The organism is Methylobacterium sp. 13MFTsu3.1M2 (genome assembly GCF_900112625.1).
Lineage (GTDB): Bacteria > Pseudomonadota > Alphaproteobacteria > Rhizobiales > Beijerinckiaceae > Methylobacterium.
Genome location: NZ_FOMM01000018.1, coordinates 54,598 through 110,042, shown reverse-complemented (window position 1 = coordinate 110,042; position 55,445 = coordinate 54,598). Strand labels below are relative to the sequence as shown.

Sequence of the window (55,445 nt, the reverse complement as noted above, 5' to 3'; positions counted from 1 at the left end):
GATGTGCCTCGACGCCCGCCACGTCGTGCCGCAGGACGGCTGGCGCTTCCGCACCGCCCGCGAGGCGCAGGAGGCCTTTCCCTGCCACTGGCGGGAGCTCGAGCCGGGCGTCTGGCGCTTCTGGAACGAGCCGGTCTCCGGCATCGGGCCGTCCGCCTATCTGATCCGGACCGAGCACGGGAACATGGGCTTCGAGGGCTGCCCGGTCTTCAGCGAGGCCGCCCTCGACCAGATCGAGCGGCTCGGCGGGATGGCTGTGCTGTCGGCCTCGCACCCGCATTCCTACGGGGCGCTGACGCAGCTCCAGGACCGGTTCGACCCGGAGCTGTGCCTGCCGGCGGCCGACTTCACGTGGAGCGCGGCGCTCCAGGTGAGCTGGCCCTACGACGATTTCCTCGAGCCGCTGCCGGGGCTGGAGCTGCACCGCACCGCCGGCCATTTCGATGGCCACGCGATCCTGTACGACCGTGGGCGAAAGATCTGCTTCTGCGGCGACGCCCTGAAGTTCGAACTCGACCCGGCGGATTTCCGACGCGCCACCACGATCTCGGCCCACAAGGCCTTCGTGCGCGGGGTGCCGCTCACGCCGAGCGAGCTGCGCCGCTACCGCGACGTGTTCGAGCGCCTCGACTTCACCCAGACCTGGACGCCGTTCGAGCCCGCCCGCAATTGCGGGCGGGCCGAGGTTCTGGCCCTGCTCGACCAGCTGATGAGCGGCCGATCGCACGCCGCGCCGGTGCCGCTCGACAGCCTGCGGGCTCAGGGCCGGTAAAGCGGGTCGTTCTCCAGGCGGATCGGCTGGCCGTGGGGCGTGGCCTCCGCGGCCCGCAGGAAGGCCTCGGTCCGCGCCGCGACGCTCTCGGGCCCCGCCACGCCCCGCTCGGCCAGGAGCGCTTCCAGCGTCGCGAGCCACGCGCCGTAATCGGCCGCCTGCTCGGGGGCCTCGGTGGGGCGGATCTGGCGGCCGAGGCGGTCCGCCCATTCCGACCACGTGAACAGCCCGGATTCGCGCAGGGAGACAACCAGGGCGAAGACCTGCGCCTCCCAGGGCGCCGCGAAGGGGCTGGGCGACGGCGCGGTCACGCGGGGTCCAGGTACGGTTCGAAGGCCGCCACCGTGACGACTCCGCCCGGGTCGCCGCTCTCGCCCCACAGCTCCTGCGCGGTGAAGGCGACCGTGTAGAGCCAGGTCGGGTTCTCACCCGACCCGTAGGCGTTGGTGTCGGGGAAGACGAAGACCCCGTCGACGCGCACGATCCGGCCGCGCTTGCCGCGCACGTAGCGGGGCAGCCGCGTGTGGCCGGTCGGGTGGATGTTGCGCGCCAGGACGGCGTCGCCGACCGCGAAGCGCGCCGGGGCATCGGCGGCGCGGCTGCTCGGGAAGCCGGCCCGAAAGCGCTGCTCCAGGCCCTCGCGGGCCAGGACCCGCGCGACGGGCTTGGCCTTCTCCGCGGATCGGCCGCTCGCCAGTTCGGCCGGCGTCACGAGCCCGGTGCCGACGACCTGCTTCTCCAGCGCCCTGAGCCAGATCTCGTAGTAGCTCGACGCGAGATATTCCGCCGGCGGCAGGGATTCGCGGTTGGCCCGGCTGCCGTCGAGGTTCCAGGCGCCCGTGTAGCCCATGGCCATGGCCAGCGCGAAGACGCGGCGCTCCCACGCGGCGTGGAAGACCGGCTCGTCCGGCTCCGGCACCACCGGCCCGAAGCCGTGCGCCCCGCCGAGATCCTGGGCTCCGTTCATACCGGCATCTCCGCGGGCGCGACCGGGATCGCCCTGGGCAGGCCCGTACCGATCATGGAATCGCGGGTGACGAGGGCGGCCAGGGCCTCCTCGGAGAAGCCCTCGGTCTCGGCCGGGCGCATCGGCAGGACCATGTAGCGGGTCTCGGCCGTCGAGTCCCAGACGGTGATGCGGGTGGTTTCCGGCAGCGTCACGCCGAACTCGGCGAGCACGCCGCGCGGGTCGATCACCGCCCGCGCCCGGTAGGGCGGCGCCTTGTACCAGACCGGGGGCAGGCCGAGCACCGGCCACGGGTAGCAGGAGCACAGGGTGCAGACGACGAGGTTGTGGATCTCCGGCGTGTTCTCGACCACCACCATGTGCTCGCCGCCGCGGCCGCCGATATCCAACTCGGCGATGGCCGGCGTGGCGTCGGCCAGGAGCCGCGCCCGGAAGGCGGGATCTGTCCAGGCCCGGGCCACGACCCGGGCCCCCGCGTGGGGGCCGACCTTGGTCTCGTAGAGCTCGACCAGGGCATCGAGGGCCGCCGGGTCGACGTAGCCCTTCTCGGTCAGCAGCGATTCCAGGGCGCGCACCCGGGCCTCGACCGGCGACAGGTCGCTGCCGTGGTGATGATCGTGGTGGTGATCGTGGTGGTGATCGTCGTGGCCATGCGCGTGCTGCGCGTGATCGTGGGTCATCCCGCTCTCCTGACGCTGCGCACTCTGCATCGACCGGCCCGCCGCTGCCAGCCCGGGGGCCCGGATCCAGCCGCCGTTGTCACCCCGGTCACCATGCTTAAATTCCCTGTCACAATTGGGAGCGTTTGGCATCGGTTCAGGATTCCACCGCTACCGACGTTAGAGCTATTCCAGTATACCAGCGTTGGAGGCGGAAACGTTCATGACTGAGGACGCTGCGGACCGGCCAGACGGAGGCGCGGGCACCCGGGACGGGGCCGGCTACGCCGCTTCCATCGGCCAGCACCTCGCCCTGCCGATCCGGGAGTATTTCAAGGTCGTGGAGCTGGAGCCCCTGCCGGCGCAGCTCGCGGCCCTGGTGTCCCGCTTCGAGGCGGCGATCACGGCGCACGGCGAGACGGTCCCCTTCGACTTCCGCGGCGACATCATCAAGGCCCTGCCGGCCCTGCGCACCTTCGCCCTGTCGCTCGTGGGCGACGTGAGCCGCGCCGACGACCTGGTGCAGGAGACCTTCGTGAAGGCCTGGGCCAACCAGCAGCGGTTCCGGCCCGGCACCAACTTCACCGCGTGGCTGTTCACGATCCTGCGCAACCAGTTCTACACCGACCTGCGCAAGACGCGGCGGGAGGTGGAGGACGTGGACGGGACGCATGCCGGGCAGATGACCAGCCCGTCCGACCAGGAGGATGCCAGCACCCTCAAGGTCGTCTGGGAGCGTCTCGGCGACCTGCCCTCCGCGCAGCGTCAGGCGCTGCTGCTGGTGGGTGCCGAGGGTCACACCTACGAGGAGGCCGCGGTCATGCTCGGTTGCCAGGTCGGCACCGTGAAGAGCCGGGTGAGCCGTGCCCGGTCGTCGCTCCTCGACACGCTCGGCGTCGTCGTGGCCGGGCAGGCTCCGGCCGCGTGATCGATGCGTCCCCGAGCGGCGCAGCCTGACGCTGCCGCGCTCCGCCACCGCCGCACCGAGCCGCCGCACGCAGGATGTGGATCCGCCGCCGGGCCCGCGCCGATCCTGTGCGCGTCGTCACGAGAACCGGACGCCGCGGCCCTTATGGTCGATGTCAGTCATCGATTCGGGGGCGCACATGCAGCACGTGTCCGCAGACAACGACAGGGTGGCGCAGTGGTGCGCGGCGCATCCCGTCCTTCTCGCCTTCGGCCTGTGCGCGTTCGGCCTCGCCGTCGTCGCCGCGGTCTGGGGATTCGGGATCCTCACGCCGGCCACGGCCACGGTCATCGCCTTCATCTATGTGGCCTGCCTGGGCGGCTTCCTCATGGAGTACCTCGGGATCAATGAACTCATCAGAGGTGTGAGATTCCTCTGGTTCGTTCTGACGGGCGTCTGGTGGCTGTTGACCTTCTGGCGGGCCTGACGGGGCCGTGGATCGCGTCTCCGCGTCTCCGCGTCTCCGCGTCTCCGCGTCACCGGATCGCCCGCGGTCTCCCGCAGGACGGGGGCGTCGGCAGGTCCGCTGCCGAACGCCGGAGGCGCCGAGACTCCGCGGGTCTCACACCGGCGGCCGGCGCAGGTGCCAGTCGGTCGCGCGCTGGTAGGCCTGTCCGATCCGCAGCGCCGTCGTCTCCTCGTAGCCGCGGCAGACGATCTGCAGCGAGAGCGGCAGCCCGGACGCGGTGAAGCCGTTCGGCAGCGCCAGGGCGCAGAGATCGAGCAGGTTGCCGAAACGGGTGAAGCGCGACGGGAGGTGCGCCTCGTCGACGGCGTCGAGCGCGACGGCCGCGCTCTCCGTGGTCGGCGTCAGGAGGGCGTCGATGCCCGCGAGGGCGGCGTCGTACTGCTGCTTCATCGTGGCCCGGCGGTGGAGCGTGCCGAGATACTCCTGGGCCGAGACGTTTGCGCCGGCCAGGATCCTGGCCCGGACGGCGTCGCCGAGCTGGGCGGACGGATCCTCCGCCAAATCCCCGTTGACGAAGTAGGCCTCCGCGTTGGTGATCTGGCTCATGGCCACGCAGTCGCTGAACCGGAACGGCAGGACGACGTCGACGATCTCGGCGCCCTGCCGGGCCAGGAGGTCGAGGGCCGCGTCGTAGGCGGCCAGCATGTCGGGGGCGACCCCGTCCCGCTCCGAGGCCGGCATCCGGCCGAGGCGCAGGCCGCGGACCCCGCGGTTCAGCGCCGGCCAGGGCGCGTCCGGCGCGACCCCGCGGGTCGTCGGATCGCGGGGATCGGGGCCGGAGATCGCCTCGTAGAGCAGCGCCGTGTCCTCCACGGTGCGGGCCAGCGGTCCGGGCGTGTCGAGGGTCATCGAGAGGGGCACGATCCCCCAGGTCGAGACGCGCCCGACCGTCACCTTGAGGCCCGTCAGCCCGCAGAAGGAGGCCGGCAGGCGCACCGAGCCGCCGGTATCGGTGCCGATGCCCCAGGGCGCCATCCGGGCCGCCACCGACACGCCGGTGCCGCTGCTCGACCCGCCGGGGGTGCGCGGCGTCTCGGCGTCCCAGGGGTTCCACGGCGTGCCGAGATGCTGGTTCGTGCCCCAGCCGCCGTAGGCGAACTCCACCGTGTGGGTCTTGCCGAGCACGATCATGCCCTGGCCGATGAGGCGCCGGGCGATCGTCGCGGTGCGCGCGGCCCGGCGCGCCCGGTGGGCGGCCGAGCCGCCCATGGTGATCCGGCCCTCCAGGTCGATCAGGTCCTTGAGCACGACCGGGACGCCGTGGAGCGGCCCCACGGCGTGGCCGGACCGGATCGCCCGGTCGGCCCCCTCGGCGGCGAGGCGGGCATCGGCGGTGAAGACCTCCGTGAAGGCCTGGAGCTTCGGCTCCAGCCGGTCGATCCGGCCGAGGAGGGCGTCGACGGCGTCGACCGGCGAGAGGGTCCGCGCCTGGATCGCGCGGCCGAGCTCGGCCGCGGAGGCGTGTACGGGATCGATGTCGGGCATGGGGTCACTGCACGCTGACGAGGGTGAGGTCGACGAACCAGGATTGCGGCGAGACGAAACCCTGGACCTTCTTGGACATCCCGCGGGGGTTGAGGTCGTGGACGACGAACAGCCAGGGCGGATTGTCCACGAGGCGCTCGTGGGCGACCTTGGTCTGGGCGTCGATCACCTTGGCGTCGGTGGTCTCGGCCAGCGCCTTGAGGGCGGCGTCGAACGCGTCGTCCTTCCAGGTGGGGAAGTTGAAGCCGGCCGGCGGGAACCGGTCGCCCGCGAAGTAGCGCGCCATGACGGCCGGGTCCGACGAGGGCGACGAGACGTTGAGCGCCATCGCGCCCTGGAGGGTCGGCGCGTCGGGAAGCGCGCGGCCGGCATTCAGCAGCACCTGCCACTCGACCACGTTGAAGGTCAGGTCGACGTTGCAGGCCTGCTTCAGGTTCTCCTGCAGGTACTCGTTCATCGGCATCGGCAGCATCTGCCCCGAGCCGGAGGAGGAGATCATCACCTTGAGGCTCAGCGGCTTCTTGTCGGTGTAGCCGGCCTCGGCCAGCAGCGCCTTCCCCTTCGCGGCGTCGAAGGTGTAGCGGTTCTTCGGGCTGCCGAAATTCGGGTCCCGGTCGTTCAGCCACCCGCTCGCGGGCTCGGCGGTGCCGTTGAGGAGCTCCACGATCCCGGCCCGGTCGATGCAGTAGTTCAGGCCCTGCCGGACGCGGACGTCCTTCAGCGGGCTGTCCTTGGCACCCATGTTGAAGAAATAGGGCCAGACATGCGGGTACGAGCCCGTGGTGATGGTGAAGCCCGCCTGCTTCATCGACGGGATCGCGTCGGGCGCCGGCACCTCGATCCAGTCGACCTGGCCGGCCCGCAGGGCGGCGACGCGGGCATTCGCCTCCGGGATCGGCAGCAGCCGGACCTTGTCGACCTTGGCCATCCGGTTCGGGTCCCAGTAGCCGTCGAACTTGGCGAGATCGACCGCCTCCCGCGGGGCGACGCGGGTGATCCTGAACGGGCCGGTGCCGGCCGCCGGCAGGGCCGCGACCTTGCTCCAGTCGCGCCCGGCCTTCTCGAAGGAGGCGGGCGAGGTGAAGAGCAGGTAGACCACCATGTAGGGGAAGTACGAGGCGACCTGGGTGGTGGTGATCTGCACGGTCGAATCGTCGACCTTCCTGTAGCTCCCGACCAGCGGCGCCCGCGCCCGGGAGATGCCCGCGCCCTGCGGCTCGAATTGCGGGCTGTCGTTCTTGAAGTAGCGGTCGAGGTTCCAGATCACCGCGTCGGCGTTGAACGGCGTCCCGTCGTGGAACTTCACGCCCTGGCGCAGGTGGAAGGTCCAGACCGTCTTGTCGTTCGGGTCCTGCTCCCAGCGCTCAGCCAGCGCCGGGACGATGCCGGCGAGCGTGGTGGTGCTCTTGAGGTCCCACTGCACCAGCCCCTCGAAGATCGGGTAGCCGAGGAAGCGCATCCCCTCGAAGCCGTTGTTGGGCATGCCCGTCGTGGTAGGGATGTCGCTCGCCGTCATGGCGATGCGCAGGACGCTCTCGGCGCTGGCCGATCCCGTCAGGGCCACGGTACCCGCCAGGGCGGCGGCAATCAGGCGGCGAGATGTCATCCGGATCCCAATCGTCGAAGTTGCGGCGCGCCGGGCGCAATTCCCGCGCCACGCTCAGGCTTAGGCCCTGCGTCCGGCGAACAGAAGATGCCGGACGTCGCCCCTTGCGCGTGGCGCCCGCTGCGCCACGATAATAAAAAATGCGAGTCGCCAGCCCGGACGGCCGGCCCCCGAAGGAGACGCCCGTGACCGACGAGACGCCGCGCGCCATGAACGGGGCCGAGAGCTTGGTCCGGACCCTCGTGGAGGGCGGGGTCGAGGTCTGCTTCACCAATCCCGGCACCTCCGAGATGCACTTCGTCGCCGCCCTCGACCGGGTCGAGGGCATGCGCTGCGTCCTGTTCCTGTTCGAGGGCGGGGCGACCGGCGCCGCCGACGGGTACGCCCGCATGGCCGACAAGCCGGCCTCGACCCTGCTCCATCTCGGGCCCGGCCTCGCCAACGGGCTGGCCAACCTCCACAACGCCAAGAAGGCGCGCACCCCCGTCGTCAACATCGTCGGTGAGCACGCCACCTACCACCGCGAGTACAACGCGCCGCTCACCTCGGACATCGAGGGGCTGGCCCATCCGATGTCCTCCTGGGTGCGGACCGGCATGAGCGCGACCGAGATCGGCTCCGACGGCGCCGCCGCCATCGCGGCCGCCCGGACCGCCCCGGGACAGGTCGCGACCCTGATCCTTCCGGCCAACACCGCCTGGGATCCCGGCGACGGCCCCGCGCCGGTGCCGCCGATCCCCGAGCGGGCGCGGGCCGGCGACGACGCAATCGCGGCGGCCGTGAAGGCTCTCCAGAGCGGCGAGCCGGTGCTCCTGCATCTCGGCGACCGGGCCGTGCGGGGCGAGGGCCGGGTCATCGCGGACCGGATCGCCCGCAAGACCGGCGCCCGGCTGATGGCGATGACCTCCAACGCCCGGATCGATCGCGGCGCCGGCACCGTGCCGATCGAGCGCCTCCCCTACCCGATCGACCAGGGCATCGACGCCCTGAAGGGCTTCCGCCACATCATCCTGATCGGCGCGACGCCGCCGGTGGGCTTCTTCGCCTATCCGGGCAAGCCGAGCCTGCTGGCGCCGGAGGGCAGCACCACGATCACGCTGGCCACGCCCGAGGAGGACCAGATCGACGCCCTCGAGCGGCTCGCCGAGGCCGTCGCGGCCCCGCCCGCCGAGCCGGTCGCCGTCGGGCCGCGGCCGAAGCTCCCGACCTCCGGTCCCCTCGACCAGGACACGATCGGGCAGGTGCTCGGCGCGCTGATCCCCGAGGGCGCGGTGATCTGCGACGAGTCGATCACCACGGGCCGCAACTTCTTCGCCCTGACCCGGGACGCCGCGCCCCACACCTGGCTCCAGCTAAGCGGCGGCTCGATCGGGCTGGGCATCCCGATGGCGACCGGCGCGGCCGTGGCCTGCCCCGACCGCAAGGTCATTAACCTGCAGGCCGACGGCAGCGGGCTCTACACGGTGCAGGCGCTCTGGACCCAGGCCCGCGAGCACCTCGACGTGGTGACGCTCGTCTGGTCGAACCGGTCCTACGCGATCCTGCGGGCCGAACTCACCAATGTCGGCGCGCTCAATCCCGGTCCGAAGGCGCTGGGCATGCTCAGCCTCGACGATCCGGCCATCGACTGGGTGAGCCTCGCCCGCGGCTTCGGCGTCGCGGGGCGGCGGGTCGAGACCCTGCCGGACTTCATCGAGGCGTTCCAGAACGCGCTGGCCAGCAAGGGGCCGCATCTCATCGAAGTGGCTCTGTGAGCGGGACGGCCTACGCCCTCCCCGGCCTCGACGGGCCGGCGGAGATCCGCGTCGACCGCTGGGGGCTGGCGCATATCCGCGCCGGCACCGCGCTCGACGCCTTCCGCGCGCAGGGGTTCAACGCGGCGCGGGACCGGCTCTGGCAGCTCGACCTCTGGCGCAAGCGCGGCCTCGGCCTGCTGGCGGCGGATTTCGGACCCGGCTACCTCGCCCAGGACCGGGCCGCCCGGCTGTTCCTCTACCGCGGCGACATGGCGGCCGAGTGGGCGGCCTACGGGCCGCAGGACACGCGGGCGATCGTCACCGCCTTCGTGGCGGGGATCAACGCCTACGTCGCCCTCACCGAGGCGCGGCCCGACCTGCGCCCGCCGGAATTCGCCGTGACGGACACGCGCCCGGCCCCGTGGCAGCCGGAGGACGTGGTGCGCATCCGCAGCCACGCGCTGATCCGCAACGTCCTCTCCGAGGTCGCCCGCGCCCGGGTGCTCGCCCGGGCTCGGAGCCCGGCGGACGGGCTCGCCGTCGACGACCTGCGCAAGCGGATCAGCCCGCCCCACGAGCCGGTCATCCCGGACGGGCTCGACGCCGCCGACTGGCCCGACGACCTCCTCGACGCCTTCAGGCTGGCCACGGCGACGGTGGGGTTCGACCCGGACCGGACGGCGGCGACGCGCGCCGAGGCCTGGGACTGGTCCAAGGTCGACGCGCACGGAACCGTCACGCGCGGTCCCCGCGCCGCGCCGAAGGAGCCGGCCGAGGGCTCGAACAACTGGGCGGTGGCGCCGTCCCGCACCGCCACCGGGCGGCCGATCCTTGCGAGCGACCCGCACCGGGTCTACCTGCAGCCCTCGCTGCGCTACGCCGTCCACCTCACCGCGCCGGGCCTCGACGTGATCGGCGCCGGTGAGCCGGCCCTGCCCGGCATCTCCATCGGCCATAACGGCCGGGCCGCCTTCAGCCTCACCATCGCGCCGATCGATCAGGAGGACCTGTTCGTCTGCGAGACCGACCCGGCCGATCCCGACCGCTACCGCTCCGGCGACGGCTGGGAACGGATCGCGCGCGTCGCCGAGCGGATCCCGGTGCGCGGCGGCCCGGACGAGACCGTGATCCTCGGCTTCACCCGGCACGGGCCGGTGCTCCGCGAGGAGAGGGGCCGCGCCTTCGCGCTTCGGACCGTCTGGTCGGAGCCCGGCGCTGCCGCCTATCTCGGCAGCCTCGCCTATCTCGGCGCCACGACGCCCGAGGCCTTCGGCGAGGCCCTGCGCCACTGGTCCGCACCCTCGGTGAACCAGCTCTACGCCGACACGGCGGGGCGGATCGCGTGGTTCATGGCCGGCAAGGCGCCGGTGCGGCCCGGCCACGACGGGTTGCTGCCGGTGCCGGGCGACGGCCGCTACGACTGGGCCGGCTTCCACGATCCCGCCGCCCTGCCCCGAAGCGTCGATCCGGAAGCGGGCTGGCTCGCCACCGCCAACGAGATGAACCTGCCGCCGGACTATCCCGCGGAGGACTGGAGGGTCGGGTTCGAGTGGGCCGAGCCCTGGCGCGCCCGCCGCATCCGGGCGGTCCTCGGCGGGCAGGACCGGCACAGCCTCGCGGACTCGCGGGCGCTCCAGGGCGACGTGGTCTCCGAGCCGGCCCGGCGGCTGGCCGACCTGATGCGCGCCCTGCCGGCGGCGGGCGATCCCGACGCCGCCGCGGCCCAGGCCCTGCTGGCCGCGTTCGACGGCGCGCTGCACCACGGCTCCGCGGCGGCCGCCCTCATCGAGGTGGTCTGGGTGCGGCACCTCCGCCCGGCCCTGGTCGCGGCGCTCGTGCCCGATGCCGGGACACGCCGCCTCCTCCCGCCCGGCGACACGCAGAGCCTGATCGAGCGGCTGGAGACCGGTCTCGACCCGGCGACCCGCGCGTCCCTGCTCACCGACGCCCTCGGCGCCGGCCTTCGCACCTGCCGGGAGCGGATGGGCGCCGACCCCGCGGGCTGGTCCTGGGGCCGCCTGCACCACGCGCTGTTCGCGCACCCGCTGACGGCCCTGGCGCCCGGATCCGGCTGGGACGTCGGCCCGCTGCCCGTGGGTGGCGCCGCGGCATCGGTCATGCACGCGGAGTACCGGACCGACACGTTCCGGCTCACCCATGGCGCCTCGTTCCGCATGGTCGTGGACGTGGGCGACTGGGACCGCTCGGTCTTCATCAACGTGCCGGGCCAGTCGGGGGACCCGGGCAGTCCGCACTACGCCGACCTGGCCCCGGTCTGGGGGCGCCAGGACTACGTGCCGATGCTCTACGGCCGCGCGGCCGTGGACGCGGCGACCGAGACGGTCATCACGCTGACCCCGAGCCCCGCCTGACCCGGCGGCCGGGACGGATTGGGACAGGACCTTGAAGATCTTCATCGCCGGCCTCGCCACCGAGACCAACACCTTCGCGCCGCTGCCCACCGGACGGTCGGCGTTCCACGCCGACTACGCCCGCCGGGACGGCAGCCGGAACCCGCCGAGCCTCAGCAATATCGGCCTCAAGGCCTGGCGCGCGCTGGCCGAGGCGGACGGGCACACCGTCGTCGAGAGCCTCTCGACCTTCGCGCAGCCCGGCGGGATCACCCTGCGGGCCGTCTACGAGGAGCTGCGCGACGCCCTGCTGGAGGACCTGGAGGCCGCGATGCCGGTCGACGCGGTGCTGCTGTTCATGCACGGGGCCATGGTGGCCGAGGGGTACGACGACTGCGAGGGCGACACCCTGGAGCGGGTCCGCGCCATCGTGGGACCGGACGCCACGATCGGCGTCGAGCTCGACCTCCACTGCCACCTCACCGAGACGATGCGGGCCAGCGCAGACGTCATCGTGATCTACAAGGAATACCCCCACACCGACATCGTCGACCGCGCCCGCGACCTGTACCTCCTGGTCGTCCGGACCGTGGCGAAGGACATCCGGCCGGTGATGGCCTACGCCGACTGCCGGATCGTCAACATGTGGCGCACCAGCCGCGAGCCGGTCGCGGGCTTCGTTCGCCGCATGGAGGCGCTGGAGGGGCGCGACGGCATCCTGTCGGTCTCCTTCGGGCACGGCTTTCCCTGGGGCGACGTGGCCGATGTCGGCGCCAAGATGCTGGTCGTGGCCGACGGCGATGCCGGCAAGGCGCAGGCGCTGGCCGACGAGCTGGCCGGGGCCGTCTGGGCGATGCGGGAGGAGGCGGCGAGCCACTGCGACACGATCGACGCGGCCATCGACCGGGCGCTCGCCTCCGGCGACCCGCGCCCGATGGTGCTCGCCGACTTCGCCGACAATGCCGGCGCGGGCGCACCCTCCGACAACACCGCGATCCTCGCCCGCCTCGCCGAGCGGGGCATCGCGGACGTGGCGCTCGGCCTGATCTGGGATCCCGGCGCGGTCGGCATCTGCCACGAGGCCGGCCTCGGGGCGACCTTCACCCTCCGGATCGGCGGCAAGTGCGGCGTGACCTCCGGGAACCCGGTGGACCTGCGCGTCACGGTCCGCGGCCTGTCGGACGACCACAGCCAGACCGGCCTCAGCGGCGGCCGGGCCCAACTCGGCCCCGCGGCCTGGGTGGAGGCGGACGGGATCCACGTGGTGCTGACCCACAAGCGCCAGCAGGCCTTCGCGCCCGACGCGTTCACGGGCCTCGGCCTGAGCCTCGACGACAAGCGGATCGTCGTGGTGAAGTCGATGCAGCACTTCTACGCCGCCTTCGCGCCGATCGCGAGCGAGGTCCGCTACGTCGCGGCGCCCGGCGCCGTCCCGCCGGATTACGGCGCGATCCCCTACACCAAGCGGTCCGGCCTCTACTGGCCGCGTGTCGCCGATCCGTTCGCCGAGGAGAACGCCCGATGATCCCGGACCTGTCCTTCGACGCGCGCGAGATCCTCGCGACCCTGCAGCCCTGGGTGCTGTGCGAGAGCCCCACCCACGACGCGGCGGCGGTCAATCGCATGATGGGCGTCGCCGCCCGCGACCTCGCGCTTCTCGGGGCGACCGTCGAGACGATCCCGGGCCGCATGGGCCTGAGCGACTGCGTCCGCGCCCGGTTGCCGCACCGGGACCGCGACGCGCCCGGCATCCTGGTGCTCGGCCACCTCGACACGGTGCATCCGGTCGGCACCCTCGGGAGCCTGCCGTGGCGGATCGAGGGCGACCGCGCCTACGGTCCCGGCATCCTCGACATGAAGGGCGGCAACGTCATCGCGCTCGCGGCGATCCGCGCCCTGGCGGCGGCCGGGATCGAGACGCCGCTGCCGGTGACCGTCCTGTTCACCGGCGACGAGGAGATCGGCAGCCCCTCCACCCGCGACCTGATCGAGGCGGAGGCCGCCCGCCACGCCGTCGTGCTGGTGCCCGAACCCGGCCAGCCCGAGAACGGGGTCGTCACCGGCCGCTACGCCATCGCCCGCTTCGACCTCGAGGCCCTGGGCCGCCCGAGCCACGCCGGCGCCTCGCCCCACGAGGGGCGCTCGGCGATCCGCGCGATGGCGCGGAAGATCCTCGCCATCGACGCGCTGTCGGATGCCGACTGCACCGTCTCGACCGGGATCGTCTCGGGCGGGCAGTGGGTGAACTGCGTCCCGACCGTCTGCCGCGGGCAGGCGCTCAGCATGGCCAAGCGGCAGGCCGACCTCGACCGCGGCGTCGAGCGGATGCTGGCCCTGTCGGGCGAAGAGGACGGCGTCCGCTTCACCGTGACCCGCGGCGTGACCCGGCCGGTCTGGGAGCCGGATGCCGGCTGCATGGCGCTCTACGAGCAGGCGCGTGCGCTGAGCGAGGCGCTCGGCCAGCCCCTGCCCCATCGCAGCGCCGGCGGCGGCTCGGACGGCAACTTCACCGGCGCCAACGGCATCCCGACCCTCGACGGGCTCGGACCGCTGGGCCAGGGCTACCACACCCTGGAGGAACACGTGCTGATCGAGACCCTGCCGCAGCGGGCCCGGCTCTTCGCGGCCCTGCTCGCCAACCTCGGCGCCGCCGGCCGGCCCTGAGGCCGGCCGCGCCCCGATCAGGCGCGACCCCGGCCGAGGGCCGCGACCGCCAGTGCGCCCAGCAGGCCCCCGGCCGTGCCGCCGCCGAAGAAGCCCGCCAGGGCGAGGAGCGGTCCCGACGACGCGGTCAGGAGACAGAGCAGGGTGCTCCCGAGGCACCCGCCGGTGGCGATCATCGACATGCCGCGCCTTATGCAACCAATGGTTGTAAAAGCGGGGCGGCGACGGTTCGGTTCCGGCGGACGCGGTTGCGCCTCAGGCCGGGTCGACCGGCATCTCCGGCACGCCGCCGGCCTCGATCGCCGCGCCGGCCGCGAGGCAGAGGTCTTCCCGGTAGCGGGCAGCGACCAGCTGCACGCCGACGGGTGTCCGCCCGACGAGGCCGGTCGTCACCGTGAGCGCCGGGACGCCGATCGGCGCCAGCCCGACCTGCAGCAGGTTCGCCTCGAAGGCCCGGGCAATCCCGGCATCGCCGGTGCGGTCGAGGCCGTCCGGGAAGGGCAACTCCCCCGAGACCGGGACCAGCAGCACGGGGTTCTCGGCCAGGAACAGCGCCCAGTCCCGCGCCAGCGTCGCGCGCCGGGTCAGCGCCCGGGCGATGGCGTCGGGCGCCATCGCCTCGGCCCGCGGCCGGAAGCTCTCCAGGAGGCCGATCGCCGCCGGATCCCCTTCCCGCTCGGCCGCGGCCCGGACCGCCGCGTAGCCGTCGCCGAGCCAGAGCTGGAGCTGCAGCTCGCTCGCCTCCCGGATCGGAGGGGTGTCGGCGATCTCCGTGACCGCCCACCCGGCCTCGCTCAGGCGCCGCGCGGCCTCGCGCAGGGCGGCCTCGACCTCCGGTGCGGTGGCGAGCCCCCCGGGCCGCACGCAGAGCGCGACCTCGCGCGCGACGGGCGGTCCCTCGAGCGGTGCCGGCACCCACCACGGGTCGCGCGGGTCGGGCGCCGCCATGACCTCGAGGCCGAGGCGCACGTCGGCGATGCTGCGGGCGAGCGGGCCGGAGACCGCCATCAGCTGGGGACCGATGCCGCGCTCGGGCGAGGACGCGTTCCAGGCCGGGATCCGGCCCAGGCTCGGGCGCAGCCCGTGCACCCCGCAGGCATAGGCCGGGTAGCGCACCGAGCCGGCGATGTCGGTGCCGTGCGCGATGGCGCCGATCCCGGCCGCCACCGCGGCGCCGGCGCCCCCGGAGGAGCCGCCGGGCGTCAGCGCCGGGTCGCGGGGATTCTTGGTGTCGCCGTGGAGCTGGTTCGTGGTGAACCAGCGCAGCGAGAAGGCCGGGGTGTTGGTCCGCCCGAGCAGCACGGCGCCGGCCCGGCGCAGGTTGGCGACGACGGGATTGTCGTCCGTCGCCACGAGATCGCGCTGGAGGCGCAGGCCGTTCGTCGTCGCGAAGCCGCGCTGGTCGGCGTTGACCTTGACGGTGACCGGCACGCCCGCCAGCGGACCGGGGGCCTCGCCGCGCGCGCGGGCGGCGTCCACCGCGTCCGCCTGCGCCAGCACGTCCTCGGGCCGGTGCTCGACCACGGCATTGATCCGCCCGTTGACCGCGTCGAGCCGGTCGAGGGCGTCCCGCGCCACCTCCCGGGCCGAGACCTGGCCGGAGCGGATCAGGGCCGCGAGGTCGGTCGCCGTCAGACGCCAGAGCTGCATGGGGTGTCCTTTCGCGCCCGGACGGGCGGGATCCATCCTACGATTCGCGCCGCCCGGGCGGCTCCCGGCCGACCCGCGCAGCATATTCAAAATGCAAGACGGCGGCCGCTTTTTTGCGCACCCGCGGATCGCGTGGCCGGCCAAGGCTTTGCCGCATTGCAGCAGAAGGACCTAAGCATTTCGACGTATACGACCCTTGTCACCTTTGGAACGACTGATAACCTCGCCCTCGTTCGCGCGTTCGACCGGCCAATCCAGCGAGAAGGGACGATTTCCTCAGACGAAAGCAGGCAACCTCCAGCATAAGGCAGGCTCCCATGGCAGAGGTGATTCGCGTCAGGCCGACTCACGACGGCACCTATACCGTGTATCGCGGGACACTCGCGTTGATATGCGGTCTCACCCGCCTCCAGGCCGAGCGCTACGAAGCAAGTCTCAGCCGACAGCAGCGCGCCGACCTCGCGGTCGCCGGCATCTGAACCGCATCGTTGCCGATCATTGGGCCGGCGCCGCCATCACGACGGCCGTGCCGGCTCACGCCCTCAGGCTCCGCCCGGCGCGCCGAGGTCGAGCGTGCCGAGATCGCCCACGGTGCCCGACGCGTCGAGGCCCCGCCGACGGGCCGTGACCGAGAACCCCTGGTCCGCCCGGCCGATCTCGAACAGCAGGTAGGAGGCCCGGCGCGACGTGATCGCGCCGTGACCGTCCGCGCGCGCCGAGGCGGAGGGAGCTCCGATGACTGGGACGGTCCGCCCGTCCGGCCCCGCGATCCGGGCGGTGCTGGTGACGTGATTGTGACCGTGCAGGATCAGGTCCGCGCCGGCCCGCCCGATCATCGCGGTGAACGCCGCCGCGTCCTTGAGCTCGCGCCCCGGTGAGGCGCCGCCGGGCTGCGGCGGATGGTGGATCATCACCACACGGAACGGCCGACCGGGCTCGGTGGCCAGGGCGCGGAGCAGGGTCTCGGCCGCGGCGAGCTGCGACGCGCCGAGGCGGCCGGTCGCCACGAAGGGCTTCGTCGGGATCGCGCTGGACAGGCCGACCAGGGCCAGCGGGCCGCGGCGCCGCAGGTACGGGAAGTGGCCCCAGGAGCCCGAATCGTCCCCCGTGTAGCGGCCGCAGGCGGCGAGCAGGCCTTCCAGGGAGCCGCGGACATAGGCGTCGTGGTTGCCCGGCACGAAGCTCACCGCTTCGGGGGATCCGAGGGCTTCCAGGAAGGTGCGGGCGGTCTCCCACTCGCTGGGCAGGCCGATGTTGCACAGGTCGCCCGTGCAGGCGACGTGCGCGGCCTCCTGCGCCTTCAGGTCGGTGACCAGGGCCTCCAGCACGGTCATGTCGTGGCTGCGCGAGCGCCCCCGCCGCCAGTTGGCGTAGCCGGTGGCGCGCTTGCCGAGGAGCTGGCGGAGGCGCACCGGCCCGAGGGGCCCGACATGCGGATCGCTGAGATGGGCGAGGCGGAAGGTCAACGCCGGTGGTCACCCTCGACACGGGGAAAGGCGCCCCGCATCGCGGGCGCGGCGCGTCCCGTCAAGCGCTTCCGATCAGCATCCCGACCACCAGCACCAGCGCGCCGCCGAGCATGACCTGCAGGGCCGCGCGCCAGAACGGCGTCGCCATGAAGCGCGTGCGGATCGCCGCGATGACCGCGAGCTCCACGATCACCACCAGAACCGCGAGGCTCGTGGCCAGGACGAACGGGTTCGGCCAGCCGGCCGGGAGCGTGTCGGGGATCGCGTAGGGCAGCGTGTGGCCGAGGCCGCCCAGCGTGGTCATCGCCCCGCAGACCAGGCCGCGCAGCCACGGATCGCCGCGGCCGGTGACGGCGCCGTCGTCCGACAGGGCCTCGGTGAACCCCATGCTGATGCCGGCCCCAACCGAGGCCGCGAGCCCCACCAGGAAGGTCGCACCGTTGTGACCGGTGGCGAAGGCCGCCGCGAAGATCGGCGCGAGGGTCGAGACCGAGCCGTCGATCAGGCCGGCGAGGCCGGGCTGCACGTAGCGCAGCACGAAGGCGCGGCGCGCCTCGGCGTGCAGGTCGGCGGCGCTGTCGAGGGCGGCGGCCATGCGAATCTCCTTCTTTGGATCCATTCCAATTTATAGTCTGGAATTGATCTAAACAAGGCCCGCTGCCGTGTTTTCGCCGCGCCGCGGGAGCATCCGCGGCGTCGGAACGCCCGCCGATCCCGGCGGCCTAACCGTGTGGTTGTGGACGAGGCCGATTGTCTCGTCTCCGGAGCGGGAGCTAGACCATGCGCGGTCGAATTCGATCCGGACCTGATCGGGCGGCGGCACGCCGGCCCGCCCCAAGCGTGACATGAGCCTCGGTAAGCGTCTCCTCCGCCAGCCCCCCGTGCAACGCCTCCTCGGCCGTCTCGCGGCGACCTATCTGCGGCTCGTGCGCCTCACCAACCGCTTCGAGATCCACGCGGGTGAGGCGTCCGCGGGCGCGGCGGACGGGTGGATCGACGCGCGCACGCCGCTGATCCTCGGCATGTGGCACGGCCAGCACATCATGATGCCGCTCCTGCGCCGGCCGGGCGACCGCGTGGCGACGATCATCTCGCGGAACCCGGACGGGAACATCAACACCATCGCGCTGGAGCGCTTCGGCGTCCGCGTGATGCGCGCCTCCGGCGCCCGCGGCCGCGGCCGCGCCACCGATCAGCGCGCCAAGGGCGGCGCGGAGGGCTTGCGGGCGATGCTGCGGGCGCTGAAGGCCGGCGAATCCGTGGCCTTCAGCGCCGACGTGCCGAAGGTCTCCCGCCGATGCGATGCCGGGATTCTCACCCTCGCGCGCTTCTCCGGCCGGCCGATCGTCCCGGCGGCCGTGGTGACGAGCCGGCACCTGCGCTTCAGTTCGTGGGACCGGGCCTGCCTCGGGCTGCCCTTCGGCCGCGGCGCGATCGTGCTGGGCGACCCGATCTACGTCCCGCGGGACTGCGAGGGCGAAGCGTTCGAGACGCTCCGACGCTTCGTCGAGGCCGAGATGAACCGGGTCCATGCCCGTGCCTACGCCCTCGTCGGGCGCTCTGACCGGGCGGCGCTCTACCGCGACCAGGTCCCTGAGATCGGCCAGGCGCCGGTGGGAGACCTCGCGTGAGGCGCCCCTCCGTGACCCTGCCACTGCAGGCCTACCGGGCCGGCCTGCGCATCGGCGAGCCGGCGCTGACGGGCCTGCTCGCGTGGCGCGCGCAGCGCGGCAAGGAGGATCCGCGCCGGCTCCCGGAGCGGCGGGGCCTGCCGGGCCGGGCCCGGCCGGTCGGGCCGCTTGCCTGGATGCACGGCGCCAGCGTCGGCGAAGCCCTGTCGCTGATCGGGCTCGTCGAGGGCATGATCGCCCGCGGCTTCTCGGTCCTCGTCACCACCGGCACGCGCGCGGCCGCCGAGCTGGTCGGCGTCCGGCTGCCCCCGGGCGCGGTGCATCAGTACATGCCCCTGGACGCGCCGCGCTGGGTCGGACGGTTCCTCGACCACTGGCAGCCGGACCTCGCGGTGATCGCCGAGTCGGAGATCTGGCCGAACACGATCCTGGCGCTCGACGAGCGCGAGATCCCGCTGATCCTGGTCAACGGGCGCATGTCGGAGCGCTCGTTCCGGGGCTGGGAGCGCTGCCCGCGCACCGCGAAGGCGCTCTTGGCGCGCATCGCGATCTGCCTCACGCAGACCCAGGAGGACGGCGAGCGCTTCGCCAAGCTCGGCGCGCCGCGGGTGAGCATCGCCGGCAACCTGAAATTCGACGCCTCGGTGCCGCCGGCCAACGCGCAGCAGCTCGCCTATCTGGGATCCATGGTGGCCGGCCGGCCGGTCTGGGTCGCGGCGAGCACGCATTCCGGCGAGGAGGCCATGGTCGCCTACGCGCACGCGATGCTCAAGGCGCAGTTTCCCCAGCTCCTGACGATCATCGCCCCGCGCCACCCGGCCCGGGGGGACGAGGCCGTCGCCTGCGCGAACGCCGTCGGCCTGCGCAGCGCGCTGCGGTCCACCGGCGGGCGGCCCCATCCCTCGATCGAGGTCTACGTCGCCGACACGATCGGCGAGCTGGGCTTGTTCTACCGCCTCTGCCCCCTGGTGTTCCTCGGCGGCTCCTTGGTTCCGCGGGGTGGCCAGAACCCGATCGAGCCACTGCGGCTCGACTCGGCGGTGCTTCACGGGCCGCACACCGAGAATTTCGGCGTCATCTACCAAGCCCTCGACCGCGCCGGCGGCGCCATGCCGGTGCGCGACGGCGTCGAGTTGGCGGCGGTCGCCGCCGAGCTCCTCGGTGACCGGGAGCGCCTCGCCGACATGGCCCGCGCCGGGCAGCGCGCCCTGGAGCCGTTCGAGGGGGCGGTGGCGCGCACGCTCGCGGTCCTCGATCCGTTCGTGGCGCAGATGAAGCTCCAGCGCCTCGATCGCGGCAGCCCCGCGCGCCCGCTCGCGCGGGCCTGATGCGACCGCCGGCCTTCTGGGCCGCGGGGCCGGATCATCCGGCCGCGCGCGCGCTGGCGCCGGTCGGCGCGGCGTACGGGGCGCTCGTGGCGCGGCGGATGGACCGCCCCGGCGCGCGGGCCGGCTGCCCGGTCCTGTGCCTGGGCAACTTCACCCTCGGCGGTGCCGGCAAGACGCCGGCCGCCCTGGCGGTCGCGGGCCTCGTCGCCGAACTCGGCGCCGCGCCGGCCTTCCTGTCGCGCGGCTACGGCGGCCGGCTCGCGGGTCCGGTGCGGGTCGATCCCGCGCACCACGCCGCCGCCGATGTCGGCGACGAGCCGCTGCTCCTCGCCCGCCTCGCGCCCGCGATCGTCGCCCGCGACCGCCCGGCCGGGGCCGCCCTGTGCCGGAGCCTCGGCGCCGACGTCGTCGTGATGGATGACGGCCTCCAGAATCCGAGCCTCGCCAAGGACCTCAGCCTCGCGGTGGTCGACGGACCCGCCGGCCTCGGCAACGGCCTGCCGTTCCCGGCGGGGCCGCTGCGCGCGCCGCTCGCCCGGCAGTGGCCGCATGTCGGCGGCCTGATCGTGATCGGCGACGGGGCCGGGGGCGAGTCGGTCGCCCGGGCGGCCGCGCGGCGCGACCTGCCCGTCCACCGGGCGCGCCTCGTCCCGGAGACGGACGACCTGGCCGGCCGCCGCTGCCTCGCCTTCGCGGGGATCGGCCGCCCGGAGAAGTTCTTCGCGACCCTGGCCGAGGCGGGGGCGGTGATCGTCGGGACGCGCCCCTACCCCGACCATCATCCCTACCGGGCGCGCGAGCTGGCGGCGCTTTCCGAGGCGGCCCGGCGCCTCGACGCCGCGCTCGTCACCACCGAGAAGGACGCGGTGCGCCTGCCGCCGGCCTTCGCGGCAGGCGTGCGGGTGCTGCGCGTCCGCCTCGCGCTCGACGACGCGGCCGCCCTGCGCCGGCAGATCCGCGGCGCGCTCGGCGCGCCGTGACCGTCAGGGGCGGCCGGTTTCCTTGAGCCGCCTGAGGATCGCCTCGGGGGAGACGTAGGCCTCCTGGCGGGCGGCGCTCCAGTAGCGCAGGGCGTCCAGCGGGATCGGCTCGCCGGTCACCGCGCAGCGCACGAAGCTGCCGGGCTTGACCACCCGCATGGTGCCGTCGCCGTACTCGACGACCGCCTCGCCGTTGTTCGCGCGCTCGTAACGACCCAGCACGTCCGCCTCCTGCTCGATGGTGCCTTCTACACGATCCGCGCGCGCCGCGATGCCCGCGGGGCTCAGGTCAGCATCGACGGGGTCTCATCCCGCGCCAGCATGGTCCGGGCCGCGGCCGCGTCGACATGCATCCGCTCGACCAGCGCCTCGGCGCTGGCGAACCGCTCCTCGCCGCGAATGTACCCGACGAACTCCACGGCGATGTCCTGCCCGTAGAGATCGCCGGAGAAGTCGAACAGGTAGGTCTCCAGCAACGGTGCGCCGTCGTCGAAGGTCGGGCGGCGGCCGTAGCTCGCCACGCCGTCGCGGAACGCGCCCGAGGCCAGGCGGACCCGCACCGCGTAGATGCCGTGCGCGAGCCCGCAATCGGGCAGCATCACGTTTGCGGTGGGGAAACCCAGCTGGCGGCCGCGCTTGTCGCCGTGGCGGACCGCGCCGAGGACGAACCAGCGGTAGCCGAGCAGCGCGTTGGCGCGGGCGACATCGCCGGCCGCGAGGGCCGCGCGGATCGCGCTGGAGGAGACCGGCTCGGTCTCGCCGCCGAGGGCGACCGGCGCCACGATGTGGCAGCTCATCCCCGCCTCCCGGCAGAGGTCGGCCAGGATCGCGGGCGTGCCCTCGCGGCCGCGGCCGAAGTGGAAATCGTGTCCGACGACCACGCCGGACAGGCCCAGCGACCGCTTCAGGAAATCGAGCACGAAGGCGCGGGCGCCGGTCTCCGCCAGAGCCCCGTCGAAGCGGCGCACGATCAGCCCGTCGAGGCCGAGATGCGCGAACACGATCTCCTTGGCGGCGAGGCCGGTCAGCCGGAACATCGGCGCGTCGGGCGTGAAGTAGGCCCGCGGGTGCGGCTCGAAGGTCAGGATCGCGGCCGGCCGGCCGGCCGCGCGGGCGGCGGCGCGCACGCTGTCGACGAGCATCCGGTGCCCGAGATGGACGCCGTCGAAGTTGCCGATCGCCGCCACGGCCCCGGCCAGGGCCGGCGGGACGGGGGCGTCGGCGCGGCAGATCGTGAAGGGTCGCGCGGCCGTGTCGTCGCCTGTGGCCATCGGTTCGGGTCGAGTGCTCGGAAGGGTCGGATAGGGTCGCCTGACATGTCCGCGAGGGGCCCGACGCGGCCGGACCCTGCCGAAAGGCGCCCGGAGGGTCAAGCGAGGCGACGCCGCGCGGGCGGCCATGCGCCGCCCGCGCCGATTAACGGCTTCGCAATGCGCATGCCCTATTTGAAATGCTGTGCAGCGCAGCTAAATTGCAGCGTTAGCGAAGCGTTAATCTATCCGGGAGCCGCCGCGGCTTCCCGCCGGGCAATACGGAGCAGTTGTTCGATGGCTCTCGACCTGAGCATGCCGATCCTCGTTGTCGACGATTACCAGACGATGGTCCGCATTATTCGCAATCTACTGAAGCAGCTCGGCTTCGAGGAGGTCGACGACGCTTCCGACGGGACCGAGGCGCTCGCACGACTGAAGGGTCGCAAGTACGGGCTCGTCATCTCCGACTGGAACATGGAGCCGATGACCGGCTACGAGCTGCTCCGTCACGTGCGCGCCGACGAAAATCTTCGGACGACGCCGTTCATCATGGTGACGGCCGAATCGAAGACCGAGAACGTGATCGCGGCCAAGAAGGCCGGCGTGAACAACTACATCGTCAAGCCCTTCAACGCGGCCACGCTGAAGTCGAAGATCGAGGCGGTCTGCGGCAGCTGACCGGCCTCCCGTCTTCGACCACCGCGCGTCCGGACGGATCGCTCCCGCGCCGCCGGACGCCGAGACGTGGCGTGGCCGGCGAGGACGGCCACAGATCCGAGGAGGAGAGCATGTCGTCAGCCGCCGCACGGCAGCCCGATCTGCGGCTTCGCGAGCCGCAGACCGTGATCTCCGAGCTGATCGAGATCGCGGATTACATCGCCCATCTCCGCGAGGAGATCGGGGCGCTGCGCGCGAACGAGATGAGTCGCGACCGGATCCCCATGGCGCACGAGGAGCTCGGCAGCGTCGTGGAGGCGACCGCCGGCGCCACCAACACGATCATGGAGGCGGCCGAGGCGATGCTCGGCCTGCCCGACGGGCCGGGCTACCGCGACGCGGTCGAGGAGCGCATCAACACGATCTTCGAGGCCTGCGCGTTCCAGGACATCACCGGCCAGCGGATCGCCAAGGTGGTCGAATCGCTGCGCCTGTTCGAGCAGCGCCTCGCCCGCTTCGTCGGCGCCGTGAAGGCCCGCGATGCGGCCTCCATGGATCCCGCCGAGCGTGCCCGGCGGACCCGGGCCGAGGACCTCATGCTGAACGGCCCGCAGGCCGTGGACGCCACGCCCTCCCAGGACGACATCGACGCGCTGTTCGCCTGACGCGATCCGGGCCGGCGCGGGACCGGTTGTCTGAGGAAGGATCGCCGGCGCGACGGTCGACTCGGCGCCGGCCTGCCGGCTAGATCGCCTTCCGGACCCGCCGCATGCGGGGCGGGCGGAGGCCGCGGCAGAGATGACGGCGCAGTTCTGGTCCGAGCTGACCACCGAAGACTTCACCCAACGGGACATGGGTCGCGCGATCGCCGTCCTGCCGGTGGCCGCCGTCGAGCAGCACGGTCCCCACCTCCCCCTCGCGACCGACACCGTGATCGCCGAGGGCTACCTCGCCCGGGTGCGCGACGGCGTGCCGGCGGATCTCGACGTGCTGCTGCTGCCGGTCCAGCCGGTGGGCAAGTCCGACGAGCACGACGCGTTTCCCGGCACGCTCTCCCTGGAGACCGGGACGGCGCTGGCCGCCTGGACGGGCATCGGCGCGGCCGTCCACCGCGCCGGCTGCCGCAAGCTGGTGATCGTCACGAGCCACGGCGGCAACAGCGCGCTCATCGATCTCGTGGCGGGCGAGCTGCGCGCCCGGTTCGGCATGGTCGCGGTCACGACATCCTGGGCGCGGCTCGGCTATCCCGAGGGTCTGTTCCCGGCGGACGAGATCGCCCACGGCATCCACGCCGGCGGCATCGAGACGGCGCTGATGCTGGCCCTGCGGCCGGACCTCGTCCGGACCGACCGGGTCGCGGATTTCCCGCCGCGCACGCTGTCGATGATCCGCGACTTCACCCACCTGCGCGCCGGCCGCCCCGCCGCCTTCGCGTGGAAGGCCGGCGATCTCCAGGCTTCGGGCGCCATGGGCGACGCGCGGCTCGGCACGGCCGAGGCGGGCCGCGCGGCGCTCGACCACGGCGCCCGGGCCTTCGTCGCCCTGCTGCGCGACGTCGACGCCTTCGAGCTCGCGCCGCCGGTGTAACCGCCGCCGCGCCGCCGCCGAAGGAGCCGGTACGCCGGGTCCGAACCGCCGGCGTGCGGGAGTTCCGGCCATGCGCCCTGCCCTCTTGATCGCCGCCGCCCTGCTGTGCGGCAGCCTTTACCCGGCCGACGCGGAGGAGCGCCCCGTCGTCGTCGAGCTGTTCACCTCGCAGAGCTGCTCCTCCTGCCCGCCCGCGGAGGCGCTGATCGGCCGCCTCGCCCACGAGCCGGCGGGGGCGCAGGGCGATGTCCTGCCGCTCGCGTTCCACGTCACCTACTGGAACCATCTCGACTGGCGCGATCGCTACGCCCTGCCGGCCGCCACCGCCCGCCAGGAGGCCTACGCGGCCCGTCTCGGCGGATCCACCTACACGCCGCAGGCGGTGGTCGACGGGCAGGTCGGGCTGGTCGGTTCCGACGAGGCCGGCCTGCGCGCCGCGATCGCGCACGCCCGGCAGGCCGGGCCCGGCATTCCCGTGACGCTGGCCCGCGACGGCGAGCAGGTCGTCGCGCAGATCGGTGCCGGGGCCGGCGGCGCCGCGGGCCGCGTCCTCCTGATCGGGTACGATCCGAGCCACACCACCCGCGTGCTGCGCGGCGAGAATGCCGGGCGCACCATCGAGCAGGCCAACATCGTCCGGTCGGTGCGCGACCTTGGGCGCTGGTCCGGCTCCGCCGCGACCTTCGCGTCGGCGCGTCCCGAGGGCGAGACGGCGGCCCTGCTGCTCCAGTCCGAGGACGGGCGGATCCTGGGCGCCGCGCGCCTCGCCGCGTCTCCCGCAACGTCGCACGCCGCGACGGTCCGGGAGGCCGTGCGATGATCCTCGCCGTCCCGGGCGGGATGCCCGCGCGCGGCTGGGTGCTGGCGTCGGGATCGGACCGTGGGGTAGACACGCCGCGTGCCGGGGGACGGAACGACGGCGGAGCCCGGATGGCGCTCGAACAGGAACTGGCGACCCTGATGGCGGCGGCCCAGGGCGGCGACGCGGCCGCCTATCGCGCGCTGCTGAAGGCCTGTCTGCCCGTGGTCTCGGCGATCGCGCGGGCGCAGGGCATGCGCGGCGAGGCGGTGGACGACGTCGTGCAGGACGCGCTGATGACCGTCCACCGGGCTCGGGCGAGCTACGATCCGGCCCGGCCGTTCCTGCCCTGGCTGCGCGCCATCACCCAGCGGCGGGCGATCGACCGGCTGCGCCGCACCGGGCGGCGCCCGCGGGAGGTCAACGACCCGCTGGCCTACGAGGCGGAGGTCGATCCGGGGCCGGCCCCCGGCCACGGGCTGGAGGCGCGGGACCGGGCCGCCGCCCTGGCCAGGGCGGTGGCGGCCCTGCCCGACGGCCAGCGGCAGGCGGTCGAGCACCTGGGCCTGCGCGAGCTGTCGCTCGACGAGACCGCCGCCCTCACCGGCCGCAGCAAGGGGGCCCTCAAGGTGAACCTGCACCGGGCGCTGAAGGCGCTCCGGGCCAGCCTGACGCAGGAGCGGGAGTGATGCCCGGAGAGGGGAGCAACTGGGCCGGCGGCGACCTGTCCCGCCACGAGCGGCTGGTCGAGGAACTCGCGGTCGGGCTCGAACCCGTGCGGCCGCTGCCGGCCCCGGAGGCACGCGCGGCCCTCTGGCTCGGTGCGACGCTGGTGATCGGCGTGGTCCTCGCCGCCTGGGTCGGGACCGGCGGCTTCATGCTGCGCATGCACGTGCCGGATCTGGCCTTCGCGGCTTTGGGCGCGGTGCTGACGGCGATCACGGCCGCCTACGCGGCCTTCGCCACCAGCGTGCCGGGACGGTCCGGCCGCTGGGCGCTGCTGCCGCTGCCGCCCCTCGCCCTCTGGGTCGGGGCGAGCGGCCTGGGCTGCCTGCGCGACTGGATCGCGCCGGGGGCCGACCTGCCCGGCGAGCACGCGATCACGGGCTGCTTCAGCTTCCTGATCTGCGTCTCGGTGCCGCTGTCCCTGCTGATCGTCGTGATGCTGCGGCGCGCCTGCCCGCTGCGGCCGAACCTCACGGCCGCCCTCGGGGGGCTGGCGGTGGCGGCGGCGGCGGCGGCGCTGCTGATGCCGGTCCACCCGCACGACGCCACCGCCACGGACCTGCTGTTCCACGCGGCGGCGGTCGCCATCGTGATCGCGGCGAACGGATTGGCCGGAGGCCGGCTGCTCGGCCGACACGCCGGGGCCGGCTAGGGCGTACCGACCGAGGCTCGCGAACTCGGCCGATCGCTCGAGGGGACGTCCGGTGCGGTCGCTTCACACCGCGCCGGGATCGAGGCCCGGCCAAGCCACGATCCGGTCCGGCAACTCGTCCTCCGAGAACTCCTCCTCGTTGCCGGCGAGCCGGCCGCGGACCGAGATGCCCGCCTCGTGCACGCTCGCGGCCCGGCCGGAGACCAGGGGGTGCCACGGGTAGAGCGGCTGCCCGTCGCGCACGAGCCGGTACGCGCAGGTCGGCGGCAGCCAGGCGATCGACCGCACCGCCTCCGGCGTCAGGCGCACGCAGTCGGGCACCCGCTTCTGCCGCCGCGCGTAGTCACGGCACCGGCAGGTGAGGCCGTCGAGCAGGGTGCACCCGATATCGGTGTGGTGGACCTCGCCAGTATCCTCGTCCTCGAGCTTCATCAGGCAGCACCGGCCGCAGCCGTCGCACAGGCTCTCCCACTCGGACGGGGTCATGGCTTCGAGCGTCTTGGTCCGCCAGAACGGCTCGACCGCCCCGCGGCGCGGCGCCTCGGGCTTGGGCATCGGGAAAGTCTCTCGGATGGGAAGCCGCCTCTCTGCCCGAGGCGCGGCAGCGCTGCAAGCGTGGCAGCCGAGTGTCGCCGACGGCCGCCCTGCGATTGCCATGCGACCGGATCGCCCCGTCGTGCGTTAAGGCCAAGCTCGTCCGCGGCGAATCACGAGACTGCGCAGAGCCTCGCCGCCGGTTCCGGATCCTGCTATGGACGTCGGATGCCGTGCGGTGGCGCCGGCGCAGGGTTCGTGTCCGCGGCGCGGTCGCCCGACCATCCGCCGCCAGGTTCCGCCGCAGAGGCGCTCGACAAGCCGGGTTCGACATCGTGCGCCTGCCGACGTTCACCGAGATCAAGGTCCGCCTCGAACGCGCCGCCCTCGCCTTCGACGCCTGGGTCAACGCGAGCCTGTACGACGGCGGCCAGTCGACGGGTCAGGCTTACGAGCGCTTCCAGCGCGTCATGAGCCGCTTCGCGGTGCGCGGCTGGAAGCGCGTCGCCCTCGACCTGACGAGCGAGGGAGTGACGATCGGGACCGGCGGCGCCATCCTGATGCTCGCGCTGGCGCAGCCCGCCTTCCAGCTCACCAGCGAGAACTGGCTGAAGCAGCAGGATCTCGCCGTCACCTTCCTCGACCGCTACGGCACCGAGGTCGGGCGGCGCGGCATCAAGCACGACGACTCGCTGAAGCTCGACGACTTTCCCGACATCATGATCAAGGCGCTGGTCTCCACCGAGGACCGGCGCTTCTACGAGCACTGGGGCATCGACCCGATCGGCACGCTGCGGGCGCTGGTGAACAACTCCCGCGGCGGCAGCGGCACGCAGGGCGGGTCCTCGATCACCCAGCAGCTCGCCAAGAACCTGTTCCTGACGAACGAGCGCTCCCTGGAGCGGAAGGTCAACGAGGCGTTCCTGGCCCTGTGGCTCGAGAGCCATCTCACCAAGAACGAGATCCTGAAGCTCTACCTCGACCGCGCCTACATGGGCGGCGGCACCTTCGGCGCGGTGGCGGCGGCGGACTACTATTTCGGCAAGCCGCTCAAGGACATCAGCCTCGCCGAGGCCGCCATGCTGGCGGGCCTGTTCAAGGCGCCGACCAAGTACGCCCCGCACGTCAACCTGCCGGCGGCGCGCGCGCGGGCGGCGGACGTGCTGCACAACATGGTGGAGGCGGGCTTCGTCACCGAGGGCCAGATCCAGACGGCGCTCCGCAACCCGGCGACGCCGGTGACCCGCACCCGCGACATCACCGCCGACTACTACCTCGACTGGGCCTTCGGCGAGATCAAGGCGATGGCCGACGCGGGCAAGCTGCGCAACGACCGCGTGCTGACCGTGAAGACGCCGCTGGACCTCGCGATCCAGAAGCGGGCCGACGAGGCAGTGGCCGACATCCTGCGCAAATCCGGCGACGCCTACGACGTGGACGAGGCCGCCATGGTGATCCTCGATCCCGACGGGGCGCTGCGCGCCATGGTGGGCGGCGCGGATTACGGCGAGAGCCAGTTCAACCGCGCTACCGACGCGCTGCGCCAGCCCGGCTCCTCGTTCAAGCCCTACGTCTACTCGGCCGCGCTCGCCTCCGGGCTGTTCAAGCCTGACACGACGGTGGTCGACAGCCCCGTCTGCATCGGCAACTGGTGCCCGCAGAATTACGGCCGCTCCTATGCCGGCCGGGTTCCGATGTGGCTCGCGGTGGCGAAGTCGATCAACACGATCCCGATCAAGATCTCCATCGCCCTCGGCAAGGCGATGGGCATCAGCCATGAGGCCAAGGCCGCCAAGGCGGGCCGCGCGAAGATCACGGAACTCGCCCACAAGATGGGCATCACCTCGAACCTGATCGACACGGTCTCGATGCCGATCGGCTCGGACGAGGTGACGGTCATCGACCAGGCGGCGGGCTACGCGGTGTTCGCCAACGGCGGCTTCCGCGCCAAGCCCTACGCGGCCATCGAGGTGAAGAACTCGTCCGGCGAGGTGATCTACCGCCACGCCGACGAGGCGCCCGAGCGGGTTCTCTCGCCCCAGGTCGTGGCGGACATGAACTTCATGCTCAACAAGGTGGTCGAGGAGGGCACCGGCAAGCGGGCCCAGCTCGAGGGCGTGAAGGTGGCGGGCAAGTCCGGCACGACGAACGCCTACCGGGACGCGTGGTTCGTCGGCTACACCGGCAATTACGTCGGCGCCGTCTGGTTCGGCAACGACGACCACACCTCGACCAACAAGCTCACCGGCGGCTCCCTCCCGGCCCAGCTCTGGCACGACGTCATGGAGCCGGCCCACCAGGGCATCGAGATCAAGGGCCTGCCCGGCCTGAAGGAGAGCCCGCGCGCCGCCCAGCAGCAGGCCTCCGGCGGCCCGACCGCGCCGACCGATCCCAATGCCAGCGCCTACGGAAAGCTCTCGCGCCGCTCCTTCGAGGTGATCAGCGGCCTCAACGGCCTGTTCCGCACCGTCGAGCGCGCGCCCGGCTCGGCCGCGGACGCGCCTGCCGGCGCCGGAAGCGCGCCGAGGACCGGCCGGAAGCCCGGCGATCGGGCGGCGGCGCCGCCGTCGGGTCAGCTGCGCGAGGTCGCCGAGGGCGCCCGCCCGGTCGGCGGCTTCACCGAGGTGCGGTGAGCGCATGAAGCTCACGATCCCCGAGGCGCTCGGCCGGACCTCCGTGTTCGCCGGCGCCCCACGCAACGGCGCTGCGCGCTTCGTCCTGCGCCTCTGGCGCAAGAGCTCGATCGCCGGCCTCGCCGCCTACACCCTGGCGCTGGGCGCCGTCCTGGGACTCGCCAGCGCCGACTGGGCCACGAGCGGCGGCTACCCGTTCGGCGGCGTGCAGGTCGGAGCCTGGACCGCGTGGCCGCGGGCCGGCGCGGCGAATGCCGATCCCTACACCCGCGCCGTCAACGCGCGCCGCGGCGAGATCCCCCTGGCGGTCGGTGAGGGCTTGCTTCTGACCGCGGCGGTCGACGATTCCGGTCAGGCGCTCGACGCGACCTGCACGTACCGGATCGGCGGCGCGACGCCGCCCGCCCGCGCCTGGACCGTCACGGTCGCCGGGCGCGGCGCGCGCGAACCCGGCCGCCCGCCGCTGCGCGAGGGCTTCACCTCCACGGAAGTGCTGCGCACGGCCGACGGGCGCTTCACGATCACGCTCGCGCCGGATGTCCAGCCGGGCAACTGGCTCCCGAGCCCGCGGGCGAGCGGGCCGGTCCGCCTCGCCCTGCGCCTGTACGATACGCCGGTCGCCGCCAGCGTCGGGTCCCTCGACCGAAGTGCCGTGCCGGCCATCACCCGCGTGGGGTGCGCCCCGTGAGCCTGCGCTTCGTCTACGCCACGCTGATCGGCCTCGTGCTCGCCGGGATCGTCCACATCGCGGCGGTCCTGGCGATCCCCGCCCTGTCGGAGGCCGACGCGGTCTCGCGCGCCCGCACCAGCGAGAACCTGGACCATCCGCAATCGATCTACGCGGTCGCGACCGGCGACGACCCCTCCCCGCCCGAGGCGTGGCTGCCGATCCCGGATCCGGCGGTCGCCGTGGGCGTCTGCGCCTACAACCTCGCGGACGGGCCCATGCGCGTCTCGGCCCGCACCGGTCCGCTGTCGCTCTCGCTCGCCGCGCATGCCCGCCGCGGGGCGTTCTACGCGGTGACCGATCAGGCCGCGGTCCGCGGGGCCCTGGATCTCGTGATCCTGACCCGGGCGCAGTACGACGAGGCGCTGGCCGACGACGACGAGAACGATCCGAGCCGCGACGTGCGCATCGTCGCGCCCGACGCGCGCGGCTTCGTGGTGGTGCGGGTGATCGCCGGTCTCCCGAGCCAGAGGCCCGCCGCCAACGCCGCCGTCCAGGCCGTCTCCTGCGCCACCGACACGCCGACGGACGATGCGTCCGCGGGCAAAGACACGCCCGGCAAGGACGCTTCGGGCAAGGATGCGTCGGGCAAGGGAGCGGGACGCTGAGCGAGGACGCCGCACGGGTCCGCGGCGCCGGTCGGCCGGTGCTGAGCCCCCGCGGCCCCGCGTTCTCCCGGATGACGGCGCCGGCCCCGCCGACGCGATGACCGCAGCCGCCGCGACGATGCCGTCCTCGGCCGCCGGGATCACGCGATCCGCCCTCGATCTGATCGGCAACACGCCGCTCGTCGCCCTCGACCGCGTCCATCCCGGTCCGGGCCGCATCCTCGCGAAGGCCGAGTTCATGCAGCCCGGCGGCAGCGTCAAGGACCGCGCCGCCCGCGCCATCCTGCTGGCCGCGCGCGCGGACGGCCGCCTCGCCGCGGGGGCGCCCGTGGTGGAGATGACCAGCGGCAACATGGGGGCCGGCCTCGCGGTGGCCTGCGCGGCCCTGGGGCACCCGCTCGTGGTCACGATGTCGGCCGGGAACAGTCTCCAGCGCGTGCGGATGCTTGAGGCGCTCGGGGCCGAGGTCGTGCGGGTGCCGCAGGTGGACGGCGTCCCGGGGCAGGTCACCGGCGCCGACGTGCGGGCGGCCGCGGACGCGGCGGAGCGCGTCGCGACCGAGCGGGGCGGCCTCTACATCGACCAGTTCCATGCGCCGGAGGGCGTGCGCGCGCATCGCGACACGACCGGACCGGAGATCTGGGCGCAATCGTCCGGCCGGGTCGATGCCTGGGTGGCGGCCGTGGGCACGGGCGCGACCTTCCTCGGCGTGGCCGCGGCCCTGCGCGCGCGCAACCCGTCCGTGATCTGCGCCGCGGTCGAGCCGGCGGGCTGTCAGCCCCTCGGCGGATCGCCGGTCACGAAGCACCGGCACCTGATCCAGGGCACCGGCTACGGCAGCGTCCCGCCGCACTGGACGGCCGGCCTGATGGACTTGTCCATCCCGGTGACCGACGCGGCGGCCGAGGAGTGGCGGCGGGCCCTGGCGACGCGGGAGGGCCTGCACGTCGGCTACTCGGCGGCGGCCAACGTCGCCGCGACGGTCGCGCTGCTGTCGTCCTGGCGTCTCCCCCGCGACGCGACCGCCGTGACCGTCCTCTGCGACACCGGGCTGAAGTACTAGGGCCGGCGGAGTCCGGCCTCCGGCCATCCGCGCGGCACGGCCTTCATCCCGGGGCGGCCTTGAGCGCTCAGTATTTGACCACCAGCGGTTCCGCCTGCGCGGCCGGTGGGGGCGGCAGCGGAAGCGGCCCGAGGCCGCACCGGGCCGCGGCGTCCGGCGGCAGGAGCGGGTCGAGCAGGTTGCGGCGCGCGGCCAGCATCAGGATGGACCGCTCGGCCGAGACCGATTCAGGCGCCGGCGCGGCCGCGAACAGGTGCTCCAGCGCGAACCGGTAGCGGGCGAGCCGTAGGCCGGCCTCGAAGCGCACCCAGGCGATCAGGCAGCGGTTCTCGGCGACCCGCTGGACGGCATCCCGCACGGCGGCGTCGTCGAGGGTCTTGGCGAAGGGCAGGCTGCGCAGGCGAGCGGCATCCGCGTCGATGACGCGGGCGGCCAGCGCCACGAAGAGCGGGATCAGCCGCGCGTCGGCGGTCGCGTCGTCGCTGAGCTTCCGGTAGCGGGAGACTGGGGAGCGGGACGGCTCCTCCGTCAGGGCCTCGTAATAGGCGCCGACTTCCTCGTAGCGCCACGTCGGCGGGAGCGCGTGGGCGCTGGCGAGGCCGAACACCGTGTCCTGGAAGGCCGTGAAGTTGCTGGCCGGCGCGACGAACCGCCACGCGCGGTCGCGCAGGGTCAGTTCGTCGTCGGTGAGGCCGGAATCGAGCAGGAGGCGCCCGCGATCCCGGGTGCTGAAGCTGCCCGTCGTGTCGATGAGCCCGTTCCAGACCCCCGTGCGCGGCCGGCCGAAATCGCCGCTCTGGGTGCAGGCCGCGAGCAGGGCGAGCGCGGCGCCGGCGGGGGCGAGGCGCAGCGCGGTGCGCGCGCGGTCGGGCTGCCGGCGATCCGGGGCTGACATGGGAGAACCGTCGGTGGTGTCGCGCGGCCGGGCTGACATGCGCGGGGACGTCCTCAGGACGCGAGGCGCTCGTAGCGCACGCCGAGGAACAGGAGGATCTCGCCGCGCCGCTCGCCGGAGCGCGGGATCCGGCAGGTCCGCCGCGACTCCGTGCCCGGGAACGGGATCAGGGTGGCGGACGGGGCCTGGGCGGCTCTGCGTGCCGGATCGGCGGCGGGCTTCGACGAACGGGCTTCGCCGGTCTCCAGCGGCTTGATGAGGGTCATGGTCTCCGGCTCCTGTCGGCGGTCCGAGCATCTGGCCCGGGCCCTTCGGAGGGCGTCGGCAAGGGCTACCGAAACAATCCAGCACGACGTGGTTAACGGAGTCTTTCCGGGCCCCGGCCGGGAATCGCGGTGCTGGCGGGAGTTGGCGCGTGAATTGCGTGGGTGTTCGCGCCCATGGCGGGCGTTTCCTCCCTTCGACTTGAGGCCCTGTCCGATCCGGACGGGGCCTTCTTATGTGCGGACGGCCCGCCGGGCGGCGGCGCTGTGCGACCCGCGCGCCACACCGCGGCGAAGCGTGGCCGCGACGTTGCCGCGCGGAACCCGTCGGGACCCTCGGCGCTTGCCTACCGCCCGGCCCGACCGATATGCCGGGCACGGGCGATGGCGGGACCGCCGTGTCGGCTCTCCGCCCGATCGAGATTGAGGACACCGCTGAATGCGACTGGTTCCGGAACGATCCCTGCGCGCCTTCCGCCGCCGCGGCTTGGCTACTGCGGCGCTGGCGCTGTTCGCGCTGACCGCCGGCCCCGCCTACGCCCAGCGGGAGGATCAGGGCCTGCAGCTCGGCTGCGCGAACGACTATTTCCGCCTATGCGCGGGCGTCGATCCGAACAGCCAGGACGCGGATCGCTGCATGATGCGCAACCGCAAGCGCCTGTCCCCGGAATGCCGGGCGGCGATCGGCGACTACGACAAGCGCACGGGCAGCAAGTCCCTGTCCGACGATTGAGACGGGACCCGGTCGAGTTGCCCGCCGTTGGCGAGGGGCGTTTGGTATGAGCCTGACCGTCGCGGTCCAGATGGACCCGATCCAGAACATCCGGATCGCGGGTGACACCACCTTCGCCCTGCTGCTGGAGGCCCAGCGGCGGGGGCACGCGCTCGTCTACTACACGCCCGACCGGCTCTCGATGCAGGGCCGGCGCGTGACGGCCCGCGTCGAGCGGCTGACCGTGCAGGACGTCGAGGGCGCGCACTTCACCCTGGGGCCGCCGGAGCGGATCGACCTCGCCGAGGCGGACGTGGTGCTGATGCGCCAGGACCCGCCCTTCGACATGGCCTACATCACGGCCACCCACATGCTCGAGCGGATCCATCCGGAGACCCTCGTGGTCAACGATCCCTTCGAGGTGCGCAACGCGCCCGAGAAGCTGTTCGTCCTCGACTTCCCCGAGCTGATGCCGCCGACGCTGATCAGCCGCGACAAGGCGGAGATCGAGGCCTTCCGGCTGGAGCACGGGACCGTGGCGATGAAGCCGCTGCACGGGCACGGCGGCGCGGCCGTGTTCAAGGTCACCGAGAAGGACCCGAATTTCGGCTCGATGTTCGACCTGTTCGCCACGACCTTCCGGGAGGCCTGGGTCGTGCAACGCTACCTCGACCGGGTCACCGAGGGCGACAAGCGCATCATCCTGGTCGACGGCGTCCCGATGGGGGCGGTCAACCGCGTGCCGGCCGCGAACGACATCCGCTCCAACATGGTGCGCGGCGGCGCCGCCTCCGCCTCCGAGCTCACCGACCGCGAGCGCGAGATCTGCGCCACGATCGGCCCGGAACTGGCGCGGCGGGGCCTGATCCTGGTGGGCATCGACGTGATCGACGGGCACCTCACCGAGATCAACGTCACCTCCCCCACCGGCATCCGGGCGATCCAGCGACTCGGGGGCCCCGACCTGTCGGTCGCGGTCTGGGACGCGATCGAGGCCCGGATCGCCGCGCGCAAGGGCGTCTGACGGGGCGCGCTCAGGTCTCCGCGCGCGGGGTCGCGCTGAGTTCGGCCCAGTCGAATTCCTCCTCCAGCAGGTAGTAGGCGTCGTCGCCGATCCGCCCCTGGCGGCGCAGGGCGAGCACCGCGTCGCGGGCGGCCTCGACGGCGCGCCGCCGCGCGGCATCCGCCGGCAGGCTCTCCGGCGCCAAGCCCTCGTCGTGCGCCTCGGCCTCCGCGAGGGCCGCGCGGAACTCGGCGCGCAGGGCGTCGGTCGCCGGCTCGTTCTCGGCGTCGGCGAGGCTCTCCAGGGCGGCCTCGTAGGCCGCCGCGCGGGCCCAACCGGTCTCCCGGCCCACCGGATCATCGTCCTCCAGCCGCAGACGGGCGAGCAGCGGCCGCAGGGTCAGGCCCTGGATAATCAGGGTGCCGAGCACCGTGACGAAGGCGGTGACCACCACGAGATCCCGGTGCGGGAACTCGGCGGGCAGCGCCAGGGCGGCCGCCACGGTGACGATCCCGCGCATGCCCGCCCACGACAGGGCGATCCCAGGGCCCAGCCGCGCCGGGGCGCCGGCCTGCCGAAGGCCGAACCCGCGGATCCCTGTGGTCGGCATCACCCAGGCGAGGCGGGTCAGGACCACGGTGGCGAAGGTCGCGCCCGCGAGGATCAGCGCCTGCCACGCGTCCGCGCCGCTCAACCGATCCCGGATCGGGTCGATCTGGATGCCGATCAGCACGAAGGCCAGGACGTTGAGCACGAACACTGCCGTGTCCCAGACCGCGTAGGAGATCACCCGGGCGCGGGGCGCGGTGACGCCGGGTGCCCGGCGGGCGACCGTCACCGCGAAGGTCACGATGGTCAGGACCCCCGACAGCTCCAGCCTCTCCGCGGCGAGCCAGATCCCGAAGGCGGCGACGAACTGGAGCACGATCGCGCTCGCCGGATCGGTCACGCGCCGGGTCACGGCCACGAACAGCAGGCCGAGGCAGGGGCCGACGACGAGGCTCGCGACCACGCCCAGGAGGAAGGCCGGCGCCACCTCCGCCGGGTGGAAGGTGCCGGCCATCGCGGCCGTCACGCCGAGCCGGTAGATCAGCAGCGAGGCCGCGTCGTTGAGCAGGCTCTCGCCGCGCAGGATCGTGGCGAGCCGGTGCGGCATCGGCGCGTGCTTGAGCACCGCCAGCGCCGCCACGGCGTCGGGCGGCGCGACCACGGCGCCGAGCACGATGCAGGCGGAGAGCGGCATGTCCGGCACGACGAGCCGCGCCACGACCGCGACCGCGACAGTCGTCACCGCCACGGCCCCGACCGCGAGCCCGAGCACCGCGCGCCAGTTCTCCTTCAGGTCCCGCACCGAGGCATCGAACCCGGCATCGAGCAGGACCGGGGCCAGGAACAGGGCGAGCGCCAGTTCGGGATCGAGCCGCAGGTTCGGGACGCCGGGCACGAAGGCGAGGCCGACGCCGCCCAGCGCCAGGAAGGCGGGATACGGCGCACCGAGCCGGCGCGCGACGCCGGCCAGGAGGACGGCGCCGAACAGGACGCCGACGACCCACTCGAAAATCAACATGCTGTTGAAAGAGGCGGAGGCCCGGGAGCGTTCCGGGTGCCGCGGTCGCAGGCCGGCTCAGTACTGCACGGTCGCGCGCAGGCCGAGCACCGCCGCGTTGCGCAGCCGGCGCCCGTCCGGACCGGCGACGCCGGCGCCCGGCCGGATGACGTACTGCGCGTCGGGCTGCACCGTGAAGCCCGGCACGACCACCGCCTGATAGGTCGCCTCGATCACCGCCTCGGCGCGGCGGCGCGGCATCGGCATCCCGGTGTAGAGGATCGTGTCCCGGTCGGCCCGCTGGGCGTCGTCGCCGATGCGGGCGTAGGCGAAGCTGAGGCCGACCGTGTCGTCGTCGCGCCCGTCGAGCAGGCCCTTGTAGGCGAGGCCGGTATCCACGTAGGCGTCGATCAGGCTGGAGCGGGTGGGCGACCACGCGGCGCGCACGAAGAAGCCCAGGCCCTCGTCGTCCTTGCCGGATTCCCGGTAGAGGGTCTGGTCGTAGATCGCGTAGAGGCCGGCATTGCCGCGCACCGGCCGGCCGATCCCGGTGGCGTTCGGGTCGGCCAGCGGCACGCCGGTGATGTCGAAGCGCAGGCTGTCGAACCGGCCGAAATGCTGCCAGCCGCCGAGGGTGATGTCCCCGGGCAATCCCCGGGCGCCGGGCGCGATGTTGTACGCGTAGGTGGCCTCGGCGATGACCAGGGCCGGATCGCGCAGGCGGAAATTCATGCCCGTCCGGTCGAGGCGCTGCGCCTCCGGATCCCGACCGGGGCGGTTCGCGCCGGCCGGATCGCCGTCGTAGAGGCCGACCTGCAGGGAAAAGCCGTTGCCCGGCACGTACTTGGCCCGGATCGCCGGCGCCGCGAGCGGGTAGGCCGGGCCGCCGCTCGGCAGGTCGAGCCCGGTGATGGCCGGCCAGCCGAAGGTCGAGTTCACGAACAGGGTCGCGGTCTGGCTGACGAAGAACTCGGTATCGGCGGCCTGCTGGCCGATACGGATCCCGAGCTTTCCGTCCATCAGGCTCTGGTCGAGCCAGAGAACGTAGAGCCGCGTCGACGGCAGCGCCTCGATGACACTCGTCGTGAGCAGGTTGCCGACATAGTAGCGCGACAGGCCGGTGCCGTGGATGAAGTAGGCGTTGGCGTGGACCGTCGCGCCCTGCCAGCCCGCGAGCCGGTCGAGGTCGAGGTTGAGGCGCAGGTTGAGGCGGTCCTCGACGATCGCGCCCTGCCGCAGGCCGCCGACCGGGTTGCCGAGCACGTCGACGATGTAGGTCAGGCTGTACTCGATGCCCCGCTCCTTCAGGACCGGGCGGATCCCCAGCGGATCGCCGAGCGGGCCGAGCGAGGGTTCGACCGAGCGGACGTAGCCGCCGGAGGCCTGGCTGGTGGTCTCCGGCTGGGAGACCGAGACGCGCGGATCGGCGCCCGCGCCCTCGAAGACCGAGGGCACGTGCTGCTGGGCCGCGGCGGGCACGGCCGAGAGGGCCAGGGCAAACGAGGCTATGAGCTTCCGGACCATGGGCCGCTTGTCGGCGACAGTACGGGCCGCAGAATAGCACGGCGTGCTGGTCGAACACGCTCGACCTTTGCAGGAGCCGCGCGCTCGCCTAACCCTGCGGCCGGTACACCACAGGACCGTCGATGCCCGAGACCCCCGTCTTCACGTCCGCCGCCGTCGCCGCGCCCCACAGCCTCGCCGCCCAGGCGGGGCAGACTGTCCTGGCGCAGGGCGGCAACGCCATCGAGGCGATGGTGGCGATGGCCGCCTCCATCGCGGTGGTCTACCCGCACATGAACGGCATCGGCGGCGACGGCTTCTGGCTGGTGCGCGAGCGCGGCGGGCGGGTGCGCGGCATCGAGGCCTGCGGTCCGGCCGGGCGCCTCGCCACGATCCCGCGCTACCGCGAGAAGGGCTATGACGCGATCCCCGCCCGCGGCCCCGACGCGATGGTGACGGTCGCCGGCGCGGTGGGCGGTTGGCGCCTCGCCCTGGAGTTGGCGCGGGCGCTGGGCGGCCGCCTCCCGCTGGAGACCCTGCTGGCCGACGCGATCGCGCAGGCGCGGGCCGGCGTCCCGGTCTCCCCGTCGGAGGCGCGCTACGTGCCCCAGGAACTCGACACCCTCCACGACGCCCCGAACTTCGCGCGGACGTTCCTGAAGGACGGCAAGCCGTTCCCGGCCGGCGAGACCCGGAGCCTCCCGCTGCTCGCCGCCACCCTGGAGCAGCTCGCCCATGCGGGCCTCGGCGACTTCTACCGCGGCGATATCGGCCGGGAGATCGCCGCCGACCTGGAGCGCCTCGGCGCGCCGGTCACCCGGGCGGATCTGGAATCCTTCGCGGCGGTCGAGCGGGCGCCCCTGTCGATCCGCCGCCGCGACGCGACGCTCTACAACTTCCCGCCGCCGACCCAGGGGCTCTCGGCGCTCCTGATCCTCGGGATCTTCGACCGTCTCAACATCGCCGAGCCCGAGACCACGGCCCATTACCACGGGCTGATCGAGGCGACGAAGCGGGCCTTCGCGATCCGCGACCGGGTGATCACCGATTTCGCCCGCCTGCGGCACGATCCCGCCACCTTCCTGACCCCGGACCGGCTCGCCCGCGAGGCCGCGCTCGTCGACATGGGCCGCGCCGCCCGGGTGCCCCTGCCCGATCCCGGTCACGGCGACACGGTCTGGATGGGCGCCATCGACAAGGACGGCCTCGCCGTCTCCTACATCCAGTCGGTCTACTGGGAGTACGGCTCCGGCACGGTCCTGCCCGCCACCTGCATCTGCTGGCAGAACCGGGGCATGTCGTTCTCCCTCGACCCGAAGGCCGTGAATCCCCTGGAGCCGGGCCGGCGCCCCTTCCACACGCTGATCCCGGCGCTCGCCGCCTTCGACGACGGGCGGGTGATGAGCTACGGCAGCATGGGCGGCGACGGGCAGCCGCAGTTCCAGGCCCAGATCTTCACCCGCTACGCCGATTACGGGATGTCGGTGGCGGACGCGGTCGACGCGCCGCGCCTGCTCTACGGGCGCACCTGGGGCGCGCCCTCCCTCAGCGTGAAGGTGGAGGATCGGTTCGATCCGGCCTGCATCGCGGCCCTCGGCCGACTCGGCCACGAGATCGAGGAACTCGGCGGCTCCTACATCGACTCGCTCGGCCATGCCGGCATGCTGGTCCGCCATCCCCGGAACGGGCGGATCGAGGCGACCCACGACCCGCGCTCGGACGGCGGCGCGCTGGGTCTCTGAGACCGTTTCCGATCGACCCTTCGGCGGCCGTCGCGCCGTTCGTCATCACGCGCGCAGCGCAGTGACCCAGGGCAGCGGGACGCCCGGGATCGTCGCGCGGGCTGGATCGCTTCGCTCCGCTCGCGAAGACGGTGAGAGCGAGCAGCGGCGCGGAACCTATCCCGCCTGGACGAGCCAGCAGGCGGCGCGCAGGCGCACGGCGCCGCCCGCCGCGTGCCGCCGGAGGGCCGCCGCCACGGCCGCCTCGGCGCGCGCCCGGAGATCCGGCGCGGCCTCGCGGACGAGATGGGAGCTCGGGCCGAGGTTCAGGGCGACGTGGGTGGCCGCCGCGACCGCCGCCGCGTCGGTCTCGCCCTGCCCGAGGACGATGTCCCGGTCGAGGGCATCGCAGGTCACGGCGTCGAACCCGGCCCCGCGCAGGAGCGCGACGAGCGGGTCGGCGTCGGCGAAGCGGAACGGACCCGGCGTGTCGGGCTGCGGCGGCGGCACCTCCGGCAGGAGCGGCAGCACCGCGTCGCGCGGCACGCCGACCCACAGGTTCTCGGCGAGGGGCCGCCAGCACAGGAAGATCATCCGGCCGCCCGGCCGGAGCATCCGGCGCACGTTGGCGAAGGCGCGGGCGGAATCCGCGAAGAACATCACGCCGAATCGCGACACGACGTGGTCGAACCGGCCGAGATCGGCCGTCTCGACATCGGCCTCGACGAACCGGAGCGACACGCTCGCGGGGGCCTCCGCCTCGGCGCGCTCCCGCCCCACGGCGAGGAGCGGCGCCGAGATGTCGGCGCCCGTCACGCTCCCGGCGGGCCCGACCCAGCGCGCGGCCTCCAGGGTCGTGGCGCCCGCGCCGCAGCCGATGTCGAGTACCGTCTCGCCCGGGGCGAGCCCCGCGCGGGCGAAGAGCGCCTCCGTCAGCGGGACGAACATCGCGTCGAGGACGGCCTGATTGCGCGCCCAGCGCGTACCGACCTCGCCGTTCCAGTACTCGGCCTGGGTGATGCCGCCCGCCATGGTGCGCTCCGTCAGGCCGTCGTCGCGGCGACCGACAGTTCCGGCTTGTGGTTGAGGGTCTGGAACACGACGCAGTAGCGCTCGGTCAGCTTCAGGAGCTGCGCGAGCTTGTCCTCCGGCGCGTCGGTGTCGAGCTGGAAGAACAGGCGGATGTTGCGGAAGCCCACCGGCGCCTCCTTGTCGACCCCGAGGGTGCCGCGGAAATCGAGGTCGCCCTCGGCGCTGACCGTGCCGGCGCGCAGCGGGATCTCCAGGGCGGTCGCCACCGCCTTGAGCGTCACGCCCGCGCAGGCGACCAGCGCCTCCAGCAGCATGTCGCCCGAGCACAGCTCCGCGCCCGAGCCGCCCGTGGCCGGATGCAGCCCGGCCTCCGCGATGGCGCGGCCCGTCTCGACCTTGCAGGCGATCTTGGTGTCGTCCAGCGTGCCCCTGGCCTTCAAGGTGATGACCGCCGCGTCCGGCGCGGTGCGGTACTTGTCCTTGATCGGAGCCTGGAGGGCTCGCAGCGCGGTGGCGTCCATGGCGTCGTCCTCTCGATGATGTCGCCCGACCTCGGGCAGCCGGATCGGGTTCTCGATGCGCGAAACGCCTTAGCAGGTTGTCGCGACGCCCTCACCGTCTTTGCGAGCGCAGCGAAGCAATCCAGCGTGGCGCCACGATCCCAGGGGTCGTGCCGCCCTGCCTAGCTTCGCTGCGCTCGCAGAGACGAACGGTGTCCGCAGCCGCTTGTTCGGCCCGCAGATATGAGAATCGGCGCGATCACCGAGAAGCGCCCGCGCTCAACCGATCAGGGCGGCCACGGCCTCCGCGAGGGCGTCGACCTGAGCCTCGTCGTGGGCGGCCGAGAAGGCGACCCGCAGCCGCGCGGTGCCGGCCGGCACGGTCGGCGGGCGGATTGCCACCACGAGGTAGCCCTGCGCCTCCAACGCCGCCGAGATGTCGAGCGCCGCCTGCGCCTCGCCGACCAGGACCGGCACGACCGCGCTCTCGGCCTCCGGCAGGCCCAGGCGGGCGGTGAAGCGCCGGGCGAGGGCGAGCGGACGGGCCCGGCGCTCTGGCTCCGCCTCCAGGATCGCCAGCGCCTCCAGGGCCGCGGCGGCCGAGGCCGGTGGCAGGCCGGTGGTGTAGACGAAGCTGCGGGCACGGCTCGTCATCAGGTCGATGACCGGGCGCGAGGCGCAGAGATAGCCGCCGTACGAGCCGAGCGCCTTCGAAAGGGTGCCCATCTCCAGGGGCGCCCGCGGTCCGTCCTCGACCACACCGATGCCGTGGGCGTCGTCCACCAGCGTCCAGGCGTCGAAGGATTCGGCGATGCCCAGGATGTCGCCGAGGGGCGCCCGGTCGCCGTCCATGCTGAACACGCGCTCGGTCAGCACGAGGGCGCGCCCGTGGTGCGGCCGGTGCTCGGCGAGCCGCGCCGCGAGGTCGCCGGGATCGTTGTGGCGGAAGGTCAGGACCCGCGCGCCCGAGAGCCGCGCGCCCGCCCACATGCAGGCGTGGGACAGCTCGTCGAGCAGGACGAGGTCGCCCCGCCCGGCGAGCGCCGGGGTGATGCCGAGATTGGCGAGGTAGCCGCTGCCGAAGACCAGGGCGGCCTCCGTGCCCTTGTGGCGCGCGAGGCCGGTTTCCAGGGCGCCGAGATAGGGGTGGTCGCCGGTCACGAGCCGCGACCCGCCCGCCCCCGCGCCGTGGCTCGCGACCGCGGCCTGGGCTGCCGCGATCACCCGCGGGTGATGCGAGAGGCCGAGATAGTCGTTGCACGAGAAGGAGACGAGCGCCCGTCCCCGCCGCGCCGCCGCGGCGCCGGCGCCGCGCTCCGTCGGCACCAGCTTGCGGCGCAGGCTGCCGGCCTCGAGGGCGTCGAGTTTCCCGGTGGCGAAGGCGTCGAGGCTGTCCATGGAGACGGGGATGGGCGGTGCCGCGCGGACAATGTCAAGCGGCGGGTGCCGGTCCTTGACCCCCGTCCGAGGCCACATCATGCCAGGCGCATGACCCTCGCAACGCCCGCAGGCCATCTCTGGCGGCCCTACACGCAGATGCGCCGCGCGGCGCCGCCCCTGGAGGCGGTCGCGACCCAGGGCACCCGCATCCGCCTCGCCGACGGGCGCGAGCTCGTGGACGGCATCGCCTCCTGGTGGACCGCGGTGCACGGCTACAATCACCCACACATAGCGGGCGCGGTGGCCGACCAGCTCGCGCGCATGCCCCACGTGATGTTCGGCGGCCTCACCCACGCGCCGGCGGAGGCCCTGGCCCGGCGGCTCGCCGCCCTGCTGCCGGGCGATCTCGACCACGTCTTCCTCAGCGATTCGGGCTCGGTCGCCGTCGAGGTCGCGCTCAAGATGGCGGCGCAGATGTGGATCAACCGCGGGGTCAGCGGGCGGACGAAGGTCCTCGCGTTCCGCGGCGGCTACCACGGCGACACGATGGGGGCGATGTCGGTCTGCGACCCCGAGGAGGGCATGCATCGCCGCTTCGGCGCCTACCTGCCGGGCCAGATCTTCTGCGACCTGCCGCGCAGCGCGGCCGAGACCGCGGCGCTCGACGTGGCCCTGGCGGCCCATCGCGACACCCTGGCGGCGGTGATCGTCGAGCCGCTGGTCCAGGGTGCCGGCGGGATGCGGACGCACCCGCCGGAGGTGCTGGCGACGGTCGCCGGGCTGGCGCGCCGCCACGGGCTGCCGCTCATCGCCGACGAGATCTTCACCGGCTTCGGGCGCACCGGCAGCCTGTTCGCCTGCGAGCAGGCGGGGATCGTGCCCGACATCCTGTGCCTGTCGAAGGCGCTCACGGGCGGCACGATGGCGCTCGCCGCCACGATCGCCCGCACGGAGGTGTTCGCGGAGTTCTGGTCCGAGGATCCGGCGGCGGCGCTGATGCACGGCCCGACCTTCATGGCCAATCCCCTCGCCTGCGCGGCGGCCAATGCCAGCCTCGACCTGTTCGAGACCGAGCCGCGCCTGAGCCAGGCTCGCGCCATCGCGGAGCGCCTCGCCGCGGGGCTGGAGCCGCTGCGGCGTGTGTCCGGCGTGGCCGATGTCCGGGTCCTCGGGGCCATCGGCGCGGTCCAGTTCGCGCGGGCGCCCGATCTGGCCGTTCTGAAGGCGGAACTGCTCGCCCGCGGCGTCTGGGTGCGGCCCTTCGGCGACATCGTCTACCTCACCCCCGCGCTCACGATCGGTGCGGCCGATCTCGACCGGCTCGTCGAGGCCGTCGCCGGGGTGGTGACCGAGCTGGCGCCGGCATCGACATGAGGGCCGCGCGTTCCACTTTCCCGTGACGAGCCCCCGTGCCGGCCTGCAACCCGGGACCGTTTCTGCCGTTGGGCCTACGGCTGGAGATGCGTGCGGCGGCCCGCGCGGCCGGGTGCTGCCGAAGGGAGTACACAGTGGCGAGCGAGCAGACGGGTTCGAGCGGCGATCGGCCGGTAATCCTCCTCGTCGAGGACGAGGCGCTGACGATCATGGACCTCGGGGACGTGCTGGAGGAAGGCGGCTACGACACCGTCCAGTGCGCCTCGGCCGAGCGGGCGCTCAGCATCCTGCAGGCGCGCCCGGACATCTGCGGGCTGGTCACGGACGTGCAGCTCTCGGGCAAGACCGACGGCTTCGACCTCGCGAGCTCCGTGGCCGAGGCGCGGCCGCAATTGCCGATCCTGATCGTGTCCGGGCGCGCGGCCCCGGACCCGGCCCGCATGCCCGAGCATGCCGAGTTCATCGCCCGTCCCTGCACCGGCGAGGACATCTTGGACCGTCTCCAGCGTCTCATGCACTGCTGAGCGGGCCTCCGCGCCAGCCCCGTCATCGCACCGTCACCGGTCGGCGCCACAGGGACCTGGGCGGCCGCTTGATGGGGGTGGACGGTGCAGATTCAGGATCGTCCGGCGGCCGCCGGCTCTAATTCGGGCGCTCCGGTGGGCGACAAGCAGAAGCGCGATCATCAGGACGAGGCCGCGTTGCTTGGCCTCCCGTCCAAGAAGCTGAGGCCACCCGGCGTGCGCAGCGTCGGCTGGGCGCTGGTGCAGGCGGCGCGCCTGCACCGGGCACGGACCGGCGACCGTCTGGCCAAGCTCGGCCTGTTCGCCGGCCAGGAGCAGGTGGTGCAGGCGCTCGCCGCGGCCGGCACGATGACGATGGGCGATCTCGCCGCCCTGCTGCGCGTCCGGCCGCCCACCGCCTCCAAGACCGTCACGCGGCTCGCGGCCCTCGGCATCGTCGAGCGCCGGGCCGAATCGGGCGATGGCCGCGTGGTGCGGGTCCAGCTCACGGAGACCGGCAGGGCCAAGGCCGAGGCCATCGAGCGGATCCAGGAGGAGGTCGAGGCCGAGTTGCTCGACCACCTCGACAAGACCGACCGCCGCCGCCTCCGGAAGCTCCTGCGGAAGGCGGCCCGCGGCCTCGCGGAGGCGGCCGGCGCATCCGGTCAGACGACCGAGGCGGATGCCGAGATCGAGGCCGAGGACGAGGCGGAAGCGTTGGCGACCTGACCGTCGCCCTCAGGCCGCGCGGCGCCAGGCCGGGAACGGGTCCGGCAGGCTGCGATAGGGCGCGGGATCGAACGGCGCCCGGTCCGCGCCGGTCTCGAGCAGGCAGGCGTCCAGCGCTGCCGTGAGCGCCGCGGCGTCCATGCCGGTGCCGATGAAGACCAGCTCCTGGCGCCGGTCGCCCCAGACCTCGCTCCAGACGTCCCGGAGCCGCGCCTGGAACTCGGGCGCCTCCGGCCAGCGCCGCCGCGGCACGGCCGACCACCAGAACCCCATCGCCGAGACCCGGGCCACAGCGCCCGCCAGGGAGAACTCGCCGACCCAGTCCGGCCGGGTCGCGAGCCAGAAATGGCCCTTCGCGCGGATCAGACCCGGCCACGTGGCGTTGACGAAGGCGTTGAAGCGCTCCGGGTCGAAGGGCCGCCGGGCTCGGTAGACGAAAGAGGCGATGCCGTACTCCTCGGTCTCCGGCACGTGCGCGTGGGCGCCGTAGAGCTCCTTGAACCAGAGCGGGTGCTGCTGCGCCTTCTCCTCGTCGAAGAGGCCGGTGTCGAGGATCTCGGCGAGCGGCGCGCGCCCGTGATCGGTCTCGAGGATGCGGGCATCGGCGTTCAGGCCGCGCACGACGGAGCGCACCAGCGCGAGGTGCTCGGCCGGCACGTCGCGCGCCTTGTTGATGACCACCACGTCGGCGAACTCGATCTGCTCCACGAGCAGGTCCACGAGCGTGCGCGTGTCCTCGGCGCCCGCCGTCTCGCCGCGCTCGCGCAGGAAGGCCGACGAGCCGTAATCCTTCAGCAGGTTCACGGCGTCGACCACCGTGACCATCGTGTCGAGCCGGGCGAGATCCGACAGGGAGCGGCCGGCCTCGTCGCGGAACGAGAAGGTCGAGGCGACCGGCAGCGGCTCGGCGATGCCGGTCCCCTCGATCAGCAGGTAGTCGAACCGCCCCGTCTCCGACAGCCGCCGGACCTCGGCGAGCAGGTCGTCGCGCAGGGTGCAGCAGATGCAGCCGTTGGTCATCTCGACGAGCGTCTCGTCGGTCCGGGACAGGTCGGCGCCCCCGGCGCGGACCAGATCCGCGTCGATGTTCACCTCGCTCATGTCGTTGACGATCACCGCGACGCGGCGGCCGTCGCGATTGGTGAGCACGTGATTGAGAAGTGTCGTCTTCCCGGCCCCGAGGAAGCCGGACAGGACGGTGACGGGAAGGCGGGTGTCGCGCTGAGTCATGACGCGATCAAAATGTTATAACGTTTCAAAGTCAACCGGCGTCTTGAGCTTGTGCGGGCGCGCCGCCCGGATCGCTGTTGCAACGATGTAACGTTTCTCGGCCGTGTCCGACACCGGCGGGATTAACGCTTGCACCGGACCGAGGCACCGCAACAATGAAACGATATAACACTGTGTGAGTCTCGATGCTTCCCTCGCGCCGCTTCGGCTTCCTCGCCAGCACGGTCCTGTCGTCGACCGTCTGCGCCGGCCTCCTCACGCCCTCCGCCGCGCGGGCGCAGCAGGCCGTCGCCCTCGACGAGATCAGCGTCACCAGCCCGAGCCCGATCCAGCCGTCGCGCGGCGCGGTCGCGGCGGATGCGGCGGTGCCGATCGGCGTCCTGCCGGTGGCGACCAACACGTTCTCACCGGTGACGGTGGTGACCCAGGACCAGATCGCGCGCGACCAGCCCCGGACCCTGGGCGACGCCCTGTTCGACCGTCCGGGCATCTCGGGCACGACCTACGCGCCGGGTGCGGCCTCGCGACCGATCATCCGCGGCCTCGACAATGCCCGGGTGCGGATCCAGGAGAACGGCATCGTCAACGGCGGCGTGTCCGACCTCGGCGAGGATCACGCCGTGCCGGTGAACCCGCTGGTCTCCGACCGGATCGAGGTGATCCGCGGTCCCGCGACCCTGCGCTACGGCTCGGGGGCCATCGGCGGCGTCGTCTCGGCCGACAACAACCGGGTCCCGACCTTCATCCCGGCGAACGGGGTGCAGGGGCAGGTCACCAGCGGCTTCTCCAGCGTGGATAACGGCCGGCTCGGGGCCGCCACGGTGGACGCCGGCGGCGACGGCATCGCGGTCCACGCCGACGGCTTCAAGACCGCCAACGACAGCTACGCGATCCCCGGCGGGATCCAGCGCAACTCGTACAACGAGTCGCAGGGCGGCGCGGTCGGCATCTCGGCGATCGGCGACCGCGGCTTCGTGGGCATCTCCTTCAGCCACTACGACGCGGTCTACGCGATCCCCGGCGGCGTGGCCGAGCAGGACCGGACCCGCCTGACCCCGAACCAGGACCGGGTCCTGTCGCGGGGCGAGTACCGTCCGCTCGACGGGCCCTTCGAGGTGATCCGCTACTGGGCGGGCTACTCGGTCTACCGCCACAACGAGGTCGGGATCGGCGACGACGGGATCGAGGGCGTCCAGGCGATCTTCAAGAACCGCGAGGCCGAGGGACGCCTGGAACTCCAGCACGTCCCGGTCATCACGGAGTTCGGCAGGCTCACCGGCGCTCTGGGCTTCCAGTCGGACCGGCGCGTGATCAACACGCAACTCGAATCGTTCCTGCCGAAGACGGAGTCGCGCGCGAACGCGGTATACCTCTTCGAGGAGCTGGAACTGCGCCCGGGCACGCGGCTGCAGGCGGCCGGGCGCTACGAGGTCGACCGGCTCTCGAGCACGGCGGCGCAGTTCCCCGCCGACTACGTGCCGGTCGACGGACAGGAGCCGTTCCAGTACGCGCGCACCCGGCGCTTCGCCCCGAAGAGCGCCAGCATCGGCGCCCTGCAGGACCTGCCTTACGGCTTCGTGGCGAGCCTCACCGGCTCCTACGTCGAGCGCGGGCCCACGGGCTATGAGCTGTTCTCGCAGGGCCCGCACGACGCCACCGCGACCTTCGAGATCGGCAACCCGAACCTCAAGAAGGAGCGAGCCCGGACCGTCGAGGCCAGCATCCGGCGGGCCGAGGGGCCCTTCCGTCTGGACGCCACCGGCTACTTCACCCGCTACACCGGCTTCATCTACCGGAACTACACGGGTCTGACCTGCGACGACGACTTCGCCTCCTGCGGCGTCGGCACCGACAACCGGCAGATCGTCTACCAGCAGCAGAACGCGACCTTCTACGGCGCCGAGATCATCGGCCAGTACGACCTCGTGCCGGTGGGCAACGGCTTCGCCGGCGTCGAGGCGCAGTTCGACTTCGTCCGCGCCCAGTTCGACAACGGCGCGAACGTGCCGCGCATCCCGCCCTACCGGCTCGGCGGCGGCGTCTACCTGCGGGCCGACGGATGGTTCGCGCGGGTGAACCTGCTCCACGCCTTCAGCCACGACGCCACGGCGGTGTACGAGACGCCGACCCCCGGCTACGACGACCTGCGCGCCGAGCTGAGCTACACCAAGGCCGTCGATCCCGCGGTCTACGGGGCGAGCGCGATCACCCTCGGCCTCCAGGGCCGCAACCTCCTGAACGACGATATCCGCAACTCGACCTCGTTCAAGAAGGACGAGATCCTGCTGCCGGGGCGGAACGTGCGGCTGTTCCTGACGGCGCGGTTCTAGGGTCGGACATCAGGCCGCGTGATCGTGATGATGCTCGAGAGGGATGGATCATCGCCGGTCCGCTTCCGGACGGCGTTGTTTGGCCGGGCGCCGCTGCTCCGCCCCTTGTCCCCCGTCTAACCTGTTGTGAAGGTAGATTATATACAATAAACGCCGGGGTTCCCGATCTTCGCCACCGGGTGGCGACAGGGGTGCCCAGGCGGCGGATGCAACCGTTTTTCTCGACAGATGGGATTCATCCCAGAAACGCGGTCCGCCAATGGCGGGAACTAGTCTGCGAGCGGCTCGTGCCTGCCGAGATCGAGACGCCGGACGGTCTCCCGTTCCAGGGACGGCTGGACGTGACGTGTATCGGCGCGATGCCGATCTCGCATTTCTGGCACACAACCGTGCGGACCAGAATCACGGACGCCGAAGCGCGACGCCGCGGGAACCCCGATCGGGTTTTCGTGCTCCTGAAGCTGTCCGGACGGGATACAATCCAGCAGCTTGACCGGGAGGCGAAGACCAAGCCGGGCGACCTCATCTTGCTCGACTCGAGTTCATCCGTGATGGAGGCGGAGACCGGCGACTCCTTGGTCATCGATCTGCCGCGCCAGCGTTTTGAGACCGTTCTGGGCCCGTCCCGGCTCTACACCGCGCTCACGGCCGCAGCGGACCTCGCCTCGACGACCCTGACGGGCTCGTACCTTCAGGAACTCGTCCGGGTCAGCGATCGCCTCACCCCTGACGCGGCCGAGCGCATGGCATCGATCGGCGTCGACCTGATCGTGGCGAGCCTCGCCGAACGGATGGCGCAGGAGGTACCCCGTTCCATCCACGGCAACGTCACGGTCCAGCGCGCCAAGGCCTATGTCGAGGCGAACCTGAGCGACCCGAACCTGGACCCGCCCCGGCTCGCCGCCGCGATGGGCGTGTCGTTGCGGCGGCTGCAGGAGCTGTTTCATGAGCGCGGCCGGCACATCTCCGACTACATCTGGGGACGCCGACTGGAGGTGGCAGCCAAACGCCTGACCGACCCGGCCTGCGCCGCCCTGTCGATCGGCCTGTTGGCTTATGGCTGCGGCTTCAGCAGCCAGGCGCATTTCGCGCGCCGCTTCAAGGATCGCTACGACGTGAGCCCCCGTGAATACCGACAGGCGCACAGGCCGGACGTGGAGGTATCTGCGTCCGCCTCCGGTCTGTCGTCCTGATGCGCAGCACGACCGGATCGGAAGCCACCGCCGGGCCGATCTCGACCGCTCGACAGCACACGCTGAAACCGACCTCAGGCGGACAGCGTCCGACGCAGCCTGCGCCAGCCCGCCACGATCCCGGTGACCGCGATGCCCGCCGCCAGGAGATTCAGGACCCACTGGGCCGTATCGTGCAGGGGGCGGTTGCCGGTGAGCCCCGGCAGGTCGAGCCGGTGCGCGGCGTCGAACAGCCAGCGGTTGATCCGGCCCGAGCGGTCCAGGCGCTGGAGGATCGTGCCGTCCCTGGGATCGACGTGGAGCCACGTGGCGGCCGCGTCGCCGAAGCGCAGGCGCAGCACCGGAAGCGGCCGTGGGTCGGCCCCGTGGGGATACCAGTAGGCGTCGTAGGCGTATAACGGGCGGATCGACCGGAGGGGACCGTCCGCGAAACCATCTGCCGCGGCCGCCGCGATGCTGCGCGCGTCGAGGGCGGTCGCGCCGTCCGCTGCGACCGTCCGGAGGCCGTCCGCCGTCTCGGCGACGATCCACCAGCGTCCGCCGATGGCGGCGAAGCGCAGGGTGCGCGTATCCGGCACGGCGCCATCGCGAAGCCGGTGCGGATCGAGGCCGAGCGCCGGCGGGGTTCCGGCATAGGCGGCGCGCAACGCTACCGGCGGGCTGGTCGCGCTGAACCAGCGGTTCGGGTTCATGGAGATCCAGCCGCTGACGATGAACGTGCTCAAGCCGAGGCCCCCCGCGAGGCCGAGCAGGTGGTGCCAGCGCGCCAGCCCGCGATAGGGCGTGACCGCCCCGGCCGCGTAGCGCCGCCGAAGGCGCAGGCGCCAGATCCCGATCGCGCCTCCACTCAGCGCGCCGAGGGCGGCGAAACCCGAGAGCCACAACAGGATCGTCCGCCACAGCTCCGGCCGGGCCCGCAGCGGCGTGAGGTAGATCCAGTGCGCCACCGAACCCACCCAGTTCCAGCCCCGCTCGAAGCGTGTCGTGTCGAGGGCGATCTCGCCGGTCACCGCAGACACGTAGAGCTCGGTCCCCGCGGCGTCGCCGAGGGCCACCTTCAGGAAGGGCCGGAGCGGGTCGTAGCGGGCCGTGACGGTCCACTGGTCGCGCGCGACCAACTCGGACTGCGCAGCCGGAGCACCACCGGCCGCGACACGCAGCGCGTCTGCGGGTGTCAGCGGGACGAGCCGCGCGCCGGTCCGTGCCGAGACCGTCACCCGGGCGCCGTCGTGGCCGGCGATCCGGTAGACCGGCTCGTCGCCCCGCATCTCCAGGCCGAAGGCGGCCGGCACGCCGGCGAGCCCGCCGGCCCGCAGCGCCGCGTCCGGCGCGACCGCGACCTGATCCCAGGCGATCGGGGCGAGCCGCGACAGCCGCTCGGCCCCGGTGAGCGCCGGGAACGGCACGTAGAGCATCACCAGCCCGGAGCCGATCCACAGCGCGAAGAACAGCCCCGCGGCGATCCCGGCCCAGCGGTGGAACAGGAGCAGCCAGCGCCGTCCCGCCTTGCCGAGCCGGCGCGGCAGGCTCACCACGTCACCGTGTAGGCGACCTCGACCGAGCGCGGGCGCCCGAGCAGCCAGTTGGTCCCGACCCCGTTCACGGCGTTGCCCGAGATCGCGTAGACCTTGTCGAACAGGTTGTAGACCCGCACGGACAGGCGCGAATCCGCCGTCACCTGATGGTCCAGGACCGCGTTGACGAGGTTGTAGGCGGGGCGCCGCGCCGTGTTGCCGAAGTCGCTGTAGACCTGCCCGACGTTCTGCAGTCCGACCCGCGCGGTCCAGTCGCGGGTGACGTCCCAGGTCAGCCAGAGGTTGGCCACGCGCTCGGGCACGTCGATCGGCTGGTTGCCGGCATACGAGACGGTGGCGCCGTTCACCGTCTGGTCGAACCGGTCGTACTGCGCGTGGAGGAGCGCGAGGTTGCCGTCGAGCCGCCAGCCCGGCGCGAAGCGCCAGCCGAGCGCCAGCTCGAAGCCCTGCGAGGACTGGCTCCCCACCTGCGTGGACAGCGTCGGCTGGCCGGGGATCGCCGAGATCAGGTTGTCCTTGACGATCCGGTAGCCCGCGACGGTCCATTCGAGGGCGCCGTCGAAGGCCAGCCCCTTGGCGCCGATCTCGACCTGATCGCCGGTCGCGAGCTTGAAGCCCGCCAGCGACTGCGACAGCGTGATCAGGCTGTTCACCGGGTCGGTGGCGAAGCTGTACTGGGCGTAGAGCGCGCTGTCCGGCGTCGGGTTGTAGACGAGGCCGAACCGGTAGCCGAGCGCCCGATAGGTCTTCTCGAACCGCGATCCCGTCTGCAGGTCCTCGCGGTTCAGCGTCGGCACGTCGAGGCGCACGCCCGTGAGGAACGACAGCTTGTCCGACAGGATCACCCGGTCCTCGGCGAAGACCGAGGCCTGGCTCGTCTGCGTCGCGTAGGCCGGGCGCGCCCGGCCGTTCTGCGGGAACAGGCCCGGATCGTAGCCGGTGAGCGGCACGCTCGTCGTCTGGTCGAAGTAGAAGTTATTGGTGTGACGGAAGTCGATGTGATTCACGTCGAAGCCGGCCACGAACTGGTTCGGCAGCCCGAACAGGCTGCCCCGGAACGTCGCGTCGAGGCGGTCTCCGACCTGCTCCTGGCTGTGGTAGATCTCCAGGTAGTCGCCCCGGTCCACGAGCCCGGTGCCGCGGTTGTAGCTGTACTGCTCGACGTCGAGCCAGTGGCGCCGGCTGGTCAGCCGGTAGGCGGTGTTGCGGATCGTGATGTCGGCCGAGGGGGACCACTCGGTCTTGAGCTGGGTCCAGTTGTCGGCCCAGGTGATCTTCGCGTCGCGGACGTTGTAGTTGTTGAACCGGATGAGATCCGGGATCCGTCCCTCGACCAGCGGGGTGCCCCAGTAGCGGGCGGGCTCCTGGTAGCCGAGATCGTGGCTCAGGGTGAAGGCGAGGTCGGCGCTCGGCCGGAACAGCAGGGCGGCGGAGACCGCGAGGTTGCGGAAATCGCCCTCCGGCCGCATCCAGCCGTCGGCGCGATTGCCGCTGACGTTGAGGCGGTACGCGAAGGTGTCGCCGTACTCCGCCTGCCCCAGCGGGCCACCGGAATCGAGGGCGAGCCGCGCGACACCGTCGGTGCCGATGACCGCGCGGGCGGCGTTGATCGGCACGAAGACCGGCTTCTTGGGCACCACGTTGATGACGCCGCCGATGGCGCCGTCGCCGTAGAGCACCGAGGACGGCCCGCGCAGCACCTCGATCCGCTCGACGTTCCACGTGTCGAACGGGAAGGTCACGGTGTTGGCGCCGACGTAGAAGCGCGTGCCGTCGTATAGCTGCTGGATCGAGTTCGGGCCGGCGAAGCCGCGGGACGTGAACGCGCCGTTGCCGTTGCCGGGCGCCGCGATGGTGGTGATGCCGGTCGCGTCCTGAGTCACGGCCTCGGCGATCGTGTCCTGGCCGCGCAGCCGCGCGGTCTCGCCCGACACGATGTCGAGGCTGGCCGGCGTCTCCAGCGGCGTCAGGCCGAGGCGGCTCGCGGTCCGGTCGGGCGTGCGCAGGTTGAGCCCGTTCGGCGGGAGGCGGCCCGGGTCGCCGCCCGCGCCCGCGACCGACAGCTCATCCAGCGTGACCGCCTCCTGTGCGGCGGCCGGACTGGCGAGGAGCGCGAGGAGAACGCCGCAGAGGGGGGCCCGCCCGCCGGGGCGGGAGCGATGGGTCGATGGAGACATGGGGAAAGTGGTCCGTGCACGGCGCGCGCCGGCCCCCGCGTCCTACAAGCATTGTAATAACATTACAATGCGCCCGCTGTCCGGTAGCCTCTGCCCGTGCGGGCGCGCGACGGCGTCCTGCCACAGGGCTCAAGGGAGTCGGGACAGCGGAAACGGGCATGGGGAACGGCGTCGCGGGCGCGCTTGCTGTGGCACGTCACCGCGAACGAGGCCTCGGCGGCCGCCTCCCCTCGGGACTGGCGGCGCCTCGACACCCGCCAGGACACCCCGCCCGGCGCGTTTCGCGTGTGACCACGGCTGACGGCAGGTCTCCTGGCTCGCGGGTCGCCGCCCTCGCACCGTCTTCCCGGGGTGACCCAGTGACGTGGTGGTGAAGGGCTCGCCGCTTACAGTTGCGGGGGCAGCCGCGGCTTCGGGGCGAACCCCTCACCGCGTTCCCTTTTGATCCCCGAGGGGAACCGTCGAACACAGCTTGGCCGTAGCGGGGGCGGGCGTCAACCGTGTGTCCGGTTGTTGCCGTGGATCGGCGCGCTGTGCGCCGGTCCGTTGCGGCCTCGCCGACGACGGGCTAGCCCCTGCGGGATGACGGTCTGGCGGCCCCCTGCGGAGATACGCGTGAAGGCACTGGGTCTGCCCCGGCGCGGCAACAGCCTGCTCGTGGCCGAGGTCCGCGCGGATGACGGGCGGCTGAAAGGCGTCCGGCCGCTCGGCGGCAGCGTCGCGTTCGGCGAGCGGGTCGAGGACGCCCTGATCCGGGAGTTCCGAGAGGAGCTCGGCGTCACCGTCTCGGTGCTCGGCGGCCCCCGCGTCATGGAGAACATCTTCACGCACGAGGGGCAGGTCGGGCACGAGGTGCTGTTCCTGTTCCCCGTCGCCCTGCCGCCGGGGCGGTTCGACGGGCAGGAGCGATTCGTGTTCCACGAGGATTCCGGCACCGCCTGCGTGGCGCGGTGGTGCGATCTGGACGGGCTCGACGTGCCGGGCGGTCCCGACCTCTTCCCCGCCGGCCTGAAGGCCCGCCTCCGCGACGCGTGGCGCGCGGAGCCCTGACGGACCGGGCCGGCCCACCGCCTTTGCCGCTCGGCGCGGGCGATGCTACAGCCGGGCAATCCCATCGGTCCGGACGTCCGCGACGCCGCGGCCCATGCGCCCGGACGCTCCGTCCGACGCGGAGACGGGTGCCGGCGGAAGCATGACGATACGACCTCCCAGAAGCGGCGGGCCGACGGGGCGCAAGCCTCAGGCCGGCAAGTCCAGCGCCAGCAAGTTCAGGGGCGGCAAGGCCCAGGCCGACGGCCGCGCCCGCACGGGCCCGCGCACCAGCGCCCGCGACGCCGCCGAGCGCGCGGCCCGCAACCGCGGCGAGGATGCCGGCACCCGCGATCCCTGGGGCGCGCAGGCCGCTGCGGCCCCGGCGCCGGCCCGGCCGCCGAAGCCGCGCCGCGACGCCGCCGCACCGCGCGACGCCGCGGCGGGCAAGCCCGGCGGCCGGCCGCCGGCCAGGCGCTCGGCGGCCCCCTCCCCGGCCCTCGCCTCTGCCCCCGCGCCCGGTCCGACCCGGCGCGAGCAGCGCGCCGCCGCCTCCGCGACCCTCGCCTCCGGCGTGCAGACCCTGACCGTCGAGCCGGACGAGGCTGGGATGCGGATCGACCGCTTCCTCACCGCCCGCTTCCCGCTCCTGCCCTTCACCCGCGTGCAGACCATCGTCCGCAAGGGCGAGTTGCGGGTCGACGGCAAGCGCGCCAAGCCGAACGACCGGCTGGAGCCGGGCATGAGCGTGCGCGTGCCGCCGCTGCGCCTCGACCAGCCCACCGAGCGGCCGCGCAGCGCCGCCCGCGAGCAGGAC

Annotated in this window: 52 protein-coding genes, 1 pseudogene and 1 riboswitch (2 of these 54 only partly in view); of the genes and pseudogenes, 31 read left to right on the top strand and 22 right to left on the bottom strand. The window is 72.9% G+C overall.

Annotated features, from left to right (window positions below; translation table 11 throughout):
• A protein-coding gene (locus tag BM314_RS18875; RefSeq protein ID WP_091979507.1) for an MBL fold metallo-hydrolase crosses the window boundary here: on the top strand, positions 1-772 show its 3' portion. The gene continues 104 nt to the left of window position 1, outside the view; only the last 772 of its 876 coding nucleotides appear in the window; its start codon lies beyond the left edge, outside the window; it ends in the stop codon at positions 770-772.
• Here BM314_RS18875 and BM314_RS18870 read toward each other — a convergent pair.
• The 3 genes from BM314_RS18870 to nthA are packed head-to-tail and all read right to left on the bottom strand — an operon-like array spanning position 760 to position 2,419.
• Positions 760-1,083 (bottom strand): nitrile hydratase accessory protein, encoded by a 324-nt coding sequence (locus tag BM314_RS18870; protein ID WP_056525624.1) that lies wholly within the window; start codon positions 1,081-1,083, stop codon positions 760-762. The two genes, BM314_RS18875 and BM314_RS18870, sit on opposite strands and share 13 nt — an antisense overlap.
• On the bottom strand, positions 1,080-1,739 hold the full coding sequence (gene nthB, locus BM314_RS18865) for a nitrile hydratase subunit beta (RefSeq protein WP_091979506.1): 660 nt from the start codon (positions 1,737-1,739) through the stop codon (positions 1,080-1,082). The genes BM314_RS18870 and nthB overlap by 4 nt, the downstream gene beginning before the upstream one ends.
• A complete protein-coding gene (nthA, locus tag BM314_RS18860; protein WP_091979505.1) occupies positions 1,736-2,419 on the bottom strand; it encodes a nitrile hydratase subunit alpha in 684 nt (227 codons plus the stop codon). The genes nthB and nthA overlap by 4 nt, the downstream gene beginning before the upstream one ends.
• Positions 2,420-2,621: 202 nt before the next feature.
• On the opposite strand from nthA, the gene BM314_RS18855 reads away from it, so the two are divergent.
• On the top strand, positions 2,622-3,326 hold the full coding sequence (locus BM314_RS18855; protein WP_091979503.1) for a sigma-70 family RNA polymerase sigma factor: 705 nt from the start codon (positions 2,622-2,624) through the stop codon (positions 3,324-3,326).
• 178 nt (positions 3,327-3,504) lie between these two features.
• Positions 3,505-3,792 carry a hypothetical protein gene (locus tag BM314_RS18850; protein WP_244539977.1) on the top strand — a complete coding sequence of 96 codons (288 nt, stop codon included), beginning with the start codon at positions 3,505-3,507 and terminating at the stop codon, positions 3,790-3,792.
• Positions 3,793-3,927: 135 nt separating this feature from the next.
• Here BM314_RS18850 and BM314_RS18845 read toward each other — a convergent pair whose 3' ends face one another.
• Both BM314_RS18845 and BM314_RS18840 read right to left on the bottom strand, forming a co-directional pair.
• Entirely contained in the window at positions 3,928-5,319 is a 1,392-nt protein-coding gene (locus BM314_RS18845) for an amidase (protein WP_091979500.1), read from the bottom strand.
• 4 nt (positions 5,320-5,323) lie between these two features.
• The gene (locus tag BM314_RS18840) at positions 5,324-6,925 is read right to left on the bottom strand and encodes an ABC transporter substrate-binding protein (RefSeq protein WP_091979499.1); all 1,602 of its coding nucleotides are present in this window, start codon (positions 6,923-6,925) and stop codon (positions 5,324-5,326) included.
• A gap of 209 nt (positions 6,926-7,134) precedes the next feature.
• Between BM314_RS18840 and BM314_RS18835 the strand changes: the two genes are divergently transcribed.
• Genes BM314_RS18835 through BM314_RS18820 form a run of 4 tightly spaced genes read left to right on the top strand, consistent with a single transcriptional unit; the run spans position 7,135 to position 13,676 of the window.
• Positions 7,135-8,679 carry an acetolactate synthase large subunit gene (locus tag BM314_RS18835; protein ID WP_170868145.1) on the top strand — a complete coding sequence of 515 codons (1,545 nt, stop codon included), beginning with the start codon at positions 7,135-7,137 and terminating at the stop codon, positions 8,677-8,679.
• Positions 8,676-11,033 carry a penicillin acylase family protein gene (locus BM314_RS18830; RefSeq protein WP_091979496.1) on the top strand — a complete coding sequence of 786 codons (2,358 nt, stop codon included), beginning with the start codon at positions 8,676-8,678 and terminating at the stop codon, positions 11,031-11,033. The genes BM314_RS18835 and BM314_RS18830 overlap by 4 nt, the downstream gene beginning before the upstream one ends.
• 31 nt (positions 11,034-11,064) lie before the next feature.
• Positions 11,065-12,537: a M81 family metallopeptidase gene (locus tag BM314_RS18825; protein WP_091979494.1), complete on the top strand. Its 1,473-nt coding sequence runs from the start codon at positions 11,065-11,067 to the stop codon at positions 12,535-12,537.
• On the top strand, positions 12,534-13,676 hold the full coding sequence (locus tag BM314_RS18820) for a M20/M25/M40 family metallo-hydrolase (RefSeq protein ID WP_056525601.1): 1,143 nt from the start codon (positions 12,534-12,536) through the stop codon (positions 13,674-13,676). The genes BM314_RS18825 and BM314_RS18820 overlap by 4 nt, the downstream gene beginning before the upstream one ends.
• Before the next feature lie 17 nt (positions 13,677-13,693).
• Here BM314_RS18820 and BM314_RS30665 read toward each other — a convergent pair whose 3' ends face one another.
• Both BM314_RS30665 and BM314_RS18815 read right to left on the bottom strand, forming a co-directional pair.
• Positions 13,694-13,858 carry a hypothetical protein gene (locus BM314_RS30665; RefSeq protein WP_165923085.1) on the bottom strand — a complete coding sequence of 55 codons (165 nt, stop codon included), beginning with the start codon at positions 13,856-13,858 and terminating at the stop codon, positions 13,694-13,696.
• 73 nt (positions 13,859-13,931) lie between these two features.
• Entirely contained in the window at positions 13,932-15,326 is a 1,395-nt protein-coding gene (locus tag BM314_RS18815) for an amidase family protein (protein ID WP_042674391.1), read from the bottom strand.
• A 317-nt stretch (positions 15,327-15,643) separates the two neighbouring features.
• Here BM314_RS18815 and BM314_RS30660 point away from each other — a divergent pair, with 317 nt between their 5' ends.
• A complete protein-coding gene (locus tag BM314_RS30660) occupies positions 15,644-15,805 on the top strand; it encodes a hypothetical protein (protein ID WP_012317896.1) in 162 nt (53 codons plus the stop codon).
• A gap of 63 nt (positions 15,806-15,868) precedes the next feature.
• Here BM314_RS30660 and BM314_RS18810 read toward each other — a convergent pair whose 3' ends face one another.
• Complete coding sequence (locus BM314_RS18810) at positions 15,869-16,792, bottom strand: metallophosphoesterase family protein (protein ID WP_091979493.1); 924 nt, start codon at positions 16,790-16,792, stop codon at positions 15,869-15,871.
• A gap of 61 nt (positions 16,793-16,853) precedes the next feature.
• A pseudogene (locus BM314_RS18805) lies at positions 16,854-17,345 on the bottom strand (VIT1/CCC1 transporter family protein); the annotation flags it as partial.
• A gap of 295 nt (positions 17,346-17,640) precedes the next feature.
• Here BM314_RS18805 and BM314_RS18800 point away from each other — a divergent pair.
• From BM314_RS18800 to lpxK, 3 genes are read left to right on the top strand one after another with little or no spacing between them, the layout of a single operon-like run.
• On the top strand, positions 17,641-18,426 hold the full coding sequence (locus tag BM314_RS18800; RefSeq protein ID WP_091979491.1) for a lysophospholipid acyltransferase family protein: 786 nt from the start codon (positions 17,641-17,643) through the stop codon (positions 18,424-18,426).
• Entirely contained in the window at positions 18,423-19,754 is a 1,332-nt protein-coding gene (locus BM314_RS18795; RefSeq protein ID WP_091979490.1) for a 3-deoxy-D-manno-octulosonic acid transferase, read from the top strand. Before BM314_RS18800 ends, BM314_RS18795 begins: the two co-directional genes overlap by 4 nt.
• Entirely contained in the window at positions 19,754-20,734 is a 981-nt protein-coding gene (gene lpxK, locus BM314_RS18790; RefSeq protein ID WP_091979488.1) for a tetraacyldisaccharide 4'-kinase, read from the top strand. The genes BM314_RS18795 and lpxK overlap by 1 nt, the downstream gene beginning before the upstream one ends.
• Before the next feature lie 3 nt (positions 20,735-20,737).
• On the opposite strand, the gene BM314_RS18785 is transcribed toward lpxK, so the two are convergent.
• Complete coding sequence (locus BM314_RS18785; RefSeq protein ID WP_020093695.1) at positions 20,738-20,956, bottom strand: DUF2093 domain-containing protein; 219 nt, start codon at positions 20,954-20,956, stop codon at positions 20,738-20,740.
• Between the two features lie 62 nt (positions 20,957-21,018).
• Complete coding sequence (locus BM314_RS18780) at positions 21,019-22,005, bottom strand: bifunctional riboflavin kinase/FAD synthetase (RefSeq protein ID WP_056525586.1); 987 nt, start codon at positions 22,003-22,005, stop codon at positions 21,019-21,021.
• Between the two features lie 276 nt (positions 22,006-22,281).
• On the opposite strand from BM314_RS18780, the gene BM314_RS18775 reads away from it, so the two are divergent.
• The 6 genes from BM314_RS18775 to BM314_RS18750 all read left to right on the top strand — a co-directional run bounded on the left by BM314_RS18775 (position 22,282) and on the right by BM314_RS18750 (position 26,408).
• Positions 22,282-22,665: a response regulator gene (locus BM314_RS18775; protein ID WP_012317888.1), complete on the top strand. Its 384-nt coding sequence runs from the start codon at positions 22,282-22,284 to the stop codon at positions 22,663-22,665.
• Between the two features lie 110 nt (positions 22,666-22,775).
• On the top strand, positions 22,776-23,309 hold the full coding sequence (locus tag BM314_RS18770) for a protein phosphatase CheZ (RefSeq protein WP_042674092.1): 534 nt from the start codon (positions 22,776-22,778) through the stop codon (positions 23,307-23,309).
• Positions 23,310-23,442: 133 nt separating this feature from the next.
• On the top strand, positions 23,443-24,231 hold the full coding sequence (locus BM314_RS18765) for a creatininase family protein (RefSeq protein ID WP_091979486.1): 789 nt from the start codon (positions 23,443-23,445) through the stop codon (positions 24,229-24,231).
• A gap of 70 nt (positions 24,232-24,301) precedes the next feature.
• Positions 24,302-25,051: a DUF1223 domain-containing protein gene (locus tag BM314_RS18760; RefSeq protein WP_091979485.1), complete on the top strand. Its 750-nt coding sequence runs from the start codon at positions 24,302-24,304 to the stop codon at positions 25,049-25,051.
• A 110-nt stretch (positions 25,052-25,161) separates the two neighbouring features.
• Entirely contained in the window at positions 25,162-25,719 is a 558-nt protein-coding gene (locus BM314_RS18755; protein ID WP_091979483.1) for an RNA polymerase sigma factor, read from the top strand.
• Positions 25,719-26,408 carry an NrsF family protein gene (locus tag BM314_RS18750; RefSeq protein ID WP_056525576.1) on the top strand — a complete coding sequence of 230 codons (690 nt, stop codon included), beginning with the start codon at positions 25,719-25,721 and terminating at the stop codon, positions 26,406-26,408. Before BM314_RS18755 ends, BM314_RS18750 begins: the two co-directional genes overlap by 1 nt.
• A 63-nt stretch (positions 26,409-26,471) precedes the next feature.
• On the opposite strand, the gene BM314_RS18745 is transcribed toward BM314_RS18750, so the two are convergent.
• The gene (locus tag BM314_RS18745) at positions 26,472-26,963 is read right to left on the bottom strand and encodes a YcgN family cysteine cluster protein (RefSeq protein WP_020093688.1); all 492 of its coding nucleotides are present in this window, start codon (positions 26,961-26,963) and stop codon (positions 26,472-26,474) included.
• 314 nt (positions 26,964-27,277) lie between these two features.
• On the opposite strand from BM314_RS18745, the gene BM314_RS18740 reads away from it, so the two are divergent.
• The 4 genes from BM314_RS18740 to BM314_RS18725 all read left to right on the top strand — a co-directional run bounded on the left by BM314_RS18740 (position 27,278) and on the right by BM314_RS18725 (position 31,973).
• The gene (locus BM314_RS18740; protein ID WP_020093687.1) at positions 27,278-29,575 is read left to right on the top strand and encodes a transglycosylase domain-containing protein; all 2,298 of its coding nucleotides are present in this window, start codon (positions 27,278-27,280) and stop codon (positions 29,573-29,575) included.
• A 4-nt stretch (positions 29,576-29,579) separates the two neighbouring features.
• Positions 29,580-30,263, top strand: a complete 684-nt coding sequence (locus tag BM314_RS18735; RefSeq protein ID WP_091979481.1) for a DUF1214 domain-containing protein — start codon at positions 29,580-29,582, stop codon at positions 30,261-30,263.
• Positions 30,251-30,910: a DUF1254 domain-containing protein gene (locus BM314_RS18730; RefSeq protein WP_091979480.1), complete on the top strand. Its 660-nt coding sequence runs from the start codon at positions 30,251-30,253 to the stop codon at positions 30,908-30,910. The genes BM314_RS18735 and BM314_RS18730 overlap by 13 nt, the downstream gene beginning before the upstream one ends.
• A gap of 97 nt (positions 30,911-31,007) precedes the next feature.
• A complete protein-coding gene (locus BM314_RS18725; protein ID WP_091979478.1) occupies positions 31,008-31,973 on the top strand; it encodes a PLP-dependent cysteine synthase family protein in 966 nt (321 codons plus the stop codon).
• A gap of 67 nt (positions 31,974-32,040) precedes the next feature.
• On the opposite strand, the gene BM314_RS18720 is transcribed toward BM314_RS18725, so the two are convergent.
• Positions 32,041-32,868 carry a hypothetical protein gene (locus BM314_RS18720; protein WP_056525566.1) on the bottom strand — a complete coding sequence of 276 codons (828 nt, stop codon included), beginning with the start codon at positions 32,866-32,868 and terminating at the stop codon, positions 32,041-32,043.
• A 53-nt stretch (positions 32,869-32,921) separates the two neighbouring features.
• Entirely contained in the window at positions 32,922-33,134 is a 213-nt protein-coding gene (locus BM314_RS18715; RefSeq protein ID WP_091979477.1) for a hypothetical protein, read from the bottom strand.
• A gap of 436 nt (positions 33,135-33,570) precedes the next feature.
• Here BM314_RS18715 and BM314_RS18710 point away from each other — a divergent pair, with 436 nt between their 5' ends.
• On the top strand, positions 33,571-33,864 hold the full coding sequence (locus BM314_RS18710) for a hypothetical protein (protein ID WP_020093681.1): 294 nt from the start codon (positions 33,571-33,573) through the stop codon (positions 33,862-33,864).
• A 46-nt stretch (positions 33,865-33,910) separates the two neighbouring features.
• The gene (gshB, locus tag BM314_RS18705) at positions 33,911-34,867 is read left to right on the top strand and encodes a glutathione synthase (RefSeq protein WP_056525561.1); all 957 of its coding nucleotides are present in this window, start codon (positions 33,911-33,913) and stop codon (positions 34,865-34,867) included.
• A gap of 10 nt (positions 34,868-34,877) precedes the next feature.
• On the opposite strand, the gene BM314_RS18700 is transcribed toward gshB, so the two are convergent.
• Positions 34,878-36,413, bottom strand: coding sequence for a cation:proton antiporter (locus BM314_RS18700; protein WP_042674088.1), 1,536 nt, complete (start codon positions 36,411-36,413; stop codon positions 34,878-34,880).
• Between the two features lie 57 nt (positions 36,414-36,470).
• Positions 36,471-37,916, bottom strand: coding sequence for a carbohydrate porin (locus BM314_RS18695; protein WP_091979475.1), 1,446 nt, complete (start codon positions 37,914-37,916; stop codon positions 36,471-36,473).
• A 122-nt stretch (positions 37,917-38,038) separates the two neighbouring features.
• On the opposite strand from BM314_RS18695, the gene BM314_RS18690 reads away from it, so the two are divergent.
• On the top strand, positions 38,039-39,637 hold the full coding sequence (locus tag BM314_RS18690; protein WP_091979473.1) for a gamma-glutamyltransferase family protein: 1,599 nt from the start codon (positions 38,039-38,041) through the stop codon (positions 39,635-39,637).
• A 156-nt stretch (positions 39,638-39,793) separates the two neighbouring features.
• Here the strand turns inward: BM314_RS18690 and BM314_RS18685 are convergent, their stop codons facing one another.
• The 3 genes from BM314_RS18685 to BM314_RS18675 all read right to left on the bottom strand — a co-directional run bounded on the left by BM314_RS18685 (position 39,794) and on the right by BM314_RS18675 (position 42,546).
• Complete coding sequence (locus BM314_RS18685) at positions 39,794-40,648, bottom strand: class I SAM-dependent methyltransferase (protein WP_091979472.1); 855 nt, start codon at positions 40,646-40,648, stop codon at positions 39,794-39,796.
• Between the two features lie 11 nt (positions 40,649-40,659).
• Positions 40,660-41,169, bottom strand: a complete 510-nt coding sequence (locus tag BM314_RS18680; protein ID WP_091979470.1) for an OsmC family protein — start codon at positions 41,167-41,169, stop codon at positions 40,660-40,662.
• A gap of 258 nt (positions 41,170-41,427) precedes the next feature.
• Complete coding sequence (locus tag BM314_RS18675) at positions 41,428-42,546, bottom strand: aminotransferase class I/II-fold pyridoxal phosphate-dependent enzyme (RefSeq protein ID WP_091979469.1); 1,119 nt, start codon at positions 42,544-42,546, stop codon at positions 41,428-41,430.
• Positions 42,547-42,636: 90 nt separating this feature from the next.
• Between BM314_RS18675 and BM314_RS18670 the strand changes: the two genes are divergently transcribed.
• The 3 genes from BM314_RS18670 (at position 42,637) to BM314_RS18660 (ending at position 45,134) form a co-directional block, all read left to right on the top strand.
• On the top strand, positions 42,637-43,902 hold the full coding sequence (locus BM314_RS18670) for an adenosylmethionine--8-amino-7-oxononanoate transaminase (RefSeq protein WP_091979467.1): 1,266 nt from the start codon (positions 42,637-42,639) through the stop codon (positions 43,900-43,902).
• Positions 43,903-44,036: 134 nt separating this feature from the next.
• Positions 44,037-44,426, top strand: coding sequence for a response regulator (locus BM314_RS18665; RefSeq protein ID WP_020093672.1), 390 nt, complete (start codon positions 44,037-44,039; stop codon positions 44,424-44,426).
• Between the two features lie 135 nt (positions 44,427-44,561).
• On the top strand, positions 44,562-45,134 hold the full coding sequence (locus BM314_RS18660) for a MarR family winged helix-turn-helix transcriptional regulator (RefSeq protein WP_244539976.1): 573 nt from the start codon (positions 44,562-44,564) through the stop codon (positions 45,132-45,134).
• 9 nt (positions 45,135-45,143) lie between these two features.
• Here BM314_RS18660 and zigA read toward each other — a convergent pair whose 3' ends face one another.
• The gene (gene zigA, locus BM314_RS18655; protein WP_091979464.1) at positions 45,144-46,364 is read right to left on the bottom strand and encodes a zinc metallochaperone GTPase ZigA; all 1,221 of its coding nucleotides are present in this window, start codon (positions 46,362-46,364) and stop codon (positions 45,144-45,146) included.
• A 185-nt stretch (positions 46,365-46,549) separates the two neighbouring features.
• On the opposite strand from zigA, the gene BM314_RS18650 reads away from it, so the two are divergent.
• Positions 46,550-48,694, top strand: a complete 2,145-nt coding sequence (locus BM314_RS18650) for a TonB-dependent receptor (protein ID WP_170868143.1) — start codon at positions 46,550-46,552, stop codon at positions 48,692-48,694.
• A 287-nt stretch (positions 48,695-48,981) separates the two neighbouring features.
• Positions 48,982-49,887 carry a helix-turn-helix domain-containing protein gene (locus BM314_RS18645; RefSeq protein ID WP_244539975.1) on the top strand — a complete coding sequence of 302 codons (906 nt, stop codon included), beginning with the start codon at positions 48,982-48,984 and terminating at the stop codon, positions 49,885-49,887.
• Between the two features lie 74 nt (positions 49,888-49,961).
• Here the strand turns inward: BM314_RS18645 and BM314_RS18640 are convergent, their stop codons facing one another.
• Positions 49,962-51,422: a peptidase gene (locus BM314_RS18640; RefSeq protein WP_091979461.1), complete on the bottom strand. Its 1,461-nt coding sequence runs from the start codon at positions 51,420-51,422 to the stop codon at positions 49,962-49,964.
• The gene (locus BM314_RS18635; RefSeq protein ID WP_091979460.1) at positions 51,416-53,599 is read right to left on the bottom strand and encodes a TonB-dependent receptor; all 2,184 of its coding nucleotides are present in this window, start codon (positions 53,597-53,599) and stop codon (positions 51,416-51,418) included. The genes BM314_RS18640 and BM314_RS18635 overlap by 7 nt, the downstream gene beginning before the upstream one ends.
• A gap of 284 nt (positions 53,600-53,883) precedes the next feature.
• Positions 53,884-54,077: riboswitch (cobalamin riboswitch) on the bottom strand.
• Between the two features lie 104 nt (positions 54,078-54,181).
• Here BM314_RS18635 and BM314_RS18630 point away from each other — a divergent pair.
• The gene (locus tag BM314_RS18630; RefSeq protein WP_091681320.1) at positions 54,182-54,649 is read left to right on the top strand and encodes an NUDIX hydrolase; all 468 of its coding nucleotides are present in this window, start codon (positions 54,182-54,184) and stop codon (positions 54,647-54,649) included.
• A 142-nt stretch (positions 54,650-54,791) separates the two neighbouring features.
• Positions 54,792-55,445: the 5' portion of an RluA family pseudouridine synthase gene (locus tag BM314_RS18625; protein WP_091979458.1), read on the top strand. The gene runs 747 nt beyond the window's last position; only the first 654 of its 1,401 coding nucleotides appear in the window; the start codon lies at positions 54,792-54,794; the stop codon falls past the right edge of the window.

What these genes read in the sequence shown, in the direction of transcription:
- nthB (WP_091979506.1), bottom strand. Translation starts at nt 1,739, where the DNA reads ATGAACGGAGCCCAGGATCTCGGCGGGGCGCACGGCTTCGGGCCGGTG.
- nthA (WP_091979505.1), bottom strand. Translation starts at nt 2,419, where the DNA reads ATGACCCACGATCACGCGCAGCACGCGCATGGCCACGACGATCACCAC.
- BM314_RS18855 (WP_091979503.1), top strand. Translation starts at nt 2,622, where the DNA reads ATGACTGAGGACGCTGCGGACCGGCCAGACGGAGGCGCGGGCACCCGG.
- BM314_RS18850 (WP_244539977.1), top strand. Translation starts at nt 3,505, where the DNA reads ATGCAGCACGTGTCCGCAGACAACGACAGGGTGGCGCAGTGGTGCGCG.
- BM314_RS18845 (WP_091979500.1), bottom strand. Translation starts at nt 5,319, where the DNA reads ATGCCCGACATCGATCCCGTACACGCCTCCGCGGCCGAGCTCGGCCGC.
- BM314_RS18840 (WP_091979499.1), bottom strand. Translation starts at nt 6,925, where the DNA reads ATGACATCTCGCCGCCTGATTGCCGCCGCCCTGGCGGGTACCGTGGCC.
- BM314_RS18835 (WP_170868145.1), top strand. Translation starts at nt 7,135, where the DNA reads ATGAACGGGGCCGAGAGCTTGGTCCGGACCCTCGTGGAGGGCGGGGTC.
- BM314_RS18820 (WP_056525601.1), top strand. Translation starts at nt 12,534, where the DNA reads ATGATCCCGGACCTGTCCTTCGACGCGCGCGAGATCCTCGCGACCCTG.
- BM314_RS30665 (WP_165923085.1), bottom strand. Translation starts at nt 13,858, where the DNA reads ATGTCGATGATCGCCACCGGCGGGTGCCTCGGGAGCACCCTGCTCTGT.
- BM314_RS18815 (WP_042674391.1), bottom strand. Translation starts at nt 15,326, where the DNA reads ATGCAGCTCTGGCGTCTGACGGCGACCGACCTCGCGGCCCTGATCCGC.
- BM314_RS30660 (WP_012317896.1), top strand. Translation starts at nt 15,644, where the DNA reads ATGGCAGAGGTGATTCGCGTCAGGCCGACTCACGACGGCACCTATACC.
- BM314_RS18800 (WP_091979491.1), top strand. Translation starts at nt 17,641, where the DNA reads ATGAGCCTCGGTAAGCGTCTCCTCCGCCAGCCCCCCGTGCAACGCCTC.
- lpxK (WP_091979488.1), top strand. Translation starts at nt 19,754, where the DNA reads ATGCGACCGCCGGCCTTCTGGGCCGCGGGGCCGGATCATCCGGCCGCG.
- BM314_RS18780 (WP_056525586.1), bottom strand. Translation starts at nt 22,005, where the DNA reads ATGGCCACAGGCGACGACACGGCCGCGCGACCCTTCACGATCTGCCGC.
- BM314_RS18775 (WP_012317888.1), top strand. Translation starts at nt 22,282, where the DNA reads ATGGCTCTCGACCTGAGCATGCCGATCCTCGTTGTCGACGATTACCAG.
- BM314_RS18770 (WP_042674092.1), top strand. Translation starts at nt 22,776, where the DNA reads ATGTCGTCAGCCGCCGCACGGCAGCCCGATCTGCGGCTTCGCGAGCCG.
- BM314_RS18765 (WP_091979486.1), top strand. Translation starts at nt 23,443, where the DNA reads ATGACGGCGCAGTTCTGGTCCGAGCTGACCACCGAAGACTTCACCCAA.
- BM314_RS18760 (WP_091979485.1), top strand. Translation starts at nt 24,302, where the DNA reads ATGCGCCCTGCCCTCTTGATCGCCGCCGCCCTGCTGTGCGGCAGCCTT.
- BM314_RS18755 (WP_091979483.1), top strand. Translation starts at nt 25,162, where the DNA reads ATGGCGCTCGAACAGGAACTGGCGACCCTGATGGCGGCGGCCCAGGGC.
- BM314_RS18750 (WP_056525576.1), top strand. Translation starts at nt 25,719, where the DNA reads ATGCCCGGAGAGGGGAGCAACTGGGCCGGCGGCGACCTGTCCCGCCAC.
- BM314_RS18745 (WP_020093688.1), bottom strand. Translation starts at nt 26,963, where the DNA reads ATGCCCAAGCCCGAGGCGCCGCGCCGCGGGGCGGTCGAGCCGTTCTGG.
- BM314_RS18735 (WP_091979481.1), top strand. Translation starts at nt 29,580, where the DNA reads ATGAAGCTCACGATCCCCGAGGCGCTCGGCCGGACCTCCGTGTTCGCC.
- BM314_RS18725 (WP_091979478.1), top strand. Translation starts at nt 31,008, where the DNA reads ATGACCGCAGCCGCCGCGACGATGCCGTCCTCGGCCGCCGGGATCACG.
- BM314_RS18720 (WP_056525566.1), bottom strand. Translation starts at nt 32,868, where the DNA reads ATGTCAGCCCCGGATCGCCGGCAGCCCGACCGCGCGCGCACCGCGCTG.
- BM314_RS18715 (WP_091979477.1), bottom strand. Translation starts at nt 33,134, where the DNA reads ATGACCCTCATCAAGCCGCTGGAGACCGGCGAAGCCCGTTCGTCGAAG.
- BM314_RS18710 (WP_020093681.1), top strand. Translation starts at nt 33,571, where the DNA reads ATGCGACTGGTTCCGGAACGATCCCTGCGCGCCTTCCGCCGCCGCGGC.
- gshB (WP_056525561.1), top strand. Translation starts at nt 33,911, where the DNA reads ATGAGCCTGACCGTCGCGGTCCAGATGGACCCGATCCAGAACATCCGG.
- BM314_RS18700 (WP_042674088.1), bottom strand. Translation starts at nt 36,413, where the DNA reads ATGTTGATTTTCGAGTGGGTCGTCGGCGTCCTGTTCGGCGCCGTCCTC.
- BM314_RS18695 (WP_091979475.1), bottom strand. Translation starts at nt 37,916, where the DNA reads ATGGTCCGGAAGCTCATAGCCTCGTTTGCCCTGGCCCTCTCGGCCGTG.
- BM314_RS18690 (WP_091979473.1), top strand. Translation starts at nt 38,039, where the DNA reads ATGCCCGAGACCCCCGTCTTCACGTCCGCCGCCGTCGCCGCGCCCCAC.
- BM314_RS18685 (WP_091979472.1), bottom strand. Translation starts at nt 40,648, where the DNA reads ATGGCGGGCGGCATCACCCAGGCCGAGTACTGGAACGGCGAGGTCGGT.
- BM314_RS18680 (WP_091979470.1), bottom strand. Translation starts at nt 41,169, where the DNA reads ATGGACGCCACCGCGCTGCGAGCCCTCCAGGCTCCGATCAAGGACAAG.
- BM314_RS18675 (WP_091979469.1), bottom strand. Translation starts at nt 42,546, where the DNA reads ATGGACAGCCTCGACGCCTTCGCCACCGGGAAACTCGACGCCCTCGAG.
- BM314_RS18670 (WP_091979467.1), top strand. Translation starts at nt 42,637, where the DNA reads ATGACCCTCGCAACGCCCGCAGGCCATCTCTGGCGGCCCTACACGCAG.
- zigA (WP_091979464.1), bottom strand. Translation starts at nt 46,364, where the DNA reads ATGACTCAGCGCGACACCCGCCTTCCCGTCACCGTCCTGTCCGGCTTC.
- BM314_RS18650 (WP_170868143.1), top strand. Translation starts at nt 46,550, where the DNA reads ATGCTTCCCTCGCGCCGCTTCGGCTTCCTCGCCAGCACGGTCCTGTCG.
- BM314_RS18635 (WP_091979460.1), bottom strand. Translation starts at nt 53,599, where the DNA reads ATGTCTCCATCGACCCATCGCTCCCGCCCCGGCGGGCGGGCCCCCCTC.
- BM314_RS18630 (WP_091681320.1), top strand. Translation starts at nt 54,182, where the DNA reads ATGACGGTCTGGCGGCCCCCTGCGGAGATACGCGTGAAGGCACTGGGT.